This window comes from Micromonospora sp. NPDC050200 (assembly GCF_040656135.1).
Classification (GTDB): Bacteria; Actinomycetota; Actinomycetes; order Mycobacteriales; family Micromonosporaceae; genus Micromonospora.
Genome location: NZ_JBFALG010000044.1, coordinates 1 through 55,324, shown reverse-complemented (window position 1 = coordinate 55,324; position 55,324 = coordinate 1). Strand labels below are relative to the sequence as shown.

Below are 55,324 nucleotides of genomic sequence, written 5' to 3'. Positions count from 1 at the left end.
CAGCGGAGAGCGCGCCGGTCTACGAAACCGGAGAGCCCAGGTTCGAATCCTGGTCGGGGCACGGTCCGTATCCGCGACGTCGGAACGGAACCCTTGCGAGCTGGTGCAATGGGCAGCACAATCCCGCCTCGGTCTCCACCGATGCCATCCACTGTGGTGCCGCCGGAGGACGTGGGTCCAGCCGCTGCTCATAACGGTGGCCCGCCCGGTTCGACCCCGGGTCCGGCGACGACTTCGTCGCCGACGGCGTCTTCACCGCCCGGGCCGACCTCGCCGCCGCCATGCTCGGCGAGTTGGACGAGCAGCGCTTCCTGCGCCGGGCGACGGGGTGGTGACCACCGCGGTCAAGCCGGGCCTGGTGCGGCTCGTCCGCGACGAGCTCCTGCGGTCACCCCGCTGAGCCGGCCGGACCGGGCGCGCACCCTTCGGCCGCCGGCCGGGGAAAGCGCGCCCGCACCGCGTCGATGCAGCTGTCCCGCGAGGTCGGGCCACCGAAGCGCAGCCGGTCGTAGCCGGTGAAGGCCGGCTCCAGCGCGTCCAACTCGTCCACCAGCGTGTGCAACCGCCGGGACCACCGCGCTCCGGGCTCCGGCCGGTCGACCGCCGCGCGGATCGCCGCGGTGAGCTCGTCCTTGCGCCGGATCGTCTCCGGCGTCACCGAGCGCAGGCACACGTACCGGCCGCTGAGGTAGGCCTCCCACTCGGCCGCGCCCTCCGCCGGGTCCGCCCAGTGCCCGGTGAACCAGGCCCGCAACGCCGCCGGCCCGCCCGCCCGGTCGGCCAGCGAGAACAGGTCCGCCGGCACCATCTGCGCGCCGTCCGAGCGCAGGTAGCCCGGCAGCGACAACCGCCGGTCCAGCATCAGCCGGCGTACGTCGTCGGCGTCGCGGCCGTGTGCCGCGCAGAGCTCCTCGAGGACGACGAACTGCATGTCGACGTACGCGTCGTCGGCCGCCGTCATCCGATGGTCCCCGTTGACCTCCCGGAACCGTTCGGCCACCCGTTCTGCCAGCTCCACCGGCGTCTCCTTCCCTCGTCGGAAGGGACCGTAACGGCCGGATTCTTCGGCGCCCGCCGAATTGTCCATCACTGGGTACTGGTCCGGTTGAGCGCCGCCAGCGCGAACCAGGCGGCCGGCGCGGACGTGCCATCGGCCACGGGCAACGGACGTCCGACCGCGTCCAGGCCGAAGTAGGGCGTGACCAGGCCCGTTGATAAATCGGCGTTCGACATGATCACCTCCCGATCGCTAGTCATCCATTCGGTATGTATGCTCGCTGACCGAGACCTACCCCTCCAACTCATGCCAACCCGCCCATTCGCCCCGGGCGACGTTGGCCAGATCGGAGCGCCATGGGCTGCTCACACGCTCAGGAATGCCCCCTCTTCCCGCTGCTCAACGCAAGCTTGCGCGACTGGCGTAACTACTACTGCGACAGTGCGGGGGGTTGGCGGACGTGTGCTCGGTACAAGTTGTCCAGGACGGGCCAGCTCGTGCCGATCACGCTCCTCCCGAATGGAGTCGACGCGCTACACCTGAGAGGCATTCCCGCCGCTGACGGGTCGGACGCGGCCTGGGCGCCACAGACGCCCCCGTCACGGCTCGATCCGGGGTCCTCGCAGCGGTTCGAGCCGCCGCCGGCCCGGGAGCCCAACCCGGTACCGGCACCCGCTCAAGGCTTCAACCCCGGGTCACCCGCACAGGATCCGCACCCCTCCAGAACCCCATCGACCCCACCGGCGCCTCGGCGGGTCCGGTGGTGGACCCGACTCGCAGATTGGATTGCAGGTCCCGCATGACTGAATACTGGCCCTGGTGGGCGGGGGCTGTCGGGCTCGCCCTCACCACCATCAACTACGCCGTCACGACCGATCGATCCTTCGGGGTGTCCGGTGCGTGGGACCGCGTGCTGCACTGGCGCGCCGAACGCCGTGTCGAACGGGTGAACGCCCGGTTCGCTGACGAACGTGTCCTTGCCGAGGCTCTCGCCGCGGCCACCGCCGACCAGTTCGGAGCCGGTTCGGCTGCACCTGCCGCGCGTCCCGGCCAGCACGGCGACGCGCGGACACCGGGACAGGACGGGCGACCGCCAGCGGCGGCGAGCTCCTCGATGGCGAGCCTGCTCCCGGCACCCTTGGTCAGCCAGGTCGCCCTGCTCCTGTCGGTCTTCGTCGGCGGGTGGGTGGCGGCGGTTACCGCCGGCCGATTCCAGCTCCGCCTCGACATGGGCGACGCCTTCCGCCAGATCGTGACCGACAAACCGATCGAAATGGTCGGCGCGCTGTTCGTCGGCGGTGTACTCGTCGGCTTCGGCACCCGTCTCGCCGGAGGGTGCAGCAGCGGTCACGGGCTCAATGGCTGTGGCCGGCTACAGCCGGTCAGCATCGTCGCGACTGCCGTCTTCTTCGGCACCGGCGTCCTCGTGTCGTTCCTGCTGTGGAAGGTGATCTGATGCGTACCCGGGGCGGGATACTCGTCGCCAACATCATCGCTGGGCTGGCCCTCGGCTACACCGTCGCGAACATCGGGTTCGCTGACTACGCCGAACTGAACCGCATGTTCACCTTCCAGGATCTTCGCATGTTCCTGGCCTTCGCCGGCGCCGTAGCGATCATCGTCGTGGTATTCGCCGTATTGCGCGTCCGCCGCACCGCGGGGCGCATCCATGCCGGCGTGATCCCCGGCGCAGTGCTGTTCGGCACCGGCTGGGCGATCTCGGGTGGCTGTCCGGCAATCCCGATCGTGCAGGTCGCCAGCGGGTACCTCCCCGCCTTGGTCACGATTGCCGGCATCGTCGTCGGCATCCGGCTCTGCCGCTGGGCCAACACGAGGTACTTCCACCTCGACAGCGGATCCTGCGAGCGGTAGCCGCGCCCAGGAACCGGATGGATCGACTCGCCAGCCTGGTGGAACGTGCGTGGCTCGGCTGTACCGGTTGTCGCCGGCCGTGCGGCAGGGGCTGAGGTGTGAGGCGGGTGGGGTGCAGACGCCCCACCCGCCTCACACCGATGCCCGGGGCTGGCGCGAAGGGCGTGCAAGTCGACGAGGCCAAGGTCCAGGCCATCGCCAGGCCGCCTGTCGGTGGCCAGTTCGGATTCCCCTGGTACGGCCAGATGAAATGTGACGCTCCGTAGCCGCCGATCATGGCGGCAGAAACTTGTGGTGTCGTTGCGTGGTGCGAAATTCGGGGTCGGTCGATGATTCGGTCGACCCTGTTTCGTGATGTCGATCTCCCCCGCAAGAGGGAGGACCTGGTTGCGGGATTCGTATCGACTGGTGGCATGGCTTCCACTGCTTTCGCAGGCGATCGTCCCCAGGCCCCTGCGCGCCCCGGCACCGGTGTCACCGTGACAGGTCGTCTGGTGGCCCTGTGCTGCATCGGGTTCGCGGTCGTCAACGTCGTCTTCGAGATGACCGGCCACTTCGCCGACGGCCCCTATGCCGAGTACGTTTCCGCGATCACCGTGATGAACTGGCTTGTCGTCGGGCTGAAGACGATGGGGGCGGCGGTGGCACTGTTGTCGGTCGCCGAACGCCCGAGGTTTCTTTCGCCGGCACGCCTGGGCGTGTTGTTGTGGGGAGCGTTTGCGACGCTCGGCGTGTACGCCCTCGGCAGCGTGGTGCAAGCGGTCGGCATGGCCTCGGGCCTGACGGGCACCGCCGACCAGATCGACCTGGCCGGAGTCGGTTACGTGCTCTTTTTCCTGTTGCTTGCAGTTGGTTACGGTGTCCTGGCGATCTCTTACTCGCGGCGCTTCGGGCTTCGGAAAGGCGTCGCCGTCCTCGGCGTGCTCGGCGCACCTGTGGTGCTGGGCGTGATCCTGCTGGCCGTCCCCATGCTGCTGGCCGCCCTCGGCCTCATGCCTACGCCCTGACTCCACCTCGTTGGGGGCGCCGGCCACCAGTTCGGGGCGCCACTCGATGATGTGCAAGTGATGCAGGTCCTCGCGGAGCGCCAACACGCCCCGCGCCCAGGCGACGCAGGGCACCCTCCCCCACCCGGCCCCACGGCCAGACGGGCAAGCGTCCGGAGGGACACGCACCAACGGACCGGATGGTGCTGGAGACGCTCGCCCCGACCGAGCGGGCGGTGTTCGTACTGCGCGAGGTGTTCGATGTGGCCTACGACGAGATCGCCGAAGCCGTCGACAAGTTGGACCACGACCGGCGCCCCCGGGGGGTTGGGGGCGCCGGTCGTACGCCCCGATGCCATCCACTGTGGTCCTTGCCGGAGGACGTGGTTCCAGCCGCTGCTCATAACGGTGGCCCGCGCCCAGTTCGACCCCGAGGTCGGCGACGAGCGATCTCCACCGGTCAGCCGGTGGCGGCCAGGACGACCGGCACGGCCACCACGTGCGTGCGGGAGCCGTCGCGCGGGGAGACCTCGTACACCTCGACGGTGCCGGGGCCGGCGGTCGTCAGCCGGTAGGCGACCCCACCCCGGTAGTCGCCCCGGCAGCCGCTGCCGCAGGTGGCGGTGGTGAAGCCGGTGCCGACCACCCGGCCGGCGGAGTCGAGGACCCGGATCGAGACGGTCGCCTCGTACACGTCGGCGGTGCCGGCGACGGTGACCGGCCCGGTGACCCGCTGGCCGATCGCCGGCTCGGTGACCACGATCGGTGGCAGCAGGTCGGCCAGGTCGGCCCGGGCCAGCACGACGCCGGTCCCGGCGAAGGCCACCCGCCGCACGGTGGGGAACTGGGTGAGGGTCCAGACCACCTGAGCCCGCCGCAGCCGCAGCGTCGGGGCGTCGGTGTCGGCGAACGACGGGGGAGCGGACACGGTGGCGGTGCCGTCGGCTATCCGTACCATCTCGACGCCGTCGGGGACCAGGGTGGCCAGGCCGGCGGCGGCCTCCGCGGGGGTGGGCCCGGCGGCCAGTTCCGCCAGTGCCAGGCGGGAGGTGGCGACGGTGGTGGGTCGGGTACGCCGGGTCGGCACCACCGCCCCGGCCCGGGTGAACCAGAGCTGCACGGTCACGCTCCCGGTGGTGGACGGGGTGGGTGCCCCGGTCCGGGGCGGGGCCACCGGCGCGGGCGGCGGCATGGCGGTGGCCCCCGGGGTACGGGCGGTGGTGGCCGGCGGGGCGGTCCCGGGCGGCGTGGCGGTGCCGGATGCGGCGGCGCGGGGGGCCGGCCCGAGGGTGCCGGAGCGGGCGTCGGCGCAGCCGGCGAGCAGCAGCGCGAGCGTGGCGAGCAGGACGGTCAGCCGGTTCAAGGTTCTGCTTCCTGGTCGGTGTCGGGCGGGGTAACGGGCAGCGTCAGCCGGAACGTGGTCCCGACGCCGGCCGTGCTGCGTACCGTGAGCCGGCCGTCGAGCAGCCGGGCGTTCTCCCGGGCGATGGCCAGGCCGAGTCCGCTGCCCCGACCGGAGCGGGCCGGGTCGGCCTTGTAGAAGCGGTCGAACAGGTGCGGCAGGTGTTCGGCGGCGATGCCCGGCCCCTGGTCGCTGACCTCGTACACCAGCAGCGGGCCGGCGCGGGCGGCGCTCGCGCGGACCTCGCCCTCGCCGTGCGTGACGGCGTTGCCGACCAGGTTGGCCAGTACCCGTTCCAGCCTTCGCGGGTCGGTGCGCAGGACGGTCTCGTCGCCGGCGACGACGACCCGGCCGGCCCAGCCGTGCGCCGCGACCAGGTCGCGGAGCGGGGCGAGGGCGTGGACCGGGGTCAGGTTGACCGCCTCCCGCCCGGCGTCCAGCCGGGAGATCTCCATCAGCTCCTCGACCAGCGTGCGCAGCCGCACCACGTCGGCGACCAGCAGTTCGGCGGCGCGGCGGGAGTCGCCGGGCAGCGCGTCGAGCTGGTCGGCCAGCAGCGAGGCCGCCGCCACCAGGGCGGTGACCGGGGTACGCAGTTCGTGCGCGACGTCGGCGGTGAACCGGCGTTCCCGGGCCTCGGCCCGGGACAGGTCTTCGATCTTCGTCTGGAGCGCCTGGGCCATCTCGTTGAACGCGGCGGCCCAGTCGCTGAACTCGTCCCGGCCGCGCACCGGCAGCCGGGTCGCCAGCAGCCCCTCGGCCACCGCCCGGGCGGCTCGGCTGGCCCGACCCACCGGTTCGAGGGTGCGTCGGGCCAGGAAGTGGCCGACCCCGGCCGCGAGCGCCACGACCACCAGCCAGCCGACCGCCAGCGCGGTGCGCAGCTGGTCCAGCCCGCCCATCAGGTCGGTCTCGTCGGTGATCGCGTACAGCTCGGCGGTGGAGCCGGGGATGCGTCCGCCGACCACCAGCAGGTGCCGCTCGCCGGCGCCGTCGAGGCGTTCGTACCCGAGCTGACCGGCGGCGACGGCGGCCCGCAGCTGCGGGCCGGGGGTGGGAGCGTACGAGGGGTGGGACGCGCGGGCGTCGCCGGCGACCAGCAGCACGTGCCGGCCGCTGCCCTCGAAGCTGGTCAGCAGTTCGGTGCGGCGGGCGTCGGTCAGCGGCACGAACTGCTCGGCGAGGACGAGCTGGTAGCGGGCGTCGGCTGCGGCCCGCTGCACCGAGCCGTCCAGCCGGGCCTGGCGCAGCATCAGGTACGACCCGCCGGCGAGCACTCCGGCGGAAACCCCGGCGACGAGCACGAACGCCACGGTCAACCGGCGGCGGAGCCGACCCGGCGGTACGGTGCCCGGGGCCATCGCGCCACCTTCCCGTCATGTCGTGGCGAGCTTGTAGCCGACGCCGCGCACCGTTCGGACCAGCCGGGGCTCGGTGGGATCGTCCTCCACCTTGGCGCGCAGCCGCTGCACCGCCACGTCGACCAGTCGGGAGTCGCCGAGGTGGGAGTGGTTCCACACCCGGTCCAGCAGCAGCTCGCGGGTGAACACCTGGCCGGGCCGGCGGGCCAGCTCCAGCAGCAGGCGGAACTCGGTGGCGGTCAGGGTCAGCTCCCGGCCGGCCTTGCGGACGACGAACCGATTCGGGTCGATCTCCAGGTCCCCGACCGTCAGGATGGTCTCCTCGACGACGGTGCTGGCCCGGCGCAGCCCCGCGCGAACCCGCGCCACCAGCTCCGGCAGGTCGAACGGCTTGCGCAGGTAGTCGTCCGCGCCGCACTCCAGCCCGACGACCACGTCGATGGTGTCGGTGCGTGCGGTGAGCATCAGGATCGGCACGGCGCTGGTGCGCCGGATCTCGCGGCACACCTCCAGCCCGTCGAGGCCGGGCAGCATCACGTCGAGGACGACCAGGTCGACGGGCTGGGCCCGCCAGGTGGCCAGCGCGGCGCGGCCGTCGGCGGCGGTGGCGACCCGGAAGCCGGCCCGCCGCAGACCGAGGGCGGTGACCTCCCTGATGGAGGCATCGTCCTCGACCAGCAGCACGCGGCCGTCCATGACGTCCCCAGGGTAGCCCCGCGACGTCATCGGACGGTCCTGGCGCAACGGCCGGTGACGGGGGTCCGGTCGACGTCCGGCCCCCGCCCCGACGGTTGGTCACTCCTGCCACTGGTGGGCGATGTCCAGCACGATCCGGCTGTGCGTGCCGGGGCCGGCGAGCACCAGCACCCGGAACGGCAGCTGCGCCCGTACGCCGACGGCGAAGGTGCTGTAGCCCTCGAAGGTGCCGCCGTACACCACGTCGCGCAGCGTCCGGTAGCCCAGCACGGTGGCCACGTGGTCGCCGGCCCGGTACGGGTAGCCGAGCGCCGGCTCCCGCAGCTGCACCCGTAGCAGTGCCCCGCCCGCCGTGTACGGCGACAGCGCCAGCCCCTGCCCCTCGGTCCAGGTCTCCCCGTACGCGACGGAGAAGCCGTCGGCCGGGCCGTCGAACTCGAACACCAGCCGGTCCCAGCAGTCGTGCTGCCCGGTGCGGGTGCTCAGCAGCGACGCGGTGCGCAGCGCGCCGCCCGACTTCGCGGTGCTGCCCCAGGTGATTCCGCAGTACGGCGCACCGGTGACCGCTCGCGGCGCGGCCTGCGCGCCGGTCGTCGTGGGCCGCGCTGCCGCGGTGGCCGCCGTGGTGGCGGTGAGCAGGACGGCGAGCATGACCGCCGCCACCGCCCCCAGTGTCCTCTTCGATCGCATCGGGTCCTCCCGGCCGGTTCGGTCCGGCCCGTCTGGTGGGCCGGTCGAGTTCGACGGTCGGGCGGGCCCGCCACAGCCGTCCCACCGGGGCGTAACAGCGGGGTAACAGTCCTCAGCGGCCGGTGCCGGCCGATGGTGCGGAGGCGTCCGCGACCGTCGCCGCCTCCCGTGGTGACGCCGCCACCGTCGGCGGCTCGGCGAGGGCGCGCAGCGGTGAGCAGAAGATTGGCAGCCAGGTCAGCGCGGTGCCCGCAGCGCCGATCCAGAGCGCCGTGTGGAGGCTCGCGTACTGGCCGAGCAGGCCGGAGAGCGCGGCGCCGACCGCGATCGCGCCGAACAGCAGGAAGCGGAACACCGCGTTCATCCGCCCGAGCAGCGCGTCCGGGGTGGCGCGTTGGCGCAGGCTTACCCCGATGACGTTGCCGATGCCGGTGCGCCAGGCGATGGCCAGCCAGCCGAACCCGGCCAGCCAGAGCGCCGGACCGGTGTCGATCAGCGGCACCAGCGCGCCCAGCGGCGCCACGACCAGGCCGGGCAGCCAGAGCGCCGGTCCGTGGCCGATCCGGTCCGCCAGTGGTCGGGCGGTCACCGCGCCGAGCAGCGCGCCGACGCCGCCGGCGCCGAGGAACAGGCCGAGCGTCGCGGCGCCGAGCCCCAGCTCACGCAGGAAGACCACCGGCAGCATGGTGGTCATCAGGTTGACCGTGAGGTTGGTGCCGGCCAGCGAGAGCGCCAGCGGTCGCAGCAGCGGGTTGCCCAGCACGTGTCGTACCCCCTCGGCGAGCTGGCGACCGAAGCCGTCGCGGCGCCCGGCCTGGCGCGCCGGCGCGGCGTCGCGTCGCAGCCGGGTCAGGACCAGCGCGGAGACCAGGTACGCGGCCGCGTTGAGCACCAGGGCCACCGGCGCGCCGATCAGCTGCACCAGGAATCCGCCGAGGGCCCGCCCACCGATCTGGATGGTCGCGCCGGTGCTCACCAGCAGGGAGTTCGCCGCCACCAGCCGCTCCCGGCCGACCACCGCCGGCAGGTAGCTCTGCTCGGCGACGTCGAAGAAGACCGTGCCGGCCCCGGCGAGCAGGACCACCAGGTAGAGCTGCCCGATGGTCAACCAACCGGCCCACCAGGCCAGCGGGACCGAGGCGAACAACGCGGACCGGACGAGATCCGCGACGATCATCACGGTGCGGCGGTCGGCCCGGTCGACCCACACCCCGGCCGGCAGGCCGATCAGCAGGAAGGCCGCGGTGCCCAGCACGCCCAGCAGGCCCACCTGCCCGGGGGTGGCGCGCAGGACGCCGACGGCGAGCACCGGGACGGCCAGCAGGGCCACCTGCTGGCCGATGCTGCCGACGACACTGACGGCGTACAACTGACGGAAGGCGCGGGACCAGCGGGCGGGCGGGTGGGGGTGGGTGACCATGCCGGTCACGGTGCCCCGGCGCCCGACCCTGGGTCGATGAATTCGGCTGAGGGCAAATCCGCGCTCGGCGAACGGACGGGGGGGACGAGGGGTGCTGCGCGCCGCGCTGTCAGTGGCGGACCTGGCCAACACCAGGTTCGCGGTGTCGCCGCTGTGGGAGGCGGTGGCCAGCGCCAGGATCGTCAAGGACCCGGACCGCTACCCCGCGCACCTGCCCTGGGCGCGTCAGGTGGTGCCCCGGCTGGCGACCGTGGACTGGGGACTCCTCGCCGACCTGGTGCCGGTCCCCACCGTGGTGATCCCGTCGTTCGTCTGTCCGCCGCCGACCACCACCGGTCCCACCCTCGACCTGGAGTTGGCCGCGCTGACCGCGACCCCGCCGGATGCGGTCCGCGCCTGCCTCGACCGGAATCCGGTGCCGCCCACGCTCCGGACGGCCGCCCTGCACGCCGACCCGGAGGCCGGGCTGGCCCGCCTCGCCGCGCAGATCCGCGCCTACGCCGCCGTCGCGCTCGCCCCGTACTGGCCGCGGATGCGGACCCTGCTGGAGCGGGAGGTGTTGCTCGGTGCCCGCCGGATGGCCGTCGACGGGGTGCGGGGTCTGCTCAACCACCTCGACCGATACGTCTCCTGGGACGACGGCACGCTGTCGGTCGAGCATGTGACGACCTCCGGGTCGGTGCGGCTGGACGGGCGCGGGGTGCTGCTGGTGCCGTCGGTGTTCACCTGGCCGCGGCCGTTCTCCAACCTGGTGGAGGTGTCCGGGCAGCCGACGCTGCGCTACCCGGCCGCCGCGGTGGGGACGCTCTGGGAACGCGCCGCGTTGCCGCCGGGTGAGGCGCTGGGCCGGGTGCTCGGCCGTACCCGGGCCACGCTGCTGCACGAGCTGGCCGTGCCGTCCTCGACGACCGAGCTGGCGCGCCGGTGCGGGCTCGCCCCCGGCACGGTCTCGCAGCACCTCACCGCGTTGCGGGACGCCGGTCTGGTGGGCACGCACCGGGTCGGCCGGTTCCTGCTGTACGCGCGGACCACCTCGGCGGAGGCGCTGCTCGCCGGGGCGGGCTGACCCGGCGGCCGGCGCGACGGGCTCGCCGGGCCCGTCAGGCCACCCGGGGACTCGCCGGGGCCGTCAGGCCACCCGGGCCACCGCGCCGGCGGGCGGGGCGGGCAGCGCGTCCGGGTGCAGAACGGCGGCGATCGCCTCGACGCCGTCGACCAGGCGGGGGCCGGGGCGGACCACCAGGGCGTCGGCGTCGACCGCCCAGACCGGCGTGCCCGGGAAGCGCGCCGCCACCGCCCGGGCCTGGGCGACCGCGCCGTCGAGGTGGAAGCCGCAGGGCGTGACCAGCACGAGCTGCGGCGCCGCGTCGCGCAGCTCGGACCAGGGCACCGGCACCGAGCGGGCACCGGGCCGGGTGGCCACCGGCTCGCCGCCGGCGGCGCGCACCAGGTCGGGGATCCAGTGTCCGGCGGTGAACGGCGGGTCGGTCCACTCCACCACCGCCACCCGGGGTCGCGGCCGGTCGCCGACCGCCGCCGCGACCGCCGCGAGCCGGTCCCGCAGGCCGCCCACCAGGGCGCGCGCCCGCTCCGGTACGCCCGCGGCGTCGCCCACCGCGAGGATGCTCGCCAGCACCTCGTCGAGGGTGTACGGGTCGAGCGAGAGCACGTCGGCGCGGCACCCCAGGTGGTCGAGGGCGGCGGAGACGTGCCCGGAGGGCAGGGCGCAGACCCGGCACAGGTCCTGGGTGAGGATCAGCTCCGGGTCGAGCCCGGCGAGCGCGTCGGCGTGCAGCGTGTAGAGGTCGGCGCCGGCGGCGAGCCGGGCCCGGACGTGCGCGTCGATCTGGCCCGGGGTCATGCCGCGGGTGTCCGTGCCGCCGACCACCACGGTCTTGCCGGCCCGGTCGGCGGCCGGCACTTCGCACTCGAAGGTCACCCCGACGAGGTCGTCGCCGAGGCCGAGGGCGTAGGCGATCTCCGTGGCGGAGGGCAGCAGGGACACCAGGCGCATGGGGCCCATCCTGCCCGGGGCCGTCCGCACGGCTCGGCTCGGCCCCGCGTCCGCGGGGCGGGGTGGTCACGGGGTGCGCGGCTGGCTCGGCGCGTCCGTCGGTGGCCGGGATTGTGACACCGTTCGGCCAGTTGACCGTGAGATTGATACATGTCAGTGTTTCATTCCCCGGCGTGACCGCCGCGACCCCACCCCCGGGCCGCGAGGATCCCGTCCACCCCGACCCGACCCCCCCCGGAATCCGGTCACGCCCCGCAGACCCCCACGAGGAGTTCGCATGAGACGTAGCACGCCGACGAAGGGCCTCGCCCTCGCCGTGTTCGCCGCCGTGACGATGACCCTGGCCGCGCAACCGGCCACGGCGACCCCAGCCGCCGCCCCGCTCGCCGCCCTCGCGGCGCCGGACATCTCGGTGACCAACGTCCAGGCCCACCTGACCCAGCTGAACACCATCGCCACCAACAACGGCGGCAACCGGCGGGCCGGCTCGGCCGGCTACACCGCGTCGGTCAGCTACCTCAAGACCAAGCTCCAGGCCGCCGGCTACACGATCAGCGAGCAGTACTGCTCGACCTGCACCTACCCCGGGAACAACCTGATCGCCGAGTGGCCGCAGGGCCCCGCCGACCAGGTCGTCATGTTCGGCGCGCACCTGGACAGCGTCTCCGCCGGCCCGGGCATCAACGACAACGGCTCCGGCTCGGCCACCCTGCTGGAGAACGCGCTGGCGCTGGCCCAGCAGAACCCGTCCATGACCAAGCGGGTCCGCTTCGCCTGGTGGAACGGCGAGGAGCAGGGCCTGCAGGGCTCGAAGTTCTACGTCAACTCGCTCACCGCCACCCAGAAGGGCTACATCAAGGGCTACTACAACTTCGACATGGTCGCCTCACCCAACGGCGGCTACTTCATCAACCGGGTCACCTCCACCACTGCCGCGCCGCTCAAGGCGTACTGGGACTCGCTCAACCTCCAGCCCGAGGAGAACGTCGAGGGCCAGGGCCGCTCCGACGACTACTCCTTCCAGCAGGCCGGCATCCCCACCTCCGGCTACGCCGCCGGCGCCAGCGCCACCAAGACCTCCGCGCAGGCCAGCAAGTGGGGCGGCACCGCCGGAGCGGCGTACGACGGCTGCTACCACCGTTCCTGCGACACCACCAGCAACATCAACGCGACCGGCCTCAACCGCAGCGCCGACGGTGTCGCGTACGCCATCTGGCAGCTCGCGGTCGGCACCGGCACCCCGACCAACGACTTCTCGGTCTCGGTGAGCCCGACCTCCGGTAGCGTCGCTCAGGGCGCCGCCACCACCGCCACCGTCAGCACCGCCACCACCGCCGGCAGCGCGCAGACGGTGGCGCTGTCCGCCTCCGGCGCGCCCAGCGGCGTGACCGTGTCGTTCAGCCCGTCGTCGGTCACCTCCGGCGGCTCCGCCACGATGACCGTCAGCGCCTCGTCGACCGCCACCACCGGCACCTTCACCATCACGGTCACCGGCACCGGGTCGGTCACCCGCACCGCCACCTACAGCCTCACCGTGACCGGCACCGGGGGATGCGCCGGCGGCCAGGTGATCGGCAACGGCGGCTTCGAGTCCGGCACCAGCCCGTGGACCGCCAGCTCGGGCGTGATCACCAACTCGGCCGGCCAGCCGGCCCGGACCGGGTCGTACAAGGCGTGGCTCGACGGCTACGGCAGCACCCACACCGACAGCCTGTCGCAGTCGGTGACCGTGCCGGCCGGGTGCTCGACGTACACCCTCGCCTTCTACCTGCACATCGACACCGCCGAGACCACCACCGGCACCGCGTACGACAAGCTGACCGTCCAGGTCGGCACGACCACCCTGGCCACGTACTCCAACCTCAACGCCGCCAGCGGCTACCTGCTGCGCTCGTTCAACGTGGGCGCGTACGCCGGCCAGACCGTCACCCTCAAGTTCACCGGGATCGAGGACGCGTCCCTGCAGACCAGCTTCGTCATCGACGACGTGACCCTGCAGGCCAGCTGAGCGACGGGGGCGGGGTGGGCCGCCGCCCACCCCGCCCCCACGGCGCGCACCCGGGCGGACCGTCACGACGGTAAATGTCATACCCCCGTCCCAGCATGAAGGCATGGCTGCCCCCGCGCTGACCCACCACAGTGGTCAACCCCGTTCCCTGCCGCTGCGCGAGCTGCGCACCCGGCTGACCCAGCTGATCGCCATGGCCGAGCTGACCGACACCGTCACCCTGGTCACCCGCGACGGCGATCCCCGCCCGGTCGCCGCGATCGTGCCCGCCGCTGCGGCCCGCACCGCCGCCCAGGCGCGGGCCGACGGTGAGCGCCTCGCCGCCGTCACCGCCGGCTGGGCCCGCCGCCTGGAGGAGGCGCACCGGCAGGGCGCCCGCCGGCACGCCGCCGAGCTGCGCGCGGTCACCGCCGCCCTCGCCGAGGCCTGGGCCGAGCTGGACCGGCGGGTCGCGCCGGGCAGCGACCGATCCCTCGACCGGCTGCGCGCCGTCCACGCCGACCTGCTGCGCGACTGACCCGCCCCCGCCAGGGCCGGCCGTCGCGCGTCAGCCCGTGAAGTACGCCCCGTGCCCATGCCGGCCGCCCGGGCCCGGCCCGCCCGATGTCGGCGGGGCTCAGGTGGGCGTGGCGGCCAGGTCCGGGCGTTGCTCGTCCACGGCCGCCGGCCGGCCCATCCGCCGCCACGGGCCGCCGAGTAGCGGGGTGAGCACGACCAGGACGTAGGCGGTGCCGATCGTGAGCAGGGTGGCGGTGGTGCCGAACCGGTCCGCGGCCAGGCCGGCGCCGAGGGCGCCGAGCGGCATGGCGGCCCAGCAACCGGCGCCGATGACCCCGTAGACCCGGGCCCGCATGCGCGCGGGCACGCGTTCCAGCTCGATCGCGCCGATCAGCGGGTTGATCGCGCCCGCGGCGAGACCGGCGAAGGCGAAGACCGCCACGACCATTGGCAGCGGCGGTGCGGCGGCCAGGGCCCAGAACGGCGGCCCGCTGGCGATCGCGAAGGCGGTGACGAAGGTGGCACGGCGTGGCAGCCGGTGACCGACGGCGCTGAACACCAGCGAGCCGACCAGCGCGCCGCCGCCCATCGCGCCGACCAGCAGCCCGAACGCGGTGGGTCCGCCGAGGTCGCGGTCGGCGACCACGGGCAGCAGGACGTTGCTCTTGGCCGCGTCGAAGAAGTTGGTGACCAGGACCAGCAGTACCATCGCGCGCAGCAGCGGCTCGCGGACCAGGAACCGGACTCCGGCGGTGAAGCTGCGCCAGTACCCGCCGGGCTCCTCCTGCGCCTGCTCGGCGGGGCGCATGCTCCGGGGCACCAGCAGTGCGACCACCAGCGCGGAGACGGCGAAGGTGGCGGCGTCCACGGCCAGCACCGGCAGCGCGCCGACGACGGCGACCAGCAGCCCGGCCAGGGGTGCGCCGAGCAGCCGGGAGCCGCGTTCGGTGGCCTCGAACCAGCCGATCGCCCGTTCGACGGGCACCCGGGCGGCGGCCGCCGCCTCCGGCAGCAGCGCGGTCCGCGCGGTCTGCCCGGGCGTGTCGAGCAGGCCGCTGGCGAAGACCAGCGTGAGCAGCAGCCAGAACGGCAGGCCGACCGTGGCGTCGAGCAGCGGGATGGCGGCGACGGTCGCGCAGGACACCAGGTCGGCCAGGACGCTGGCCCGCCGGTAGCCCGTGCGGTCGACCAGCACGCCGCCGAGGGCGCCGCCGAGCACCACCGGTGCGGTGGCGAACGCCCCGGTCAGGCCGGTTGCCGCCGGTGAGCCGGTCTCGGCCAGCACGTAGAGGGGCAGGGCGATGTAGGTGAGCATGTTGCCGGTGAGCGAGACCGTGTGGCCGACGAGCAGGCCGATCAGCGGACCCCACCGGCGCGGGGTGGCGGTCACTGCGGCCCCCGGAAGGCCTGGTAGATCAGTGTGACGGTGCGGGCGTCGGGCCGGTCGGGGTCGCTGCGCGCCTGCCAGCGCGCTGCCAGTTCCTCGAGGTCGCCGCGCAGCTCCACGAGCTCGTCCGGTGTGAGGTGGAGAAAGTGGTCACTGCTGGCGGTGCCGCGTACCCACGCAGGGTCGAGGGTGGCCTCGGCGTCGAGGTAGGCCTGGAACTTCTGCACATACCGCTGGAGTGCGGCCCGGCGCAGCAGGTCCGAGGCGAGCTTGCGCTCCGGGTCGTCCAGCACCTCGACCGGCTCCCAGCTGGTACGGGTGTGCGCCGCGCGCCACCACCGTTCCCGGCGATCGCGGGCGTGCTCGGGGGCCTCCCGGACGAAGCCGTGCTCGGCGAGCTTGCCCAGGTGGTAGCTGACCGAGCCGACGGCCTCGTTGACGATCTCGCTGAGCATGCCGACGCTCTGCGGGCCGCGTACCCGCAGCTCGCCGAGGAGCCGCAGGCGGGTGGGGTGGGCCAGGGCGCGCATGGCGCGGGGGTCGGTGAGATGCAGCGTCGACTCGTCCTCGGGCATGCCGACAGGGTAGTTACACAAGACATGATGTACAAGAAGTCTTGTTGACTGGCGGGCGGCGGGGAGCGAATGGCTCAGGCGGGGCGGCGGCCCTTGAGACGGCGGCCCAGCTCACGGGCGATCTCCCGGTTGGCGTCGCGCTCGGCGAGCGCCTGCCGCTTGTCGTACGACCTGCGGCCGCGCGCCAGGCCCAGCTCGACCTTGGCCCAGCCGTTGCTGAAGTACATCGACAGCGGCACCAGCGTCACGCCCCCGTCGCGCAGCTTCTCCAGGATCCGGGCGATCTCCACCCGCCGCAGCAGCAGCTTCCGGGTCCGGCGGGGCTGGTGGTTGGTCCAGGTGCCGTAGCCGTACTCGGCGATGTGCAGGCCGTAGAGCATGATCTCGCCGTCGCGTTCCTGGGCGAAGGCGTCGACCAGTGACACCCGCCCCTCGCGCAGCGACTTCACCTCGGTGCCGGCCAGCACGATTCCCGCCTCATACGTCTTGAGGACGGTGTAGTCGTGGCGGGCCTTCTTGTTGGAGGCGATGAGCCGGCGCTCCGTGTCCCTGGACACGACGACCTCCTGCGGTGAGCTGCGGACCCGGTGCAGAATACCCGCCTGCGCCGCCCGGGACGGCGGCGCCGGCGGATGTCGGGCGGGCTCGGCCCGCACCACCCCGGGCCCCCGCCGGGCCGCTGGTGCGGCGGCGGGGCCGAAGCGGTGCGGGGCGGCGGCGCGACCAGCGGAGCGCCACAGCCGAATGATCGAGCGGGTGAGCGCGTTGCGCCCGCGGTCTCGACGGCACCGTCCCCGCCCCCGGCGGCGGCGAGATGCCGGCCACGTTCGCCGCGAGCATCATGCCGGTGGAATTCCTGTTGCACGCGTGGGACATGGCCCAGGGCAGCGGCACACCTCTGGTCGTCAGTGACGAGGTCGTCGCCTACGTCCACAAGCTCGCCGAGCAGATCGTCCCCGGGGCCCGCGGTCCCGCGTTCGGCGACGAGGTCGCCCCGTCCACGGATGCCGACCCGATGGAGCGGCTGGCCACTTTCGCTGGCCGTCGCCCCGTGGCTGGGTGACAGGATCCGACCATGCAGATGCCCAAGCCCACCGAGGCTGACAAGCAGTTCTTCCGGTCCGTCGTCTCCGAGGCGCCGGGGGTCGAGGTCAAGCCGATGTTCGGCAACCTGGGCGCGTTCATCAACGGCAACATGTTCGCCGGGCTGTTCGGCTCGTCCGTCGGCGTGAAGCTCGCCGCCGACGACCTGGCCGAGCTGGCGACGATCGAGGGTGCCCGACCGTTCGGCCCAGCCGAGCGGCCGATGGGTGGATACCTGTCACTGCCCTCTTCATTTACTGCCGAGCAGGCGACCCTGTGGGTCAACAAGGCGCAGGCGTACGTCGCGACGCTGCCGCCCAAGCTCAAGAAGAAGAACTAGCCTCGGCCTTTCCACGGCGGTCGTGATCTTGGATGTTCGGCGGGTGGGTAGATGTGGCGAAGTGCCTGCCACGTAAGGAAAACTGCCCGGTGTCGAGTCGTGCAGGTACCCCGCGTGCGAGGCACTTGTGGCGGAGCGTCGCGTGTGTCGATGCGCTTGCCCGGCGGCGGATTGGCGCACCTGATCCTGGGCCACGGGCCACGGGCCACGGGCCACGGGCGACGCGCGACGCGCGACGCGCGACGCGCGGCATGCGTGCTTGGGCGGTGCGGCTTTGTCATCCTGATGTCGTGGTGTCAGGACGGCGACTGCCGGCACGTGAAGAAGTCGAGGCGTGGTTCGTCGCTCTGCTCGCCGGCACTCGTTCCCGTGACGAGGCGGATCGGTGGTCGGCTCAGTGGTTCGATGACCGGGCCGACGGTGTCGTCGATGATGACGATGTCTGGCGGGCCCTCGATCTTCTTCACGGCATCGATCTGCCCACGGGCGGGGAGGGCAGCTTCCTGCACGACGACGAACAGGTACGGCAGTGGCTCGCGGAGTTCCGTAGCCGCAGTATTACGTCGCCGGCAGACGACGGCTGAGCGGATTGTCGTCGCACCCGCATCGACCACGCCCGACGACGATAGGGGTTGCCATGGCTGGCCGGGCAGCGGCATTACTCATCGGCCTTTCGTTGGCGGTGGCCGGCTGCACCGGCACGGCACCGGACGGCGACGCAACGGCGGCGCGGCAACGCTCTCCCGGGCCGCCGGCAATCCACCTCAGCTGGGAGTCATGCGCCGCCGCCACGTCGGGCATGGAGGTCGACCTCAGCGGAAGTCAGGAAGCGCTGTCGCTGCCGTATCTGGATGAGGGATTCCAGCCGGTGGCTGCGGTCGTCTGCCGGGTCGAGCCGCAGCAGCGGCCGGCCGGCGGCTCGGACCTGGTCGCCGTCGAGGAGTGGGCGGACGATGTGGCCCCGCTGGTGGTGGCCCTACGGCTGCCGGACGAGACGTCGACGGAGGACGCCTGCACGTTGGAGTTGCCGTTCGTACCGTGGCTGGCGCTTCTGGATGCGCAGGGCCGATGGGTCCGCCCCGGCGTGGCGACGGACGGCTGCGGGAAGCCACGCCCGGAGTTCCGCACCGCGTACGACCAGTTGCCGGCCAAGCGAGTCACGACACGGGTGCCACGCGAACTCGAGTCGGATGAGGCCGCGGCCAGCGGGTGCAGCCAGCAGTGGGCGGCCACGGTGTGGGTGACGGGCCAGTTGAGTGGTGGCCAGGACACCACGCCGAACGCTCTGCCCGCCGACGACGCGGACGCTCGCGTCTGCATCTATCGGGTACCCGAAGGCGAGCAGGGCGACGCAAAGCCGGCCGGTGAATTCGAGTCGGGTGGGGAACTGCCCGCCGCCCGGTGGACGGCGCTCAGGCAGGAACTTTCCACCGCCGGTCCGGCCGTCACGTGCAGCACGCCCGGCAGCCGCTTCGCGGTGTTGCACCTGCCCGCCGGGCTGATCTACGTGGAGGCCGACGGCTGCCGGCGGGTCCTGATCGAAAGCGGTAACGGCTCGGGTGCCCTGCGGCAGGGCACAGCCAAACTGACGTCCCTGCTCTTCGACCAGTGACAACCAGTCCGCACCGACGAGGGCACATGCCCGCCCCGAAGGCAAGTATTCGCCTCGCCCGGCCCACCCGTGACCTTGCGGCGGTCGAACGCTTCTACGTGCAGGGTCTGGGACTGGAGGTGCTCTACCGGGCTGCGGGCGACCCAGGGGAGCACGACCTGCTCATGCTGGGCTGGCGCGAGGCGTCATGGCATCTGGAACTGGTTGGGGGCTCAGGCCTGTCCATGCAGCCGACACCGACGGCTGAAGATCTCCTTGTGCTCTATCTGTCCGAACCGATCGACGACGCGCTCGTGGCCCGCCTTGAACAGGCCGGCGGCAAGCGTGTGTCGCCGGGTGCGCACTGGGACCGGTGGGGTGTCACAGTCGAAGATCCGGACGGGTATCGCCTCGTACTGTCCAGCCGCTCGTGGTCCAACGCCGAGTAGCCGCCCGTGCGACTTCCAGCAGGAAACAACGCTCGCCCGGCGGCATAGCGGATACGGTCAGAGGCCAAACATCGGCCGGCAAGCCGCCATCCCGTCCACCCTCACCGCGGGCCGCTTCTCCTGAGTCCACCTCTCCCGGGTGAGCCGTAGGCGGTCGGATACGACGGCCTCGTCGCCGCGGGCGTCAACTGAGATGCCGTCGTGCTCATAGCCGAGCTTGCGGGACACGCCCTGAGAGGCATGGTTGTCCTGGAACACCTCGGTGAGCGCGGCCCGTGCGTCGAGGTGGTCGAAGGCCAGCGTCAGCAGGCCGACCCGAGCCTCGGTTCCGTAGCCGTTGCCCTGGTGTTCGATCCCCAGCCACGCGGATGTCGTGACCTCCCGAACAACCGGGAAGTCGCGCCCTCGAAGCGTGACCAGGCCAAGCGGGTCTCCGTGACGGAAGACCCCAAGCCCCAGCCGCCACGCTGCCACGCTCCAGCCTCCGAGCTGGTCCCAGTGTCCCTGCAGCACGAACCGCGCCCGATCCTCGGGGCCGCCGTCGGTCCACGGCGTCAGGAACGGACGCTCGCCCGCGCGGTGCACGCCCCTGCCTGCGAGGTGAGCGAGCTCCGCCAGTTCCTCCCCACGGGGCAGGCGAAGCTCGAGTCGTGGCGTGAAGATGGTGAGGCCGTATTGGGGCCACAGATCAGAAAGCACGGGCTCGATCCTGACGATCGAGCCCCCGCCGCGCTACTGGTTTGCCGAGAGAGCGCTGTCATCGACACGATCGGACGCCCGACCTGCCGCCGAAGAGTGCATCGGGCAGCGTTCGGATGGACGTTCCGCATGAAATGCACGTGAGGTAGCCGATCCACTGACCGGACGTGGCGTGCGGCATGAACGATCGTCCACTGCCGTGCGTCCAATATCCATCCGGCGGACGGTAGGGTCGGCGACCGTGACCGAGCCCGATTTCCTCACCGCCACCCGCACCTCGTACGACACGATGGTCGCCGACTACACCGAGTTCGTCCGCGACGAGCTGGCCGCCCTGCCGCTCGACCGGGCCATGCTCGCGGCCTTCGCCGAGCTGGTGCTGGCCGGCGGGGGCGGGCCGGTCCTGGAGGTCGGCTGCGGCCCCGGGCGGATCACCCGGCACCTGCACGACCTCGGCCTCGACGCCGCCGGCCTCGACCTGTCGCCGGGCATGATCGCGCAGGCCCGCCGGGACCACCCCGACCTGCGCTTCACCGAGGGGTCGATGCTGGAACTCGACCTGCCCGACGGCGCGCTCGCCGGCCTGGTCGCCTGGTACTCGGTCATCCACCTGCCCGACGACCGGCTGCCGGCCGCCTTCGCCGAGTTCCACCGGGTCCTGGCCCCCGGCGGGCAGCTGCTGCTGGCCTTCCAGCTCGGCGACGAGCCGGTGCACCGCACGGACGCATGGGGACGTGCGGTCTCCCTCACCTTCCACCGGCGCCGGCCCGAGCGGGTGGCGGCGCTGCTGCACGCCGCCGGGCTGGTCGTGCACGCCAGGATGCGGCGCGAGCCGCAGGAGTTCGGCGACCGAACGGAACTCACCCCGCAGGCCTACCTGCTGGCCCGCCGTACGGCGTGACGACCGGCGGTGACCGGGCGGCCACGGCGACTCGTATCCTGTCCCGCGGATCCCGTTCCGCGGACCCGATACGACCCGACGAGGAGGTTGGTGTGAGCAGCCGGACCGAGACGCTGGAGTTCCAGGCCGAGACGCGTCAACTGCTGCAGTTGATGGTGCACTCGATCTACTCCCACAAGGACGTCTTCCTGCGGGAGCTCGTCTCCAACGCCTCTGACGCGCTGGACAAGCTGCGGCTGGAGTCCCTGGTCGACAAGGACCTCGAGGTCGACACCTCCGACCTGCACATCGAGATCGAGGCCGACCCGGCGGCCCGCACCCTGACCGTGCGGGACAACGGCATCGGCATGTCCCGGGAGGACGTCGTCTCCCTGATCGGCACCATCGCCCGCTCCGGCACCGCCGAGCTGCTGCGCAAGCTGAAGGAGTCCAGGGAGGCCGCCTCCCAGGACCTGATCGGCCAGTTCGGGGTCGGCTTCTACGCCACGTTCATGGTGGCCGAGACGGTCACCCTGCTGACCCGCCGCGCCGGCCAGGCCGAGGGCACCCGTTGGGAGTCCACCGGCGAGGGCACCTACGTCGTCGAGACGGTCGACGACGCCCCGCAGGGCACCTCGGTCACGGTGCACCTGAAGCCGGCCGACAGCGAGGACAACCTCGCCGACTACACCGACCACGGCAAGATCCGCGAGATCGTCAAGCGGTACTCCGACTTCATCGCCTGGCCGATCCGGCTCGTCGCGCCGGACGCCGAACCGACGACGCTGAACTCGATGAAGGCGCTCTGGGCCCGGGCGCGCGACGAGGTCGCCGAGGAGGAGTACCGCGACTTCTACCGGCACGTCAGCCACGACTGGACCGACCCGCTGGAGACCATCCACATGCGGGGCGAGGGCGTGTTCGAGTACGAGGCGCTGCTCTTCATCCCCACCCACGCCCCGTTCGACCTGTACCTGGCCGACGGCCGGCGCGGGGTGCAGCTGTACGTCAAGCGGGTCTTCGTGATGGACGACTGCGCCGCCCTCATGCCCAACTACCTGCGGTTCGTCAAGGGCGTGGTGGACGCACACGACCTGTCGCTGAACATCTCCCGGGAGATCCTCCAGCAGGACCGGCAGATCCAGATCGTCCGCCGCCGGCTGGTCCGCAAGGTGCTCGCCACGGTCAAGGAGATGCGCGCCGAGCACGCCGAGCGGTACCGGACGTTCTGGTCGGAGTTCGGCCGGGTGGTCAAGGAGGGGCTGCTGGAGGACCCGGACAACCAGCAGGCGATCCTCGACATCGTCTCCGTCGCCTCCACCCACGACGCCGCCGAACTCACCACCCTGCGCGAGTACGTCGAGCGGATGAGGGACGGCCAGGAGGAGATCTACTACGCCACCGGCGAGACCCGGGCGATGCTGGAGAACTCCCCGCACATGGAGGCTTTCCGCGCCAGGGGCTACGAGGTGCTGCTGCTGACCGACCCGGTCGACGAGGTCTGGGTGGAGCGGGTCGCGCAGTTCGACGGCCGGCCGCTGCGCTCGATCGCCAAGGGCCAGGTGGACCTGGACACCGAGCGGGAGCGCGAGGAGGCCGGCACGGAGCGGGAGCGACAGACCAAGGAGTACGCCGCCCTGCTCGCCTTCCTCGGCGGCGCACTGACCGACAGCGTCAAGGAGGTGCGGCTCTCCTCCCGCCTGACCAACTCGCCGGCCTGCATCGTCGGCGACGCGCACGACATCACCCCGACGCTGGAGAAGATGTACCGCGCGATGGGGCAGGAGGTGCCGAAGGTCTTGCGGATCCTCGAACTCAATCCGACCCATCCGCTGGTCACCGGCCTGCGCGCCGCGCACGAGCGCGGCGGCGAGGAGCCCACCCTCACCGAGACCGCCGAGCTGCTGTACGGCATGGCGCTGCTCGCCGAGGGCGGCGACCTGGCCGACCCGGCCCGGTTCGCCCGGGTCCTCGCCGACCGGCTGGCCCGTACCCTCTGACGCGACGACGGCCCCGGCCGGGTGGGGGAGCACCCGGTCGGGGCCGCCGGCTCAGGAGCCGGCCCGCACGCCCATCGCGGCCCAGGTGGCCGGGCCGACGACCCCGTCCACGGCGAGCCTCGGCATCCCCTGGTACCAGCGGACTCCCGCCTCGGTCTTCGCGTCGAAGGTGCCGCTCGCCGGACCGCACCGCTTCGCGCCCACGAACCGCTGGACGAAGGCCACGTCCGTGCCGTTGCTGCCGCGGCGCAGGGTGCGTGAGCCCGGGCGACCGCCGGACGCCCACGTGGCCGGCCGGCCGGTGGGCGTGGCCGGGGCCGGCTTGACGGCCGCGCGCAGGGCCGCCACGGTTTTCGGACCCACCACCCCGTCCGCGGTGAGCTTCCGGGCGGTCTGGAAGGACCGCACCCAGGCGGCCGTGGCCCGCCCGAACACCCCGTCGGTCGTCAGCCGGGCCCCGAGGCGGTCGGCGGTGGTCTGGAGTTCCCGGACGTCGCCGCCCCGGCAGCCGTCGCGCAGCACCCGGTCGCCGAGCCGCGCCACCTTGGCGGTGGCGATGCCCCACGGCCGGCGGCTGTCCTCCAGGCTCCGCTGGTGGCTGACGCTGACGTGCAGGTGCTTGTCGTGCGGGTTCGGCCCGGTGTGGCGGGCGGGCCGGAAGCTGCGGGTACGGCTCCAGATCATCCGGTTGTAGATGACGTACTGGGTGGACGGATGGGTGACGGCCTGCCGGATGACCAGCAGCGGGTCGATGCCGTCGACGTCGACGTCGACCGCGTTGACCGATTGATCATCATTGTCCGGGTCGTGGCGCTGCGGCGGGTTTGATGATCGGCGTTGCCAAACCAGCCATCTGATCTGTGGTCGCGGTGCGGCCAGCGGGTGTCGATCTCCTCCCGCAGCACCCGCAACACGGGTGCCAGGTGTACGCCCATCTCACTCCTCCTCTTCGAGCACGGCGGCCAGGTCGACGTCGACCTTGTCACCGACCAGGCTTCCGGGTCGTCGTCCTCGTCCACGGTGGCGACGAAATAGTCGGGGTCGATGCTGACGGTGTCCATGAAGGCCCTCCCCCTCGCGGATGGCCGGCCGTCGCGGCCCCAATCAGCGGCAACGCTGGCCGTCCGACAGCGCGCGCCGCCGATCGGGGCCGCCCGACCAGCGGAGACGGCGACGCGCCAGCACCTGATCCGCCGCTCGCCGCAGGGCTTTCGGCCCAGTCGTGACGGGTTTCCGGCGGGCCCTTGTAGAGCACCGCCGGGCGGCCCGCAACTCCAAGGATGATGTCGTCGCTCAGCCGGGTGAAGAACTTCACAAGAAGGAGGCAATCGCCCGAAACAGTTCCTAACGTCGTTCCTGTTCGCGATCGCGGACACCACGGCCGGTAACGCCTAATCCATGCCGCCGGCTGGTGGACCTTGTCACCCGGGCATGGAGCGGGGGACCCACACGTTCCTCGGTGCACCGTCACCTCGGGGTGAAGCCGCCCACGGCGGCCGGGCTCCTCGGCCCGAACCCGACAGCTCACCTCGTCGGCGTGGAGGAATCCACCATGGCAACTGAATACACCGCCCGTCACCGACGGGTCAGCTCGCGCCGCATCGCCGTCGGCACGCTCGCCGTCGGCGCGGTAACCGGGATCGCCGCCGTACTGGCGCCGGCGTCGCCGGCGAGCGCCGCCAGCGTCAACTGGGACGCGATCGCCCAGTGCGAGTCCGGCGGCAACTGGCACATCAACACCGGCAACGGCTACTACGGCGGCCTGCAGTTCTCGCAGCGCACCTGGTCCGGCTACGGCGGCAAGAAGTACGCCGCCCGCGCCGACCTGGCCAGCCGCGGCGAGCAGATCGCGATCGCCGAGAAGGTGCTCGACGGTCAGGGCATCGGCGCCTGGCCGACCTGCGGCAAGAAGGGCGGCTCCACCAAGAGCTACGCCACCACATCGGAGAAGTCGCAGAAGTCGGAGCGGCGCTCCGGGTCGCGCAGTTCGTCGAAGGCCACCTCCACGCAGCGGTCCTCGCGCGGCGAGCAGCACAGCACCCGCAGCCAGCGGCGCAGCGCGCCCGCGGCCACCGGCGACGGGTACGTGGTGCGGCCGGGCGACACCCTGTCGAAGATCGCCGACGTCCGGGACCTGGCCGGTGGCTGGCACGCGCTGTACGAGCGCAACAAGCGCGTGGTCGGCGCCGACCCGGGGCTGATCTTCCCGGGTCAGCAGCTCAGCCTCTGAGGCGTCACCGCCCTGAACGAGGGCAGACTCCACCGTCGACGCCCGGCCGGCTCGTACCGGTCGGGCGTCGACGACCGCTCCGTGGTTCCGCACGTCGGTCCGCTCTCGCGGACGTGCGGGCGGTCGTGTCTCTGCCCGGGCCCGCAGCGCCTCCCAGTGGTCGCGAGCACGGCCAACCGCCGAGACGGACGTGTCCGGCGGATAGGGTTGACCCTGGTGTGCCGGGAAGTCTGGTCGGCGATGGATGACGCGACCCCTGCCGACGAGGAGTTTCCGTGACCGACGCCACCCGGCGCCGTACCAGCCTGTTCGCCCGCCGCTCGTGGGGTGAGACCAGCCGCATCTCCGCTATTCTCCGCAAGGAGACCGTGGGCGGGGCACTCCTGCTCATCGGGGCGTTGCTGGCGCTCGTCTGGTCGAACTCGCCCTGGGCGGACGGCTACCAGTCGGTTCGCGACTTCCGACTCGGCCCGGCGTCCCTGCACCTCGACCTCAGCCTGGCCACCTGGGCTGCCGACGGGCTGCTGGCGATCTTCTTCTTCGTCGCCGGCCTGGAGCTCAAGCGCGAGTTCGTCGCCGGGGACCTGCGTGATCCGCGTCGCGCCGCGGTGCCGGTCGCGGCGGCCGTCGGCGGGGTGTTCGTGCCCGCCGCCATCTACTACGTCATCGCCAGCGGCGGGGGCGCGGGCGCGGCCAAGGGGTGGGCCATCCCGACCGCGACCGACATCGCCTTCGCGCTGGCGGTCCTCGCGGTGGTGGGCCGGTTCCTGCCCTCCGCGCTGCGTACCTTCCTGCTCACCCTGGCGGTCGTCGACGACCTGCTGGCGATCGTCATCATCGCGGTCTTCTACACCGCCGACCTGGCGGTCCTGCCGCTGCTGGGCGCCCTGGTGCCGCTGGCGGTGTTCGGGTTGCTGGTGCAGCGCCGCGTCCGGTCCTGGTGGCTGCTGCTGCCCCTCGCCGCGGTGACGTGGGCGCTGATGCACGCGTCCGGCGTGCACGCGACCGTCGCGGGAGTCCTGCTGGCCTTCACCGTGCCGGTGATCCGTAGCGAGGCCGCCGGTGGACCGGATGCAGGACCAGGCCTGGCCGAGCATTTCGAGCACCGGTTCCGGCCGATCTCCGCCGGGGTGGCGGTGCCGGTCTTCGCGTTCCTCTCCGCCGGCGTCACCGTCGGTGGTGTCGCCGGCCTGGCCACCGCCCTGACCGACCGGGTGGCGCTGGGCATCGTCGTCGGCCTCATCGTCGGCAAGCCGGTCGGCATCATGGCCGCCACCTGGCTGGTCTCCCGGTTCACCCGTGCCGACCTCGACGAGGGCCTCAACTGGCTCGACGTGCTCGGCCTGGCGCTGCTCGGCGGGATCGGCTTCACCGTGTCCCTGCTCATCGGCGAGCTGGCCTTCGGCCTGGGCAGCGAGCGGGACGACCACGTGAAGGTCGCCGTGCTCGCCGGGTCCCTGCTCTCGGCGCTGCTCGCGACGTTCATCCTCCGCGCCCGTACCCGCCTGTACCGGCGGGTGCACGAGGCGGAGACCGTCGACCGCGACCGGGACGGCGTCCCGGACGTCTACGAGTCGCAGACCGACGCCGCTGGTCGGTGAGCCGATCCGGGCTCGGTCATCCGAGGAGGCTGAGAGCCGATCGGTGCGTCCACCCGCTGGTGCCAGGTGGTTATGATCACCGGGATCCGTGGAGCGCCGGGAAGTCTGGTCGGCACGATGACAGTCCGCGCCCTCCGGAGGTCGACCCGTGCTGCTGCTGTCCTTTGCCGCTGTCCTGCTGGCCGCCGTGCTCGTGTCGGCGTTGGCCCACCGGACCATCCTCTCCACGGCGGCGCTGTTCCTGGTCGCCGGGTTCGTCCTCGGCGAGGACACCACCGGGGTGCTGCACCTGCGGGCCGACTCGCCGATCGTCGCGCAGCTGGCGGAGCTTGCCCTGTTCGCGGTGCTGTTCACCGACGGCATGCGGGTCGGTTGGGCGGACCTGCGCGCCGCGTGGCGGCTGCCGGGTCGCGCGCTGGGCTGGGGCCTGCCGCTGACGCTGCTGGTCACGGCGGTGCTGGCGCATTTCGTGGTCGGACTGGACTGGCCGGAGGCGCTGCTGGTCGGGGCGATCCTCGCTCCGACCGACCCGGTGTTCGCCGCCGCGCTGGTCGGCAACGACAAGGTTCCGGCCCGGCTGCGGCACCTGCTCAACGTCGAGTCGGGCGTCAACGACGGCCTGGCCCTGCCGTTCGTGGTGGTGCTGCTGGCCGTTGTCGCGGGCTCGGAGGACCTGCACCTGGGGGAGTTGGCCACCGAACTCGCGGTCGGGTTGCTGATCGGGGTGGTGGTGCCGTTGGCGGCGATCGCGTTGGAGCGGACCCGCTGGTTCGCCGCGTCGGCGGCGTACGCGCCGCTGAACGGGGTGGCGATCGGGCTGTTGGTGCTGGCGTTGGGCAAGGTCACCCACGGCAACCTGTTCCTGGCCGCGTTCGCCGCCGGGATCACCGTGGCGACGTTCGGGCCGCGGGAGCGGGCGGCCTTCGAGCACTTCGGGGAGAACGTCGCGGAGTTGCTGAAGCTGGCCGCGTTGCTGGTGTTCGGGGCGCTGATCTCGGTGGAGTTCCTGGGGGAGATCTCCTGGGCCGGGTGGGTGTTCGCCGTGCTGGCGATCGTCGTGGCCCGGCCGGTGGCGCTGTGGATCTCGTTCCTCCGGTCCGGGCTGAGTCTGCGGGAGCAGGCCGCCGCGATGTGGTTCGGGCCGAAGGGGTTCGCGTCGGTGGTCTACGGGCTGCTCGTGCTGGAGTCCGGCATCGCCGCCGGGGACGAGGTCTTCCACCTGGTGGCGCTGACGATCGTCATCTCGATCCTGGCGCACTCGTCCACCGACGTAGTGGTCGCCCGTGCCTTCGACGACGCCCGGGACACGCCGAACTGGCACGGGGTCCTGCGGCGCATCACGTGGCGGCGGCCGGCGGCCGTCCCGCGGCAGGACGCCGGCCGGTCGGCGTCCGACGAGTTGTCCGGTCCGTCCGGCGGTCAGGCGAGCGCGAAGTAGCGCAGCCACAGGTACGGCACGGCCAGCCCGACGGTGACCAGGGTGACCACCAGGCCGTAGCGGGTGAACTGCCAGAAGCTGATGCGCTGGCCGGCGCGTTCGGCGAGGCCGAGGATGACGACGTTGGCCGACGCGCCGACGGCGGTGGCGTTGCCGCCGAGGTCGGCGCCGAGGGCGAGGGCCCACCAGAGCACCCGGGACTGCCCGGTGCCGCCCTGCGCGTGGACCAGGTCGGCGACGACCGGGCTCATGGTGGCGACGTACGGGATGTTGTCCACGATCGCCGACAGGGCGGCGGACCCCCAGAGCAGCACCATGGTGGCGGGCTGCAGCCGGTCGGCGGTGGCGTCGATCGCGGCCCGCGAGATCTGCTCGACCACACCGGTGTTGACCAGGGAGCCGACCATGATGAACAGACCGGCGAAGAAGACCAGGGTGGGCCACTCGACGTCCCGGCTGATCTCCCCGGCGTCCAGGCGGGACAGCGCGAGCAGCAACAGGCCGCCGAGCATCGCGACCACCGCCGGTTCCAGGTGCAGGGTGGTGTGCAGGACGAACGCGGCGGTGACCGCGCCGAGCACGGCCAGCCCCAGCACGAGCAGCCGGCGGTCGCGGATGGCGTCGCCCTCGCGCAGCGCGGCGATCTGCGCGGCTCGGTCGGGGTCGTAGCGGAACGCCGACCGGAAAAGCACCCGGCACAGGCCGAGGAAGACCAGCAGCAGCAGCGCGACGAAGGGGGCGAGGTGGACCAGGAAGTCGTTGTAGGTGAGGCCGCCCCGGCTGGCGATGATGATGTTGGGCGGGTCGCCCACCAGCGTCGAGGTGCCGCCGATGTTCGAGGCCATCGCCTCGGCGATCAGGAACGGCACCGCCGGCACGCCGAGCCGCTCGCAGACCAGGAACGTCACCGGCGCGATGAGCAGCACGGTGGTGACGTTGTCCAGCGCCGCCGAGGCGACTGCGGTGATCAGAACCAGGAGCACCATCACCCGGAACGGCCGGCCCCGGGCTCGTTTGGACGCCCACACGGCGACGTACTCGAACGCGCCCGTCCGCTTGAGCACGGCGACGATGAGCATCATGCCGACCAGCAGGAAGATGACGTTCCAGTCAATACCGGATTCTGCCGAGAAGAACGCGGCCTCGGCGTCGGTGGCTCCGATCAGGAACATCACCGCCGCCCCACCCAGCGCGGCGGCCACCCGGTGGATCTTCTCGGTGGCGATCAGGACGTACGCGACGGTGAAGACGGCCACGGCCGCCCAGGCGATCCCGGTCACGCGGTGCCCAGCATCCGGTCGAGCAGCCCGTCGAGGGTGATCCCCCCGGTCATCGGCCCGCCCCGGTCGGCGACCGCGACCAGCGGGCTGCGCTTCTGCGCCATCACCGCCGCGATCTCCAGCACCGTCGCCTCCGGCTCCACCACGGGTGGCTCCGGACGGCCGGGCGGCAGCAGGTCGGCGACCGTGCGGCCCTCCGCGCCGCGCAGGAACAGGTCCGCGGAGGGCTCGTCGATCATCCGGGCCAGGGTGGGGTCCTCCCGGCAGTAGGTGGGGATGACCAGCCGGAGCACCTGCGTGCCGGGCAGCACCGTGACGGGACATCCGCGCTCGTCAACCACGATCAGGCCGGGCAGGTTGTGGCCGGCCAGCAGTCGGGCCGCCGCCAGCACGGGGGCGCCGAGCCGGATGGTGGGGAAGGGGACCGCCAGATCTCGCGCGCGCACGGTGACTCCTCGGGGATCGTGGACGGACGGGTCACCCGTCGACCGCACCTCCCGCCCGCCCTCGATCACCCTAGTCGTCCTCCGGCGGCTGGTCCGCTCCGCGCGTGCCGGGCTGTCCGGACTGCCCCGCGCGTGGCCGCTCCCCCGCGCCGAAGGCCTCAGGTGGCCAGGTCCCGGCGGTCGAAGGTCGTCACCGCCACGACCAGCAGGACCAGGGCGGTCCCGGCCAGCGTGGCGAGGTCGGCCCACTGGAAGCCGTGCCGCAGCGGTTCTGCGCCGATGTAGTGGTGGAACGGGGAGAGGTGGCGCAGTGCCCCGGCGCCGATCTGGCCGGCGAGAGCCTGGGCGGCGTAGGTCAGCACCACCGTGGCCGCGCTGCCGCCGAGCGCCGCGCCGCGGCTGCCGGTGGCCGCGCCGATGGCCAGGGCGAGGGTGCCGAAGACGACGACGAGCAGCGCCAGGGCCAGGCACTGGGCGGCGAACCCGTCGACGCCGATGTCGTCCAGGTTGGCGCCGGGGCGTACGGCCAGCATGGCCACCCAGACGGCGCCGGCGATGAGGGCGGCGCCCGCGGTGAGGGCCGCGAAGCGGTGCAGCACCACCTTCGTGCGGGACACCGGGTGGGCCAGCAGGAGGTCGAGGTGGCCGGCCTCCTCGTCGCCGGCGATCGCCCGGGCCCCGGTGGCGATGCCCCAGCCGACGGCGATCAACGGGACGATGATGCCGAACACACTGGAGCCGAGGTAGCCGGCGGCGGAGGTGAGGTCCTCCATGCGCAGCGCCGCGCGCAGCGCGGGGGAGAAGCCCTGTGCCGCCTGGCCCATCGCCCCGTCGGCGACCTGGGGGTAGAAGCCGGCGTAGAGGGCGCCGACCAGCGCGGTGCCGACGGTGAATCCGGTGAGCGCCCGGCGTCCCTCCCACAGGGTGCGGGTCATGATGTCAGGCACGGTCGGCCTCCACGGTGTCGTCGGTGCGGTAGTGGGCGAGAAAGAGGTGTTCCAGGTCCGGCTCGGTCACCCGGAGCCGGGCCAGGTGGTGCCCGGCGAGGAGGCGGATCAGCCCGTCGGGGCTGCCGGAGAGCCGCAGGCGTGCGGTGACCCCGTCGACCACCAGGTCGGAGACCTCCGGCAGGGCGGCGAGCCCGGTGTGGTCGGCGGGCCCGACGAAGGCGACCTCCACGTCGTGGGCGGCCAGGTCGCGCAGCCGGGCGACGGTGTCCAGGGCGACGAGCCGGCCCTCGCGGATCATGCCGACCCGGTCGGCCACCGCCTCCACCTCGGCCAGCACGTGCGACGACATGAAGACGGTCTGCCCGGCCTGCTTCGCTTCGCGTACCAGGTCGAGGAAGGTGTGCTGTACCAGCGGGTCCAGCCCGGTGGTCGGCTCGTCGAGGATCAGCAGGTCGGGTCGGTGCATGAAGGCCTGGACCAGGCCGACCTTCTGCCGGTTGCCCTTGGACAGTGCGCCGATCCGGGCGCCCAGGTCGAGATCCAGTCGGCCGGCCAGTTCCTCGACCCGGGCCTTCGGTACGCCGCTGCGCAGCGCGGCGAGGAAGCCCAGGCACTGGTCGACCCGTTGGTGGGGGGCGACCATGAAGTCGCCGGGCAGGTAGCCGATCCGCCGGTGCAGGCGTACGGCGGCCCGACGGCAGTCCTCGCCGAACAGGAGGGCACGGCCGCTGGTGGGGCGGATCAGGTCCAGCAGCAGCCGGATGGTGGTGGACTTGCCCGCGCCGTTCGGCCCGAGGTACCCGAAGACCTCGCCCTCGGCCACCGTCAGGTCCAGTCCGGCCAACCCGCGACGGCGGCCGTACGTCTTGGTCAGTTCTTCGAGTCGGATGACCTCACTCATGTCTCCGAGTGTATCGAACTCTCAAAGATTTCTGAAGATCCAAAGATGCTAGGGTTCAGGACGGATCGAGAGGAAGGCGACGGCATGACGGCGACGAGCGAACCGGCGGAACGGCTCGCCCTGACCCTCGCCGAGGGGGGTCTGCAACGGATGACGGCCCGGGTGCTGGCGGCGCTGCTCTTCACCGAGCAGGAGACGATGACCGCGGGTGAGATGGCCGAGGCGCTCAGCATCAGCTCGGGCAGCGTCTCCACTGCGCTGAAGTCACTGATCGGCGTGGGGCTGATCGAGCGGGTGCCCGCGCCGGGCAGCCGCCGCGAGCACTTCCGCATCCGCGAGGGCGCCTGGGCCACCCTGATGTCCACCCAGAACGCCGTCGTCACCGTCATGCGTGACGCCGCCGAGCAGGGCATCGCGGCGACGGGTCCGGACAGCCTGGCCGGCCGCCGCCTCGCCGAGATGCGGGACTTCTACGACTACCTCTGGCGGGAGCTGCCCGCCCTCATCGACCGGTGGCGTGCCGACCGGGTCAGCTCCCGGTAGGTGACGCTCAGGCTAGGCCGACGGTGACGTCCGGGGGCGTGGCCAGGGTGTTCTCCACGGTGCAGTGCGAGGCCACCGCGAGCAGCGCGGCCCGCCGGTCGGCGGGCAGGCTCGGCGGGACGTGCACGGTCAGCCGGATCTTCCCCACCCGGGCCGGCCGGTCGGGGGCCATCTCGTAGTCGCCGGAGACCCGCAGCCCTTCGCGGCCGAGCCCGTGCCGGGTCAGGTACCAGCCGGCGTAGAAGGCCACGCAGGTGGCGAGCGACCCGACCAGGAGCTCGACGGGGGTGGGGGCGCTGTCGGCGCCGCCATCGGCGACCGGCTGGTCCACCCGGACGCGGTGGTCGCGCACCGCGAACTCGTACGCCTCGCCGTCGAGGAACCGGGCGTCGATCCGGCGGGTGGTGACCTTGGACTGCTGCCGCATGTCGTCCTCCTTGCTCGTCCTGCACCACCAGTGAACACCCTTTTGGGTTTCCGACGCAGGCGTCGTCGGCTCCTGTCATCGGGACCTTTGCCCGCCCGTGCGTCAGGCCGGGTACGCCCGGGTCTCGCTGGCCTTGACCGCCGCCCACACCCGCTGTCCGGGTACCAGCCGCAGCTGGGCGGCGGCGGCCGGGGTGACGTCGGCGGCGGCCGTGACCGTGCCGGCGAGCTGCACGCGCAGGTTGTCCCCGTGCCGCTGCACCCCGGCGACCGTGGCCGGCCAGGTGTTGCGGGGGCTGCCCTCGGGCTGCTGCGGGTGCAGGGCGACCGCGGCGGGCGGGAAGACCACGAAGGCGTCGCCGTCGAGCCGGTCGGCGGTGGCCAGCGCGAAGCCGTCACCGAGGCGGATCCGGTGCCCGTCGGCGCGGCCCCGGTAGAGGTTCAGCCCGACCAGCCGGGCGACGTAGTCGGTGCGCGGCCGGGCGGTGACGGTGGCCGCGTCCCCCTCCTGCACCACCCGGCCGTCCTCGACGATGACGAGCCGGTCGGCCAGGGCGAGCGCGTCCAGCGGGTCGTGGGTGACCAGCAGGGTCGCGCCGTCGTGGTCGGCCAGGTGCCGGTGCAGGTGCGCCCGGGTGTCCAGCCGGGTGCGGGCGTCGAGCGCCGCGAGCGGCTCGTCGAGCAGGAGCAACCTCGGGCGTACGGCGAGCGCGCGGGCCAGCGCGACCCGCTGGGCCTGCCCGCCGGAGAGCTGCCGCGGCCTGCGCCGGGCGTGTTCGGACAGCCCGACCCGGTCCAGCCAGCCGGCGGCCTGTTCGCGGGCGGCCCGCCGGTCGAGGCCCTGCCGGCGCGGGCCGAACGCGACGTTGTCCAGCGCGCTCAGGTGCGGGAAGAGCAGGTAGTCCTGAAACACCACGCCGACGCGGCGACGCTCCGGCGGGACCCAGCGTCGCCGGTCGGGCCGGTCCAGGTCGGCGCCGTCGAGCAGGACGTGTCCGGCGGTGAGCGGTTGCAGCCCGGCGAGGGCGCGCAGGGCGGTGGTCTTGCCGGCTCCGTTCGGGCCGAGCAGCGCGACCACCTCCCCGGCGGCGACGCGTACCCGGACGTCGAGGTGGAAGGCGCCCCGGTCGACGACCAGGTGGCCGTCCAGCAGCGGGCCGCTCACGGGCTGCCGATCCAGCGGTCGCGCAGCCCGGCGAGGATCACCACCGAGACGGTGAGCAGGATCAGGCTGAGCACGATCGCGGCGTCCAGGTCGGTCTCCAGGGCCAGGTAGACCGCCAGCGGCATGGTCTGGGTGCGGCCGGGATAGTTGCCGGCGAAGGTGATGGTCGCACCGAACTCGCCGAGCGCCCGGGCCCAGCAGAGCACCGCGCCGGCGGCGACGCCGGGGGCGATCAGCGGGAGGGTCACGTGGGTGAAGGTGGTCCACCGGCCGGCGCCGAGGGTGGCTGCGGCCTCCTCGTAGCGGCTGTCCGCGCCGCGCAGCGCGCCCTCGACGGCGATGACGAGGAACGGCATCGCCACGAACGCCTCGGCGAGCACCACTCCGGTGGTGGTGAACGGCAGGGTGAGGCCGAAGGTGCTGTCCAGCCACTGCCCGAGCAGGCCGTTACGGCCGAAGACCAGCAGCAACGCCATGCCGCCGACCACCGGGGGCAGCACCAGCGGCACGGTGACCAGGGCCCGCACCACCCGCCGCCCGGGGAACTCCACCCGGGCCAGCAGCCAGGCCAGGGGTACGCCGCAGGCCAGGCAGAGCAGGGTGGCCAGGGTGGCGCACTGCACCGACAGTCGCAGCGCGGTGAGCAGGCCCGGCGCGGTCAGCCGCTGCGGCAGCGCCGCCCAGGGGGTACGCGCCAGCAGCCCGGCCAGCGGCAGCACCAGGAAGAGCAGCCCCAGCGCGGCTGGTACGAGCAGCGCGACCGGCACCCGCCGGCCGGGCCGCCGCCGGGTGCGCGGCGCCGGGGCGTCCCGTACGGCGGTCACGACCCGGTGGGCGGCTGGAAGCCGGCGCCGGTGAGCACGGCCCGGCCCTGGTCGGAGAGGACGTGCTCGACGAACGCGCGGGCGGCGGTCGGGTTCGGCGCGTCCTTCAGCACCACCAGCGGGTAGTCGTTGACCGCGCCGGCGGACTCGGGGAAGTCGACGCCGTCGACCTGGGCGGCGGCGGACCGGACGTCGGTGCGGTAGACCAGCGCGGCGTCGACCTCGCCGAGCGTCACCTTGGACAGCGCGCCCTTGACGTCCTGCTCCAGGGTCACCGGGGTCAGCTGCACGCCCGCCGCGTCGAGCGCCCTGGCCGCGGCCGCTCCGCAGGGCACCTGCTCGGCGCAGAGCGCCACCTTGGCGCTGGGCCTGGTCAGGTCGGCCAAGCCGGTGACCCTCGCGGGGTTGCCCTTCGGCACTGCGATGACGAGCTGGTTGCGGGCGAAGACGGTGGGGGAGCCGTCGGCGGCGCCCGCGTCGGTGACGGTGGCCATGTTCTTCGGGGCGGCCGAGGCGAACACGTCCGCCGGCGCGCCCTGGGTGATCTGGGTGGCCAGGGCGGAGCTGCCGGCGAAGTTGAAGGTGACCCGGACGCCCGGGTGCGCGGCTTCGAACTGCCGGCCGAGGGTGGTGAAGGACCCGGTCAGGGACGCGGCGGCGAAGACGGTCACCGTGCCGGTGATCCCGCCGGTCTCGCCCTTGCCGCCGTCGTCGGTCCCGCCGCCGCAGCCGGCGAGGCCGAGGGCGGCCACCATCGGCAGGACGGCCAGGGCGGCGCGGATCCTCGTCATGAGCTGTTCCTCCCCCGGGGGCCGCCCGGCGCGGCCCGCTCCACCACGACCGTGGTCGACTTGATCACCGCGACGGCGATCGAGCCGACCTTGAGGTCCAGTCCGTCGACCGCCTCCCGGCTCATCAGCGAGACCACCCGGAACGGGCCGGCCTGGATGTCGACCTGGGCCATCACCGTGTCCCGGACGACGGCGGTGACGATCCCGCGCAGCCGGTTGCGGGCCGAGGAGAACTCGGCCCGCCCGTCCGGCTCGGCGGCCTGGGCCCGGACGAAGCCGGCCAGCTCGACGCCGTCGACCAGCCGGTGGCCGTGCTCGTCGCGGGTCGCCGCCAGGCGCCCGGCGTCCACCCAGCGCCGCACGGTGTCGGTGCTGACGCCCAGCAGCTCGGCGGCCTCGCTGATCCGGAACACGGTCACCCGGTCACCCTAGCGGCTCGCGTGTGCGTGGCGGAAGCGGCGATTTCCCTCGCGTACCAGAGGGAGGTGGTGGGGGACGGCCGCATCTGCGGCACGGGCCGGGATGTCTGCGGGGAGCTGTCCTCCACCACGCTGAACGAGATGGTCGCGGTGATGCCGGCGAGCGAGGAGACGTCGAAGGTCTTCTGGCGCGGCAACCGGCCGGGATGGTCACCGACTGCGACAGGGTGTCGGTGTGGGTGGAGCCGTACCCGTCCATCCAGGCCTTGTAGGAACCGCCGTGGGCGGCCTGGCTGGCCGAGTTGGTGATCACGCCCGAGGAGGCGGTCCAGCTGACGTTGCCGGACTCGAAGCCGGGGTTGGCCAGCCTCTGGCCGGAGCAGCTGCCCGACGGCGGTTCCGGCTGGCAGACGTCCATCGTGGCCAGCACCGGTCAGGCCCGTCGGGCGGTGGAAAGGCGGAGATCCGTCGACCGGGCTCGAACCGGCGTCCTGCCGGTCCCTAGCCGGCTGCTCTACCGCTGAGCTACGACGGATCTCCGCGCGTCCCGACCGACTGGGCTCGAACCAGCGTCCACCCGGATAAGAGCCGGGCGCTCTACCACTGAGCTACGGCGGGTCGACGACGATGCTGCCCGATCAGCCTTCCGACCGTCCAGCCGAATTCGGCAGTTCGCTCACCACGACGTCGGGCGGTACCCGCAGGTCCTTCCGGAGCGGTCTGCCGGAGAACACGCCGCCGGAGCGCAGCACGGTGGCCCAGACCGGATCGGCGACCGACACCCCGTGCACCAGCTCGGGCGTCGGCCGGAACGTCCCGACCCCGCCAGCCGGCCGGGGCGCCACCCACCCGGACCGGGCGGCGTCGACACCGGCGGCGGCGCAGGCGGCCTCCACGTCCGCCCGGGTGCAGGCGGCGGTGCCGTCGAGCACGTGCCAGGGCAGCGGCAGCCGGGCCCACACCCCGACATCGGGATGCAGGCCGCCCCCGGTCGAGCGGTGCCACGCGGCGAGGTCCGCCGCGATCAGCATCATCGCCTTGCCCGGGCAGGACGCGTCGAGCAGGCCGATGCTGCCGGACGCCTCCAGCGTGCTGATCCAGGCGGCGCGGGCGGTGTTGTACGCCCCGCACAGCAGGTTCCAGGTGGACGAGTCGTTGCCCCGCCGCACGATCATGGTGGACCGGTCGAACTCGCTGCCCGACCAGAGCCGCTGGAGCAGCCCGGCGACCTGGCGCATGACCGCCCACCACCGGCCCAGCAGCTCACCGCGCCGCCCGTCGGAGAGGCGTGCCAGGACCTGCGGGGTCGGATGGACCTGCGCGATCATCCACCAGTCCGTGGCCGGGTCCGCGACGCAGCGGCGGAACAGCAGGTCGGCGATCTCGTCGTACGGGTTGTCCCGCCCGGAGAGCGTGAACTCCCGCCGTAGCTTGCGCTTGGCCGTCAGGTAGGCGACGAAGCACGCGGCCCACGGATCGGCGAGGAAGGCGTCGCGGTCGATGCTGGTCGCGAACCCGGCGCGGGCGAGCATGGTCAACTCCCGCTTGGACCGTTCGGTGCTCAGCCGCCCCGCCTTCGCCGCGACCCGCTGGGTCACCCGGAACCGTCGGTTGTACTGGCGCTTCGACAGCTCGATCCCCGCCGCCACGCGTTCGGCCCGGTTGAGTCGGTCCGCCAGGAAGTCCAGCCGGGCCGGGTCGACGGCGCCGAGCGACTCGCCGAGCCGGCTGGTGAAGTCCAGCAGTGACGCCGGATCGTCGGGGTCGACGCCGCCGGGCGGCAACTCGAACAGGCGCAGCGCCGCCTCGACCTGCCGTGCCCCGCCCACCGGACGGGCGAAGTCCGACGACATCGAGCTCCACCCGTTCCACCGTCCTGCGGCCCGGGCGGCCCGGCCCAGCACCATCCGCTCGCGGAGCCCGACCCGGTCGCCGACCACCCGGAAAACCAGGTGGGCGATCTCCTCCGGCCGGCGCCGCTCGTCCAGCGATGCGTGCAACGCGGTCAGCGCTTCCTCGGCGGATGATCCGGCGACAGACATGAGGGCGATCCTGACAGCGAACCGAATCCGCCGGCAACGGCTTTCGCGTCCGGCCGTATCCAGTGTGCGGACGTACAGCTGTAACGAGTGCCGCCGATTCGTCGGGACCGTCGCACGCCCCCGCCCGCCCCGGGCTACCGTGGCGGGGTCCGGTGGTGGGCCCATCGGCATGTGGCGTGGTGCCGGACTGAGGGGGCGGGACGGGCATGACCGACTACGGGCACGAGCTCCTCTTCGGCAGCTTCCTCACCCCCGCCGCGGACCGACCGGAGCAGGTGGTGGCCCTCACCAAGCTCTGCGAGCAGGTCGGCCTGGACCTCGCCACCTTCCAGGACCACCCCTACCAGCCGAGTTACCTGGACACCTGGACGCTGATGTCGTTCCTGGCGGCGGCGACCAGCCGCATCCGCCTCGCCGGCAACGTGCTGAACCTGCCGCTGCGCCAGCCGACGGTGTTGGCCCGCAGCGTCGCCAGCCTGGACCTGCTCACCGGCGGCCGGGTCGAGCTGGGCCTCGGCGCCGGCGCGTTCTGGGACGCGATCGAGGCGTCCGGGGGACGGCGGCTCACCCCCGGTCAGGCCGTGGACGCGCTGGACGAGGCGATCCGGGTCATCCGGGAGGTGTGGGCCGCCGACCGGCGCGGCATGGTCCGTGTCGACGGCGAGCACTACCGGGTGGTCGGCGCGAAGCGGGGACCCGCGCCCGCGCACCAGGTGGGGATCTGGGTCGGCGCGTACAAGCCGCGGATGCTGCGGCTCGTCGGCCGGGCGGCGGACGGCTGGCTGCCGTCGCTGGCGTACCTGCCCAAGGGGCCGGCGGAGCTGGTCGACCTCAACGCACTCGTCGACGAGGGAGCCGAGGCGGCCGGACGGGATCCCCGGTCGGTGCGGCGACTGCTCAACCTGTCCGGACGGTTCACCCGGACCCGTTCCGGCTTCCTGGCCGGGCCACCGGAGCAGTGGGTCGAGGAGGTGGCCGGTCTCGCCCTGGATCACGGCACGTCCGGGTTCATCCTCGGCGCCGACGACCCCACCGCGATCCAGATCTTCGCCCAGGAGGTCGCGCCCGCGGTGCGGGAACTCGTCGCCGCCGAACGGGCCGAGCCGGGCACCCGCGCCAAGGCCGTCGAGGAACAGCGCGAGGTGGTCGAGGCCGGCACCGCGACCACCCTCGCCGTCGCCCCCACCCCCGATCCGGGGGTACGGCTGACCGACCACCGACTCTGGGACGAGTCCACCCGCCCGGTCGCCCCGCCGGCGCCGGCCGGGCACGTCTACACCCCGCACGCCCAGGCCGTCGGCGCGCACCTCGTCGACGTGCACGACCACCTGCGGCAGGAACTCGGGCAGGTGCGCGACCTGCTCCAGCAGGTCCGGCGGGGCGCCGTCTCGGCCGGTGCCGCCCGGGCGGCGCTCAACGAGATGACCATGCGGCAGAACAACTGGACGCTGGGGGCGTACTGCGCCGCGTACTGCACGGTGGTGACGCAGCATCACGGGCTCGAGGACAATTCGATCTTCCCGCATCTGCGGCGCTCCGACGCCGGGCTGGGGCCCGTGCTCGACCGCCTGGCGGAGGAGCACGTCGTCATCCACGAGGTGGTGGAGGGGGTGGACCGGGCCCTGGTCAACCTGATCCGCGACCCGGACGACTTCACCGAGCTGCAGGAGGCGGTGGACCTGCTCACCGACACGTTGCTGTCGCACCTGTCGTACGAGGAACAGAACATCGTGGAACCGCTGGCGCGTTACGGCTTCTACGCCGGGCAGGTGTGACGGCCCCGTGCGCGGCGATGCCCTACCGGGCCCGGGCCGACCATTCGTCGAGGTCCGAGCTGCGATCTGACTGGGGCAGCTTCGGCGCGGCGCGTCGTGGGCGCCGCTGACCTACCATGCGGGCGTGGCGAACTTCGATGCGTCGGCGGCGGTCACCATGGTCTGGCAGCGGCAGGGTGTCTGGTCGCAGGCCGCCGAGGCCGAGAAGCGGCGCGTCGTGCGCGCGCGTCGTACGGTCGCCGGCCTCACCATCGGGGCCGCCGTCGCCGGTTCCCTGGCCACCCAGCTCGGCGACCCGCACCGGACGGTCAGCCGGTGTCTGGCGATCCTCGCCGCCGCCGCGCTGCTGCTGGTCCCGGTCGCGGCGCGGTGGACCTCGCGGGACTCGGTGCACGCGTGGACCCGGCTGCGGTCGGTCTCCGAGGCGCTGAAGGCCGACGTCCATTGCTACCTGGCCGGTGCGGCGCCGTTCGGCGGCGCCGACCGCGACCAGGTGCTGCTGCGGCGCGCCGACACCCTGTTGGACGACGCGGGGGACCTGATCGGGCGCACGGTCGGCGTCGCGCCGGTCGACCGGCCGCTGCCCGACATCCGCGACGTGCCGAGCTACCTCGCTGGTCGGGTGCGGCGGCAGGTGGCGGGCTACTACGCGCCGATGGCGCAGCGGACGGCGCGGCTGGCGGCGCGCGTCCGGTACGCCGCGACGGCGGTGACGGTGGCCAGCGCCCTGCTCGCCGCGACCGTCGGGGTGCTCGGCGACGGCCTGGGCCTGACCGCGTGGCTCGGTGTCGCGGCGACCGTGACGACCGCCCTGGTCGGCTACGCGGCCGCGCAGCAGTACGAGCACCAGCAGATCGAGTACGCCCGGACCGGCGACCAGCTCACCCGGCTGTGCCTGACCCGTGAGTCCGGGCACGGTTGGACCGACGACGACGCGTTCGTCGCCGAGGCCGAGCGGATCATCTCGCTGTCGAACGAGGGGTGGATGGCGAAGATGATTGAAGAAGATGGCGCAGCGCAGCAGTGACATCACAGCCGGTGCAATATATTATCTTCGATGGTGTCGTTGACCGTGGATGTCCACCGATCATCAACGTAAATGGGGGAACCGACGTGGATCGCATCGCAGTCCGTCCCGACCCGACTCCGAGCTCGCCGCCGCTGGACGACCTGCGGCACACGCCGCTCGGTCAGATCTCCCTCTCCCGGGCGCACGCCGTCGCCCGTACCCACGACCGCAGGGTGGACCGCCCGACCGGTGTCGATGTCGCAGGCTTCGGCTCTTCGATCTGACGCTGGCGGGCCGGGCAGGAAGCCGACCGGGCGGGTCAGCCCGCTGAGTCAGTACGTGCTCAAGCTGACCAGCCGCTGCGACCTCGCCTGCGACCACTGCTACGTCTACCAGCATCCCGACCAGTCCTGGCGCCGCCAGCCGCACGTGATGGCGGCGTCCACCGTGGAGCGGGCGGCGAGCCGGATCGCCGAACACGCCGCCGCGCACGGGCTCGACACCGTCCGGGTCGTCCTGCACGGCGGCGAGCCGCTGCTGGCCGGCGCGGACGACCTGGCCGCCACCGCCGCCGAGCTGCGCCGGCGGATCGACCCGGTGGCCCGGCTCGACCTGCGGATGCAGTCCAACGGTGTGCTGCTCACCCCGCGGATCTGCGACGTGCTCGTCGCGTACGGCGTGAAGGTCGGCATCTCCCTCGACGGCGACCTGGCGGCCAACGACCTGCACCGCCGCTACGCCAGCGGCGCGAGCAGCCACGCCGCCGTGCTGCGAGGGCTGTCCCTGCTGCGCCGCCCCGAATACCGCGCCAGCTACGCGGGCATCCTGTGCACCATCGACCTGGCCAACGACCCGGTCGCGGTCTACGAGGCGGTGCTGGCCCAGGAGCCGCCGCAGATCGACTTCCTGCTCCCGCACGCCAACTGGGAGCGCCCGCCGGTTCGCCCCGACGGGGTGCCCACCCCGTACGCCGACTGGCTGCTGGCCGTGCACCGGCGCTGGCTGGCTGACGGGCGGCCGGTCCCGATCCGGCTCCTGGAGTCCCTGCTCTCCACCGCGTCCGGCGGCGCCAGCCGCACCGAGGCGGTCGGGCTGGGCTTCGCCGACCTGGTCGTCATCGAGACGGACGGGACCTTCGAGCAGGTCGACTCCCTCAAGTCGGCCTACGACGGGGCACCGGCCACCGGGCTGGACGTCTTCCGCCACCGGGTCGACGACGCCGCCGCCCACCCGATGATCGCCATCCGGCAGACCGGTCTGGCCGGCCTCTGCGCCACCTGCCGCGCCTGTGCGGTCGTGCGGCAGTGCGGCGGCGGGCTCTTCGCCCACCGATACCGCCCCGACACCGGCTTCGACAATCCCTCCGCCTACTGCGCCGACCTCAAGGAACTGATCCGTGCGATGACGCCCGCCGACGTGCCGGCCCAGCGGCAGCCCGCCGACTCGCTGGGCCGTACGGTGCTCGACGACCTCGGCTCCGGCTACGGCACCGTCGAGTCGGCCCGCCAGCTCGCCTCGGTCCACCTCGGGCTGGTTCGCGCGCTGCTGGTCGACCTCAGCCCCCGCGCGGCGCGCGACGAGCCGGCCGCGGCCGGCTGGCAGTTGCTGGTCGACCTCGACGTCAGCGCGCCCGACGCTGTCCGCGACGTGCTGGAGCATCCGTTCGTCCGCAGGTGGGCGCAGCGGTCCCGCGACGACACGACGGCCGACCTGTCGTACCTGGCGTGTGTGGCGGCCGCCGCCGCGATCCGCGCCGGAGTCGACGCGGAGCTCACCGTCCCGGTCCGCGACGGGGTGCTGAGCCTGCCCACGCTCGGCGCGCTGACCGTCGACGCCGACGACCGGATGGCCTCGTTTTCCATTCACGACGGTGGCTTCACGGTGCGCCTCGGCTCGCGTCGGATCACCGTGCGACCCGACCGGGCGGGCGTCCCGGACGGGTGGCGGCCGGTGCGGGCGGCGGCCGGCGACGGACACCGCGTCCTGCTGGAGGACACCGACCCGTACCGGGACTGCTATGACCTGCCGGTCGCGCCCCGGCTGCCGGCCGCCGCCGCCGACGGGTGGACCCGGCAGCTGGGCCGGGCGCTGCGCCGCGTCGACGTCGAGGCCGGCGGGTACGCCCCGGGCGTCCGGACGCTGTTGCGCGCGGTGGTGCCGCTGCGCGCCGACGAGGGCGGGATGCAACGCAGCGCCGCCGCCGGGGCGGCCTTCGGGGCGGTGGCCGTCGCGCCGGCCCCCGACGACGCGGCGCTGGCGGTGCTGCTGGTGCACGAGGTGCAGCACCTCAAGCTGCACGCGGTGCTGGACGTGTGCGACCTGTTCGACCGCCACGACCGGCGCCGGCTGACCGTGCCGTGGCGGGCCGACCCCCGGCCGGTGGAGGGCGTCCTGCACGGCACGTACGCGCACCTGGCCGTCGCCGACGTGTGGCGTCGCCGGCCCGGTGGCGCCGCGGCGGCCGCCTTCCGCCGTTACCGCGACTGGACGGACGGCGCCCTCGACGCGCTGCTCGACCTCGGTGCGTTGACCGCCGCCGGCGAGCGGTTCGCGCACCGGATGCGCGACACGCTGGACAGCTGGTCGTGACCCCTGATGCCGCCGAGGTCGCTGCCCACCGGACCGACCGGCCCCGGCGCGGGTGACGGGGACACCGCGTCATTGCGTACGCCGATACTGTGGACTGTCCAGGGTGTCCCACGTCGGGCGGGAGCGGCACGTGACCGAGGAAGAATTCCGGGTCGACCCAGGGGCGCCCGTGTTCTTCCTCAGCTACGCCCGGACGAAGAACCGGGTCGCCGCGCCCCCGCGGGACACCAACCTGAAGGTGTTCCAACTCTTCGTCGACCTCTCCGACCACGTGGTCGAGCTGCTCGGCCTGCCGCCGGGGCGCCCGGCCGGGTTCATGGACCGGATGATCGACGGCGGGCAGCTGTGGACGGAGGACCTGGCCTTCGCCGCCGGCCACACCCAGGTCTTCATCCCGCTGATCTCGCCGCAGTACCTCAACAGCGCCTGGTGCGCCCGCGAGTGGGACGCCTTCGCCCGCCGCCGGTTCACCCTGCGCCCGGGGGCGGCGGCCACGCCGGGGGAGACCCCGATCATCCCGGTCAACTGGTCGGTGGTGGACCGGCAGCGGGTGCCGCCGGTCGTGTCGCAGCGGCAGATGTTCACCCCCACCCGGTTACCCTCGGACATCGCCCCGCAGTACCACGACGAGGGCATCTACGGCCTGCTGAGCCTCGGCAAGAACGGCAAGGACGCCTACGACGCGGTGGTGTGGCGCCTGGCGCAACGCGTCGCCAGGGCGTACCACACGCACTGGGTGCAGGCGCAGGTCCCCGCCGACATGCGGGAGCTCGGCGAGACGTTCGAGGAGGTCGGGCATGACCTGGTCTGACACCCCCTCGGCAGCCGCGGTGGCCGGCCGGCAGACGTACTTCTTCCTCAGCTACGCCCACTCCGTGCCGCTGTCCGCGGCGGCCCGCCCCGACACCGACTTCTGGGTCAACCGGTTCTTCCAGGACCTCGGCGCGGTCGTGCGGCGCGGCGCCCACCGCACCGGCGAGCTCGACGTGGGGTTCTTCGACGGGCTGGTCAGCCCCGGCGCCGACCTCAAGCAGACGCTCACCGACGCGCTCAGCGTCGCCCACGTGTTCGTGCCGCTCTACTCGCCCAAGTACTTCAGCAACGCCTGGGCGGTCGGCGAGCGGGACTCGTTCCGTAGCCGGCTCGCCCGGCTGGCGCCCGGCCGGGCCGCGCGGCACGTCCTGCCGGTGCTCTGGCTGCCGCTGTCGCCGTGGGAGGAGCGGCCGGAGACGGCGCAGGCGCTGGAGCTGGTCAGCGACGACGCCGAGCGCGCCGACTACGCCGAGAACGGGCTGCGGGCGCTGTGCAAGCTCAGCGCCTACCGCCGGCAGTACGAGAGCATCCTGGCGGTGCTCGCCGAGCGGATCATCGCGGTGGCGGAGAGCGAGCCGCTCGCCCCGTCCCGCGCCGCGACCGTGACCAGCAGCCCGGTCGCCGACAGCGGGGAGACGGCGCTGGTGGTCACCACGCTCACCCCGCACGGTCCGCGCTGGCGGCCGTACGGCGACCAGCACGAGCTGGGCGTCGCCGACTACGTCGCCGCCACCGCCGAGCGGCTGGGCCTGTCCACCCGGGTGGTCGCCTTCGCCGACGCCCGCGCCCAGGCGCCGCAGTGCCCGACCGTCGTGCTGGTGGACGCCGCCATCGGCGCCGAGGCCGCGCGCGAGGTGGTCGACGGGCTGCCCCGCTGGGCGGTGCCACTGGTCATCGCCGCCGCCGGCGAGCGTGGCGAGACGACGCCCGAGGCGATTGCCGGTACGTTGCAGGACGCGCGCTTTCCGCAGGTGCTGCCGGTGCGGGAGATCGCGGAGTTCGAACGCTGCGCGCCGCAGCTGGTGATCGAGGCCCGCAAGCAGTTCCTCCGGCACGGGCCGGTCGATCCGCCCGACGGCCCGGCCGTGCCCCGGCCGAGCCTGCGTCCGGCCGGCGCATCAGACGTAGGGCGAGGGAAGGAAGACCGATGACGCGACCGCGCGAGGGCCAGGTCGTCACCTTCTACTCATACAAGGGTGGCACCGGTCGCACCATGGCGCTGGCCAACACGGCCTGGATCCTGGCCGCGAACGGGCAGCGGGTGCTCGTCGCCGACTGGGACCTGGAATCCCCCGGTCTGCACCGGTTCTACGCGCCGTTCCTCGACCCCGAGCAGGTCGCGTCCACCGGCGGGGTGATGGACCTGATCCTGGAGTACGAGTGGGAGAACGCCCGGCGACGCGGGGAGTCCGACGCCCCGCGCCCCGGTGACTGGCACCGCCAGTTCGCCCGGGTGCACAAGTACGCCTTCTCGGTGAGCTGGGAGTTCCCCGGCGGCGGCAGCCTCGACCTGCTGCTCGCCGGCCGGCACAACCCCGACTACGCCACCAGCGTCACCAGCCTGAACTGGGACAACTTCTACAACCGGCTCGGCGGTGCGCAGTTCTTCGACGCGCTGCGCGAGGACATGAAGCGGCACTACGACTACACGCTGATCGACAGCCGCACCGGCATCAGCGACGTCGCCGAGATCTGCACCATCCACCTGCCGGACGTGCTGGTGGACTGCTTCACCCTCAGCGACCAGGGCATCGACGGCGCCGCGGCGGTCGCCCGCCGGGTCCGCGGGTACGAGGGGCGCCGCGCGCGGCGGGTGCTGCCGGTGCCGATGCGGGTCGACGACGGGGAGAAGGGCAAGCGGGACGCCGGCCGGACGCTGGCGATGCAGCGCTTCGCCGGCCTGCCCAGCGGCATGACCGACGCCGAACGCCAGGAGTACTGGCTGACCGTAGAGGTGCCCTACCGGGCCTACTACGCCTACGAGGAGACGCTGGCGACCTTCGGTGACGAGCCGGGCGGCCGCACCACCCTGCTGTCCGCGTACGAGACGTTGACCAGCCACATCACCAACGGTCGGATCACCGCCCTGCCCCGGCTCGACGAGGCGCTGCGCCGGCAGACCGTCCAGCGCTTCGAGCGCAAGCCGGCGGTCCCCGACGAGCTGATCGTGCTGCGGCACGCCGCCGAGGACCAGGCCTGGGCGGAGTGGGTGCAGGCGGTGCTCACCGCGGCGGACCTGCGGGTGCTGACCGTCCCGCCGGGCGCCCCGGCGCCGGTGAAGGCCGACACCGCCTCCCGCGAGCTGAGGCTGGTCTCCCGGGCGTACGTCGCCGCGCAGGACCGGTTGGGCACGGATGCCGCCGGGCGGGGCGGGTCCACGCTCGCCGTCCACCTCGACGACACCGCGCCCGCCCCGGACGTCCCCGTCGGCAGCTGGACCTCGGTGCACAACCGGGGCGTCGAGGCCGCCACGGAGCAGCTGCTCAAGCTCGTCGGGCGGCCGACCGGCGACGGCGGGCGGGGTCTGCCCGGGGCGCGGTACCCGGCCGTCGGGGCGGAGGTGTTCAACCCGCCGGGCCGCAACGTGCGCTTCACCGGGCGGGAGCAGCTGCTGCGCCGGCTGCGCGAGGAGCTGAAGGCCGGCGGGAACGACCGCACCCCGGTGGCGCTGCTCGGCGGCGCCGGGATCGGCAAGACCCAGCTGGCCATCGAGTACGCGCACCGCTTCCGCGGGGCGTACGACATCGTCTGGTGGATCGACGCGGACCCGCCGCAGTTCGTGGACGTGCAGGTGGCCGACCTCGGCCGGGAGCTCGGCCTGCCGGAGCTGCCGACCATCCCGGAGAAGACCCGGGCGGTGCGGCAGTGGCTCAGCCGCGCCGAGCGCCACGACGACGGCGGCCCACCGCCGCGGTGGTTGCTCGTGTTCGACAACGCCGACCAGTACGAGCACGTCAAGGACTTCCTGCCGCAGGGCAACGGCCACGTGCTGGTCACCACCCGCAACCCGGACTGGGGGGACCTGGCCCGGGCCGTGGACGTGGAGGCGTTCCAGCGGACAGAGAGCGTGGCGCACCTGCGGGCCCGCATCGGCGAGCAGTTGATGAGCGTCGCCGAGGCCGAGCAGGTCGCCGAGGCGGTGGAGAACATCCCGATCCTGGTCGCGATGGCCGGCGCCTGGCTGGCCGACACCGGCACCCCGGTCGGGGACTACCTAACCGGGCTGGAACGCACCGGCCCGGAGACCGACGTGTGGGGCCACTCCCTGCAGCGGCTCAGGGAGCAGTCCGCCGGGGCGTACCGGCTGCTCCAGCTCGCCTCGGTGCTGGCGCCGGAGATCTCCCTCGACCTGCTCTACGGCGACCAGGTGGCCCGGGTCATCGCCCCGCACGACCCGGTGGTAGCGGCGCGGGTGGCCGACCGGGTGTCCGAGCGGGACATCGCGGCGGCGCTGGTGCAGCGGATCAACCGGCTCGCGTTGATCAAGGTGGACCTGCACGCCCAGCGGGTGCAGGTGCACCGCCTGCTGCAGGCCGCCCTCCGGGTCCGGATGTCCGACACCGAACTCAACGAGATCAAGCACGACGTGCACCGGATCCTCGCCGGGTCCCGCCCGTCCGGAGAGGTGGAGGACCCGGCCCTGCAGGACCGGTTCCGCATCCTCTGGCCGCACCTGGACGGCTCCGACGCCGTCTCCTGCCAGGACGACAACGTCCGTCAGCTGGTCATCGACCGGATCCGCTACATCTACCTCAACGGCGGCTTCGAGCAGGGCGAGCAGTACGCCCGGCAGGCGGACAAGACCTGGTCGACGCGGCTGGAGGAGTTCTCACCGGACTCCTCGCCGCACCGGGCCCTGCGGGTGCAGCTGCTGCACCTGCGGTTCAACCGGGCGAACCTGCTGCGCGGCCTGGGCCGTTTCGAGGAGGCCCGCCAGCTCGACGAGGACACCCTGCGCCAGCAGGAGGAGCTGATCGGCCCCAGCCACCCGTACACCCTCATGACGGCCGGCAGCTACGCCGGCGACCTGCGCGCCCTCGGCCGCTACCGGGAGGCGCTGGAGCGGGACCTGCGCACCCACGCGGCGTCGGTCGAGGTGTTCGGCGAGGACAACCGCCGCACCCTGGTCGCGGCCAACAACCTCGCCGCCTCGTACCAGCTGATGGGCGATTTCACCCGGTCCCGGGAGCTGGACGAGAGCACCTACCGCCGGCTGCGGCTGGTCCTGGGCGCCGACCACCCGCGGACCCTCTTCTCCGCCAGCAACCTCGCCCGGGACCTGCGCGAGGGCGGCGAGTACGAGCGGTCGGTGTCGCTGCTGCGGGGCGTCGTGGAGGGCTACCGCCGGCTCTTCGGCGAGCAGTCCCGCGACGCGCTCGTCGCGCAGGCCAACCTCGCCGTGTCGCTGCGCAGCACCGGGGAGATCGAAGAGGCGGCCGAGTTGCTCGACGTCGCCCACGAGCGGCTGCGGGCCAGCTTCGGTCCGACCAGCCCGGACGCCCTGTTCACCTGGCTGAGCCGCACCGCGAACCTGATGCTGCTGGGCCAGGGCGGCCGGGCCCGGGCCGAACTGGCCGAGGTGGGGCAGATGTTCGCCCAGGTGTTCGGCGTCGACCACCCGTACGCGCTGGTCTGCCGCAACAACCTGGCGGTGGCGACCTGGGACGCGGGGGAGACCGGGACCGCCCGGTCGCTCGCCGAGTCCGCCGTGGAGGCGCTGCGCGCGGCGCTGGAGGAGCGGCACCCGTTCGTCATGGCGGCGGCCAACAACGTCGCGGTCTTCGACATCTACTCCGGTGAGCTGGAGGAGGGCCGGGCGCGGCTGCGGACGGTCGTCGAGCGGATGGTCGACGTGCTCGGCCCCGAACACCCCGACACCCTGCGCGGCCTGGGCAATCTGGAGGTCGTCCACCAGATGGCCTCGGGCGGGCTGGTGAGCATCGGGCGGACCCGGATCGCCGATCGGCTGGCCGACCGGATCGGGCAGCGCCACCCGAGCGTGGTGGTGCTGCGCGACGGCCGGCTGGTGCGCCGGGTCGTCGACCCGCACCCCTACTGAGCGGGCCGGCTGCCGATCAGCACGTCCCGGCCCACCGGCGCGTCGACGTCGGTGAGCCAGCGCAGCATGCGCGGCAGCTCCTCCACGGCGTCGAAGTGCGCCGCGCCGGGCTGGACCTCGACCTCAGCGCCCGGGATCTGCCCGGCCAGCCACCGCGCGTGGCTGGCCGGGGCGAAGGTGTCCTCCGCGCCGTGCCACAGCCGCACCGGGGTCACCGCGGTGTCGATCGCGCCGAGGTCGAACTTCCAGCTCCGCCGCAACGCCAGCACGTCGTCGATCCACCCGTACGGGCCGGCGCGCAGCGCCTCCTCGTAGGTGTCGGTGATGAGCCGCCGCAGCGCCGCGTCGTTGACCGCCCGCCGGTCCGCCGCGCTCATCTCCACCATCAGCTCTTCCAACAGGAACCTCGGGTCCTCGATCGCCCGTGCGGCGCGGCGCCGGATCTGTTCGATCATCGAGGCGGTGTCGCGGTTGCCGTCGCCGCCGAAGCCGCGCACGTTGTCGCCGTTCATCCCGGCGAACCAGTCCAGCTGCGCGGCGTCGGACGGGGCGAAGCTGACCAGCACCGCGACCCGGGTCACCCGGCCGCGTAACGCGCCGTCGGCGGCGCAGGCCAGCGCGTGCGGGCCGCCGCCGGAGCGGCCGGCGACCGCGAACCGCTCCAGCCCGAGCTGGTCGGCGATCGCCTCGACGTCGCGGGCGGCGTCGGCGACGTCGCGGCCTTCCCGCCGGTCGGAGTCGCCGTATCCGGGACGGTCGTGGGCGATGAGCCGGACGCCGAGCCGGTAGAGCACGATGCCGCGTGGTTTCGGGCCACAGCGGCTGCCGGGGGTGCCGTGCAGGAGGAAGACGGGAAAACCGTCGGGCGCGCCGGTGACCTCGTACGCCACGCGCTTGTTGTCCGCGCGGCGGGCGAATTCGGCCCCTGGCTCGCCATCTCGGGTCACTCCAGCCTGCCTTCCGGTGCTGCGTTCAGCCAACGTGCGTAACCCGGCGGGTGAAGCCGCTGATCCGGCTGCGACGACCTCACTCAGCATTTGAGCCTAACGGTCGGGCCGGTCGCGTCGCTATGGAGAGCATCGACAAGCGGCCGGATCTGTCGGAAACGACACCTGTCCGGTCCTTCTCCTGAAACTTCCGTCCGACGCCCTGACCGGCCCGTACGGGTGCCGCGGGTCACCGGTCGGCACCCGCGCCGCACGCCTGGGCCGGGGCGTCGGGCTCCCACCCGCCGCCGGGAGCACCGGCCCCGACCGCGCGTGGGTCGCCGTAGCGCCAGTGCAGCCGGTACTGGGCGCGCAGCCGGGGCCGGGGCACCTGCCACTCGTACCCGACGACGGCCTCACGTTCCCGACGGCGGGGGACGATGTCGGCGGTCGTCTCGGAGGTGAACGAGGTCTCGCTGCCCCAGACCGTGGGCCGGGCGGCGGCGGGCAGGTCGAGCCGGATGGCGAGGCGGCGGGTGGGCAGCCGGATGTCGCGTTGCAGCCAGTCGCCGTACTTCCACACCGGCACCCGGTAGGCGTAGTCGAGCACGGTGCGCTGCCCGGGGTAGAGCGGCACGGGCGCGCCGCCGGTGTCGAACATCAGGGCGATCTTCAGGAAGGCGTCCCGGCTGCGGGTCACCCGCCAGCGCATCGGTTCCGGCCGGTCGGCGCCGATGGTGGCGGTGAAGTCGACCTCGTCCAGCGTGAGCGGGTGGCGGCTGTGGAAGGCCGTGGAGCGGGCCGGGTCGTCGGGGAACCGGTCGATGTCGATCTGCACGGTGTGCCGGGTGATCGGCTCGGTGCCGACGCTGTGCAGGATCCGCCGGAACCGGCACTCGTACCAGCCGTCGGCCAGGGACAGGGTGGCCTGTTCGTCGTCGATCACCAGGTGCGGCCCGGCGGGTGGTGGCACGGCCGTGGGGCCCGGGGCGGGCAGCCGGCCGTGCCCGCGCGCGCCGGCGAAGTCGACGTACCGCTGCCAGATGCGGTTGCCGCTGTCGAGCACCAACTCGACGCGGCGGGCGAACTCCTCGGTCGGCTGGTGCCGGCCGTTCTCGATGTGGCTGACGTACGAGGGGTCGAAGCCGGTCCGCTCCGCCAGTTCCTTCTTGGACAGTCGGCGCTGGTGTCGCCAGTGCGTGAGCTCCCGCACGAAGGCCGCGGCCGTCTCGTCCTGTGTGGAGCTTGCCATGCCCCCGTCCCTCGGTGTCGGGGCTCAAGTGTGTCTCAGGTGTTGCGACCGCGCCAGCGGTGATTTGCCGGTCGTCGGCCGGCCCCCGCAGAAGTTCACCGGCTGGCGCCAGGAGTGTGAACGAGGCGTTACCGAGCAGCCAACACCGCCGCGGCGGCCCGGACCTCCTCGTCCTCGGTGAAGGCGCGCCAGCCCCCGCCGTCGGAGAGCCTGCGCGCGCAGGTGACACCGGGCGAGGCGTGGGAGTTCATCCGCCTGGGTATCACTTCCGGTCATGTGCACCAGCAGCACGGTGGCCGACGAGCGCCCCGCGACCGCCGCGAACATGGGCACGGTCGCGGTCGTCGCCCACCGGAAGAAGACCCTCGGGGGCGGCCTCGACGAGCTGCGCGCGACCCTCGTCGCCGCCGGGGTCGAGCACCTGCTCTGGTACGAGGTGCCGAAGAGCCGCAAGGCCCCGAAGAAGGCCCGCAAGGCGCTGAGGGAGGGCGCCGGCCTGGTCTTCGTCTGGGGCGGCGACGGCATGGTGCAGCGCTGCGCCGACGCCCTTGCCGGATCGGGCGCCGCCATGGCGATCCTGCCCGCCGGCACCGCCAACCTCTTCGCCGCCAACCTCGGCATCCCCGCCGACCTCACCGAGGCGGTCCGCGTCGGCCTGTACGGCCACCGCCGCCGGCTGGACCTGGGCTGGCTCAACGGCGAGCACTTCGCGGTGATGGCCGGCGCGGGCTTCGACGGTGACCTGATCCGGGAGGCCGACCGCACACTCAAGGGCCGGCTCGGCCGGGTCGCCTACCTCTGGACCGGCCTTCGCCACGTGCGGGGCGAGCTGGTGCGTACCCGGATCCGGGTCGACGGGACCGACTGGTTCGACGGCGAGGCGAGCTGCGTGCTCTTCGGCAACGTCGGCACGATCACCGGGGGAGTGCCCGCGTTCGACGACGCCCGCCCCGACGACGGTGCCTTGGAGATCGGCGTCTCCACGGCCAGCGCCGCGATCGACTGGGCGCGCACCCTCGGCCGGATGGCCGCCGGCCGCTCCGAGGACTCGCCGTTCGTCCGGATCACCCGAGGCCGCAAGGTCAAGGCCCGCTTCGCGGTGCCGAAGACGTACGAGCTGGACGGCGGCGCGCGCGGCGAGACGACCCGGTTAAAGGTCAGGGTGGTCCCGGGGGCGTTGACCGTCTGCTGCCCAGAGACGGAGACTTGAGAGGCACGCCGGTGGTGACCGGGGGAGGGGTGATGGGCCCGCCACAGGACATGGTGACCGTCCGTCGGCTGCGCCTGGGTATCGGCGTGGTCGGCATCGCGTTGCCGTTCGTGCTGACCGCCGGCAACGCCCTCTTCGCCGGGCGCCTGACGCTGCTCGAATCGATCAGCGGGGCGTACCACACGGCGATGCGGGACGTCTTCGTCGGCAGCATGTGCGCCATCGGCGTCTTCCTCGTCTGCTACCGGTACCGCCCGCTGGACGACGCGCTGAGCAGCGTCGCCGGCGTGCTGGCGGTCGTGGTCGCGTTGTTCCCCACCGCCTCCGGTGCCGGGGACGGCCCGGTCAGCGGTACCGATGTCCTGGTCGGTCGGGTGCACCAGGTCTGCGCCGCCGCCCTGTTCCTGCTGCTGGCCGGCTTCTGCCTGTTCCTGTTCACCCGGACCGATCCGGCCGTCGTCCCGGTCACCCCGGAGAAGCTGGTCCGCAACCGCGTCTACCGGGTCTGCGGTGCGGTCATCGTCGTGGCGGTCGCGCTGGCGCCGGCCAGCACCCTGCTCCCGGACGCGGTGCGGGAGACGGTCAAGCCGGTCTTCTGGTGCGAGACGGTCGCCGTGCTCGCCTTCGGCATCGCCTGGCTGGTCAAGGGCGAGGCGATCATCCGGGACGGGAGCGGTCCGGGCGCGGACCCGACCTGAGCGTGCCGCGGTGCCCGCCTCGCGTCCTGGGCCGTCATCACGTTCCGGCTCAACCCCTGGTCCTCCTCGTGCTGGGCGGCGGTCGGCCCGCTGACCGGGCCGGGGCAGGATGGCGGGCATGGACCCGACCGTACGGCGTTATCTCGACGACCTGGTCGACGCGGCCCGGGACGTTCTCGGCGGCGACCTGACCGGCGCGTACGCGGCCGGTTCGGTGGGCCTGGACGCCTATCAGCCGGGCCGCAGCGACGTGGATGTGGCGCTGGTCGTCGCGGGACCGCTGGACGCCGGACGCAAGCGCGACCTGGTGGCCCGGCTGCGGCACGAGGCGCTGCCGTGCCCGGCGCGCGGCCTGGAGCTGGTCGCCTACACCCGCGCGGTCGCCGGCTCCGGCACCCCCGAGCCCGGTTTCGAGGTCGAACTCAACACCGGGGCGCGGATGCCGTTCCGGGCCACCTGGGACCCCGCCGACCGGCCCGCCGCCGACGGCCGCTTCTGGTACGGCCTGGACCGCGACATCCTGCACGAGCACGGGTACGCGCTGCTCGGCCCGCCCGCCGCCGACGTCTTCGCCGGCCTCGCCCCGGACGACCTGCGGCGGCTGCTCGTCGAGGCGCTGCGCTGGTGGCTCGCCCTGCCCACCCTGGCAGACGACGCGCCCGCCCCCGGCGCCGAGGACGCGGTGCTGGGCGCCTGTCGTTCGCTGGTGAAGGCCCGGCACGGGGTGTGGCTGTCGAAGGTCGCCGCCGGCCGCCGGCTGGCCGACGCCGGCTACGACCGCGACCTGATCGGGCGCTGCGTCGCCGCGCGCGCCGGTGGCGTTCCGCCGAGCGGCGCGCAGGCCCGGGCGTTCCAGTGGCGGGTGCTGGCGGAGATCGCGGCCGGCGGCTGAGACCGCTTCCGAAAACGGCTGTCGGGTCGTCGTACCCGGTTGTCATCATGGCTGCCGTGACCCCGGTGACGATCATCAAGGGTGACGCGACCAGCCCGCAGGCCAAGGGCCGCAAGGTGATCGCGCACCTCTGCAACGACCTCGGCGGCTGGGGCAGGGGCTTCGTGCTGGCCGTCAGCCGTCGCTGGCCGGAGCCGGAACGGGACTACCGCGACTGGCACCGGCACCGGGCACGCAACGACTTCGGCCTGGGCGCGGTCCGCCTGGTGCGGGTCGCTCCGGACGTGTGGGTGGCGAACATGGTCGGCCAGCGGGGGATCCGGGCCGGCAGCGGCGGCCCGCCGATCCGGTACGACGCCGTCGAGCGATGCCTGACCTCGCTCGGCGACCACGTCCGGGCGTTGGGGGCGTCGGTGCACATGCCGCGCATCGGTTGCGGGCTCGCCGGTGGCACCTGGAGCCGGATCGAGCCCATCATTGTCCGCACGCTCGGTGTGCGGGACATCGCCGTCACCGTCTACGACCAGGATTAGCGAAAATCGGCTGACTTCCCGCGTGTGGCGGCGGCGCGACGCCCGGCGGTGCGGAGGTCCACGACGTTCAGCGCCCGGGTGCCGGCCTGTGTGGTCGACGGGGGTGGCCGTACAGATGGTGCGTGTCGGGTTCGCGTCCCGGTGCAGTCGGGTCCGCGCTAGATCGCCCCCGGCCCGGCAACGGAGGGTGTGACCAGCCCACCCCGCACTCCGAGACGAGGTAGTCATGCCCGTGACTCCGAGCTGCATCCTGCTGGAGCCGGCGTTCGGTGACCGGTACGCCGTCGCCTACCGCAAGGAGTTGACGGCCGCGTCCGAGGCCTCGATCGGGGCGTGCGGGGTGGTGATCGGCGGCGGGACCGCCGTCGGTGACGTGGAGGTCTCCAACTGCCGCTTCGACCAGGTGGCGGAGGGGGTAACAACTGCTCGCCATTTTATAGGCAGGCGTAGTCATGCATCGCCGCGTATCCTGGTTGGGTGAAGCTTTCGGAGTGGGCGCGCCAGCAGGGCGTGAGCTATCAGACCGCTTGGCGGTGGGTGAAGGACGGGAAGATGCCGGTCCCT

At 73.0% G+C, this 55,324-nt stretch carries 56 protein-coding genes, 3 tRNA genes, 2 pseudogenes and 1 riboswitch (1 of these 62 cut by a window edge); of the genes and pseudogenes, 31 read left to right on the top strand and 30 right to left on the bottom strand.

The annotated features are described in order from the left end of the window. Nucleotides 1–61, top strand: a tRNA-Arg gene (locus tag AB0I41_RS25110) (it extends 12 nt beyond the left edge of the window). 327 nt (nt 62–388) lie between these two features. On the opposite strand, the gene AB0I41_RS25105 is transcribed toward AB0I41_RS25110, so the two are convergent. Together AB0I41_RS25105 and AB0I41_RS25100 are read right to left on the bottom strand one after the other, a co-directional pair. Next, nucleotides 389–1,018, bottom strand: coding sequence for a DUF6058 family natural product biosynthesis protein (locus tag AB0I41_RS25105; RefSeq protein ID WP_357112167.1), 630 nt, complete (start codon nt 1,016–1,018; stop codon nt 389–391). A gap of 68 nt (nt 1,019–1,086) precedes the next feature. Beyond that, nucleotides 1,087–1,233: a hypothetical protein gene (locus AB0I41_RS25100; protein ID WP_357112164.1), complete on the bottom strand. Its 147-nt coding sequence runs from the start codon at nt 1,231–1,233 to the stop codon at nt 1,087–1,089. Between the two features lie 524 nt (nt 1,234–1,757). Here AB0I41_RS25100 and AB0I41_RS25095 point away from each other — a divergent pair. The 4 genes and pseudogenes from AB0I41_RS25095 to AB0I41_RS25080 all read left to right on the top strand — a co-directional run. Then, nucleotides 1,758–2,453 (top strand): YeeE/YedE thiosulfate transporter family protein, encoded by a 696-nt coding sequence (locus AB0I41_RS25095; protein WP_357112161.1) that lies wholly within the window; start codon nt 1,758–1,760, stop codon nt 2,451–2,453. Next, entirely contained in the window at nt 2,453–2,869 is a 417-nt protein-coding gene (locus AB0I41_RS25090) for a YeeE/YedE thiosulfate transporter family protein (protein ID WP_357112157.1), read from the top strand. The genes AB0I41_RS25095 and AB0I41_RS25090 overlap by 1 nt, the downstream gene beginning before the upstream one ends. 479 nt (nt 2,870–3,348) lie before the next feature. Next, nucleotides 3,349–3,876, top strand: a complete 528-nt coding sequence (locus AB0I41_RS25085; RefSeq protein WP_357112154.1) for a hypothetical protein — start codon at nt 3,349–3,351, stop codon at nt 3,874–3,876. A 179-nt stretch (nt 3,877–4,055) separates the two neighbouring features. Continuing rightward, nucleotides 4,056–4,154: pseudogene (locus tag AB0I41_RS25080) on the top strand (sigma factor-like helix-turn-helix DNA-binding protein); the annotation flags it as partial. Between the two features lie 161 nt (nt 4,155–4,315). On the opposite strand, the gene AB0I41_RS25075 reads toward AB0I41_RS25080, so the two are convergent. From AB0I41_RS25075 to AB0I41_RS25055, 5 genes are all read right to left on the bottom strand, one after another. After that, the gene (locus tag AB0I41_RS25075) at nt 4,316–5,218 is read right to left on the bottom strand and encodes a Gmad2 immunoglobulin-like domain-containing protein (RefSeq protein WP_357112151.1); all 903 of its coding nucleotides are present in this window, start codon (nt 5,216–5,218) and stop codon (nt 4,316–4,318) included. Continuing rightward, a complete protein-coding gene (locus tag AB0I41_RS25070; RefSeq protein ID WP_357112148.1) occupies nt 5,215–6,618 on the bottom strand; it encodes a HAMP domain-containing sensor histidine kinase in 1,404 nt (467 codons plus the stop codon). Before AB0I41_RS25070 ends, AB0I41_RS25075 begins: the two co-directional genes overlap by 4 nt. Nucleotides 6,619–6,633: 15 nt before the next feature. Further along, the gene (locus tag AB0I41_RS25065; protein ID WP_357112145.1) at nt 6,634–7,314 is read right to left on the bottom strand and encodes a response regulator transcription factor; all 681 of its coding nucleotides are present in this window, start codon (nt 7,312–7,314) and stop codon (nt 6,634–6,636) included. Between the two features lie 99 nt (nt 7,315–7,413). After that, complete coding sequence (locus tag AB0I41_RS25060; protein ID WP_357112142.1) at nt 7,414–8,004, bottom strand: hypothetical protein; 591 nt, start codon at nt 8,002–8,004, stop codon at nt 7,414–7,416. A gap of 112 nt (nt 8,005–8,116) precedes the next feature. Further along, nucleotides 8,117–9,424: an MFS transporter gene (locus AB0I41_RS25055; protein WP_357112138.1), complete on the bottom strand. Its 1,308-nt coding sequence runs from the start codon at nt 9,422–9,424 to the stop codon at nt 8,117–8,119. 91 nt (nt 9,425–9,515) lie between these two features. On the opposite strand from AB0I41_RS25055, the gene AB0I41_RS25050 reads away from it, so the two are divergent. Beyond that, the gene (locus AB0I41_RS25050) at nt 9,516–10,490 is read left to right on the top strand and encodes a DUF5937 family protein (protein ID WP_357112136.1); all 975 of its coding nucleotides are present in this window, start codon (nt 9,516–9,518) and stop codon (nt 10,488–10,490) included. Nucleotides 10,491–10,553: 63 nt separating this feature from the next. Here the strand turns inward: AB0I41_RS25050 and AB0I41_RS25045 are convergent, their stop codons facing one another. Next, on the bottom strand, nt 10,554–11,438 hold the full coding sequence (locus AB0I41_RS25045; protein WP_357112133.1) for an ABC transporter substrate-binding protein: 885 nt from the start codon (nt 11,436–11,438) through the stop codon (nt 10,554–10,556). A gap of 277 nt (nt 11,439–11,715) precedes the next feature. On the opposite strand from AB0I41_RS25045, the gene AB0I41_RS25040 reads away from it, so the two are divergent. Both AB0I41_RS25040 and AB0I41_RS25035 read left to right on the top strand, forming a co-directional pair. Continuing rightward, the gene (locus AB0I41_RS25040; protein ID WP_357112129.1) at nt 11,716–13,446 is read left to right on the top strand and encodes a M28 family peptidase; all 1,731 of its coding nucleotides are present in this window, start codon (nt 11,716–11,718) and stop codon (nt 13,444–13,446) included. Nucleotides 13,447–13,549: 103 nt separating this feature from the next. Further along, nucleotides 13,550–13,963, top strand: coding sequence for a type II toxin-antitoxin system Phd/YefM family antitoxin (locus tag AB0I41_RS25035; RefSeq protein ID WP_357112126.1), 414 nt, complete (start codon nt 13,550–13,552; stop codon nt 13,961–13,963). Nucleotides 13,964–14,062: 99 nt separating this feature from the next. Here the strand turns inward: AB0I41_RS25035 and AB0I41_RS25030 are convergent, their stop codons facing one another. The 3 genes from AB0I41_RS25030 to smpB all read right to left on the bottom strand — a co-directional run bounded on the left by AB0I41_RS25030 (nt 14,063) and on the right by smpB (nt 16,463). Next, the gene (locus tag AB0I41_RS25030; RefSeq protein WP_357112123.1) at nt 14,063–15,334 is read right to left on the bottom strand and encodes an MFS transporter; all 1,272 of its coding nucleotides are present in this window, start codon (nt 15,332–15,334) and stop codon (nt 14,063–14,065) included. Continuing rightward, the gene (locus AB0I41_RS25025; protein ID WP_357112120.1) at nt 15,331–15,906 is read right to left on the bottom strand and encodes a helix-turn-helix domain-containing protein; all 576 of its coding nucleotides are present in this window, start codon (nt 15,904–15,906) and stop codon (nt 15,331–15,333) included. Before AB0I41_RS25025 ends, AB0I41_RS25030 begins: the two co-directional genes overlap by 4 nt. A 74-nt stretch (nt 15,907–15,980) precedes the next feature. Beyond that, nucleotides 15,981–16,463 carry an SsrA-binding protein SmpB gene (smpB, locus tag AB0I41_RS25020; RefSeq protein ID WP_357112117.1) on the bottom strand — a complete coding sequence of 161 codons (483 nt, stop codon included), beginning with the start codon at nt 16,461–16,463 and terminating at the stop codon, nt 15,981–15,983. A gap of 257 nt (nt 16,464–16,720) precedes the next feature. Here smpB and AB0I41_RS25015 point away from each other — a divergent pair, with 257 nt between their 5' ends. Together AB0I41_RS25015 and AB0I41_RS25010 are read left to right on the top strand one after the other, a co-directional pair. Then, nucleotides 16,721–16,969, top strand: coding sequence for a hypothetical protein (locus AB0I41_RS25015; protein WP_357112114.1), 249 nt, complete (start codon nt 16,721–16,723; stop codon nt 16,967–16,969). 12 nt (nt 16,970–16,981) lie between these two features. Further along, nucleotides 16,982–17,329: a TfoX/Sxy family protein gene (locus tag AB0I41_RS25010; protein WP_357112111.1), complete on the top strand. Its 348-nt coding sequence runs from the start codon at nt 16,982–16,984 to the stop codon at nt 17,327–17,329. 296 nt (nt 17,330–17,625) lie between these two features. Here AB0I41_RS25010 and AB0I41_RS25005 read toward each other — a convergent pair whose 3' ends face one another. After that, on the bottom strand, nt 17,626–17,943 hold the full coding sequence (locus AB0I41_RS25005; protein ID WP_357112108.1) for a hypothetical protein: 318 nt from the start codon (nt 17,941–17,943) through the stop codon (nt 17,626–17,628). 23 nt (nt 17,944–17,966) lie between these two features. On the opposite strand from AB0I41_RS25005, the gene AB0I41_RS25000 reads away from it, so the two are divergent. Both AB0I41_RS25000 and AB0I41_RS24995 read left to right on the top strand, forming a co-directional pair. After that, the gene (locus AB0I41_RS25000) at nt 17,967–18,941 is read left to right on the top strand and encodes a hypothetical protein (protein WP_357112105.1); all 975 of its coding nucleotides are present in this window, start codon (nt 17,967–17,969) and stop codon (nt 18,939–18,941) included. 26 nt (nt 18,942–18,967) lie between these two features. Continuing rightward, nucleotides 18,968–19,369 (top strand): VOC family protein, encoded by a 402-nt coding sequence (locus AB0I41_RS24995; protein WP_357112102.1) that lies wholly within the window; start codon nt 18,968–18,970, stop codon nt 19,367–19,369. Between the two features lie 57 nt (nt 19,370–19,426). On the opposite strand, the gene AB0I41_RS24990 is transcribed toward AB0I41_RS24995, so the two are convergent. Beyond that, nucleotides 19,427–20,068, bottom strand: coding sequence for a GNAT family protein (locus AB0I41_RS24990; protein ID WP_357112099.1), 642 nt, complete (start codon nt 20,066–20,068; stop codon nt 19,427–19,429). Between the two features lie 241 nt (nt 20,069–20,309). Here AB0I41_RS24990 and AB0I41_RS24985 point away from each other — a divergent pair, with 241 nt between their 5' ends. After that, complete coding sequence (locus AB0I41_RS24985) at nt 20,310–20,969, top strand: class I SAM-dependent methyltransferase (protein WP_357112096.1); 660 nt, start codon at nt 20,310–20,312, stop codon at nt 20,967–20,969. Between the two features lie 92 nt (nt 20,970–21,061). Further along, complete coding sequence (htpG, locus tag AB0I41_RS24980) at nt 21,062–22,948, top strand: molecular chaperone HtpG (protein ID WP_357112093.1); 1,887 nt, start codon at nt 21,062–21,064, stop codon at nt 22,946–22,948. A 51-nt stretch (nt 22,949–22,999) separates the two neighbouring features. On the opposite strand, the gene AB0I41_RS24975 is transcribed toward htpG, so the two are convergent. Continuing rightward, a complete protein-coding gene (locus AB0I41_RS24975; RefSeq protein WP_357112090.1) occupies nt 23,000–23,632 on the bottom strand; it encodes a peptidoglycan-binding protein in 633 nt (210 codons plus the stop codon). Between the two features lie 694 nt (nt 23,633–24,326). Further along, a riboswitch (cyclic di-AMP (ydaO/yuaA leader) is annotated at nt 24,327–24,501 on the top strand. On the opposite strand from AB0I41_RS24975, the gene AB0I41_RS24970 reads away from it, so the two are divergent. The 3 genes from AB0I41_RS24970 (at nt 24,501) to AB0I41_RS24960 (ending at nt 28,217) form a co-directional block, all read left to right on the top strand. Beyond that, nucleotides 24,501–25,178 carry a transglycosylase family protein gene (locus AB0I41_RS24970; protein ID WP_357112087.1) on the top strand — a complete coding sequence of 226 codons (678 nt, stop codon included), beginning with the start codon at nt 24,501–24,503 and terminating at the stop codon, nt 25,176–25,178. (Overlaps the previous riboswitch by 1 nt.) Nucleotides 25,179–25,453: 275 nt before the next feature. Beyond that, nucleotides 25,454–26,779, top strand: a complete 1,326-nt coding sequence (gene nhaA / locus AB0I41_RS24965) for a Na+/H+ antiporter NhaA (RefSeq protein WP_357112084.1) — start codon at nt 25,454–25,456, stop codon at nt 26,777–26,779. A gap of 148 nt (nt 26,780–26,927) precedes the next feature. Next, entirely contained in the window at nt 26,928–28,217 is a 1,290-nt protein-coding gene (locus tag AB0I41_RS24960; RefSeq protein WP_357112081.1) for a cation:proton antiporter, read from the top strand. On the opposite strand, the gene AB0I41_RS24955 is transcribed toward AB0I41_RS24960, so the two are convergent. From AB0I41_RS24955 to AB0I41_RS24940, 4 genes are all read right to left on the bottom strand, one after another. Beyond that, complete coding sequence (locus AB0I41_RS24955) at nt 28,199–29,497, bottom strand: ArsB/NhaD family transporter (protein WP_357112078.1); 1,299 nt, start codon at nt 29,495–29,497, stop codon at nt 28,199–28,201. The genes AB0I41_RS24960 and AB0I41_RS24955 overlap by 19 nt on opposite strands. Continuing rightward, nucleotides 29,494–29,943, bottom strand: coding sequence for a CBS domain-containing protein (locus tag AB0I41_RS24950; RefSeq protein ID WP_357112075.1), 450 nt, complete (start codon nt 29,941–29,943; stop codon nt 29,494–29,496). The genes AB0I41_RS24955 and AB0I41_RS24950 overlap by 4 nt, the downstream gene beginning before the upstream one ends. Nucleotides 29,944–30,101: 158 nt before the next feature. Then, nucleotides 30,102–30,890: an ABC transporter permease subunit gene (locus tag AB0I41_RS24945; RefSeq protein WP_357112072.1), complete on the bottom strand. Its 789-nt coding sequence runs from the start codon at nt 30,888–30,890 to the stop codon at nt 30,102–30,104. After that, complete coding sequence (locus AB0I41_RS24940) at nt 30,883–31,794, bottom strand: ABC transporter ATP-binding protein (RefSeq protein WP_357112069.1); 912 nt, start codon at nt 31,792–31,794, stop codon at nt 30,883–30,885. Before AB0I41_RS24940 ends, AB0I41_RS24945 begins: the two co-directional genes overlap by 8 nt. 84 nt (nt 31,795–31,878) lie before the next feature. On the opposite strand from AB0I41_RS24940, the gene AB0I41_RS24935 reads away from it, so the two are divergent. Beyond that, nucleotides 31,879–32,337 (top strand): MarR family transcriptional regulator, encoded by a 459-nt coding sequence (locus tag AB0I41_RS24935; protein ID WP_357112066.1) that lies wholly within the window; start codon nt 31,879–31,881, stop codon nt 32,335–32,337. 7 nt (nt 32,338–32,344) lie between these two features. Here the strand turns inward: AB0I41_RS24935 and AB0I41_RS24930 are convergent, their stop codons facing one another. The 9 genes from AB0I41_RS24930 to AB0I41_RS24890 form a co-directional block, all read right to left on the bottom strand. Continuing rightward, complete coding sequence (locus AB0I41_RS24930) at nt 32,345–32,764, bottom strand: OsmC family protein (RefSeq protein ID WP_357112063.1); 420 nt, start codon at nt 32,762–32,764, stop codon at nt 32,345–32,347. Nucleotides 32,765–32,866: 102 nt separating this feature from the next. Continuing rightward, the gene (locus AB0I41_RS24925) at nt 32,867–33,943 is read right to left on the bottom strand and encodes an ABC transporter ATP-binding protein (RefSeq protein WP_357112182.1); all 1,077 of its coding nucleotides are present in this window, start codon (nt 33,941–33,943) and stop codon (nt 32,867–32,869) included. Beyond that, nucleotides 33,925–34,752 (bottom strand): ABC transporter permease, encoded by an 828-nt coding sequence (locus AB0I41_RS24920; protein ID WP_357112060.1) that lies wholly within the window; start codon nt 34,750–34,752, stop codon nt 33,925–33,927. The genes AB0I41_RS24925 and AB0I41_RS24920 overlap by 19 nt, the downstream gene beginning before the upstream one ends. Beyond that, nucleotides 34,749–35,534 (bottom strand): molybdate ABC transporter substrate-binding protein, encoded by a 786-nt coding sequence (modA, locus tag AB0I41_RS24915; RefSeq protein WP_357112179.1) that lies wholly within the window; start codon nt 35,532–35,534, stop codon nt 34,749–34,751. Before modA ends, AB0I41_RS24920 begins: the two co-directional genes overlap by 4 nt. Before the next feature lie 5 nt (nt 35,535–35,539). Then, the gene (locus AB0I41_RS24910; RefSeq protein WP_357112057.1) at nt 35,540–35,962 is read right to left on the bottom strand and encodes a TOBE domain-containing protein; all 423 of its coding nucleotides are present in this window, start codon (nt 35,960–35,962) and stop codon (nt 35,540–35,542) included. Continuing rightward, entirely contained in the window at nt 35,959–36,159 is a 201-nt protein-coding gene (locus AB0I41_RS24905; protein WP_357112054.1) for a hypothetical protein, read from the bottom strand. Before AB0I41_RS24905 ends, AB0I41_RS24910 begins: the two co-directional genes overlap by 4 nt. Before the next feature lie 266 nt (nt 36,160–36,425). Continuing rightward, nucleotides 36,426–36,497: transfer RNA gene (locus tag AB0I41_RS24900), tRNA-Pro, on the bottom strand. A gap of 10 nt (nt 36,498–36,507) precedes the next feature. Beyond that, nucleotides 36,508–36,580: transfer RNA gene (locus AB0I41_RS24895), tRNA-Lys, on the bottom strand. Between the two features lie 20 nt (nt 36,581–36,600). Continuing rightward, nucleotides 36,601–38,004, bottom strand: coding sequence for a hypothetical protein (locus AB0I41_RS24890; protein WP_357112051.1), 1,404 nt, complete (start codon nt 38,002–38,004; stop codon nt 36,601–36,603). Nucleotides 38,005–38,210: 206 nt separating this feature from the next. Between AB0I41_RS24890 and AB0I41_RS24885 the strand changes: the two genes are divergently transcribed. The 7 genes from AB0I41_RS24885 (at nt 38,211) to fxsT (ending at nt 49,249) form a co-directional block, all read left to right on the top strand. Continuing rightward, a complete protein-coding gene (locus tag AB0I41_RS24885; RefSeq protein ID WP_357112048.1) occupies nt 38,211–39,779 on the top strand; it encodes an LLM class flavin-dependent oxidoreductase in 1,569 nt (522 codons plus the stop codon). A 124-nt stretch (nt 39,780–39,903) separates the two neighbouring features. Next, nucleotides 39,904–40,806 (top strand): DUF4231 domain-containing protein, encoded by a 903-nt coding sequence (locus tag AB0I41_RS24880; RefSeq protein WP_357112045.1) that lies wholly within the window; start codon nt 39,904–39,906, stop codon nt 40,804–40,806. Nucleotides 40,807–40,892: 86 nt separating this feature from the next. Next, a complete protein-coding gene (locus AB0I41_RS24875; RefSeq protein ID WP_357112042.1) occupies nt 40,893–41,072 on the top strand; it encodes an FXSXX-COOH protein in 180 nt (59 codons plus the stop codon). After that, complete coding sequence (locus AB0I41_RS24870; RefSeq protein ID WP_357112038.1) at nt 41,044–43,377, top strand: FxsB family cyclophane-forming radical SAM/SPASM peptide maturase; 2,334 nt, start codon at nt 41,044–41,046, stop codon at nt 43,375–43,377. Before AB0I41_RS24875 ends, AB0I41_RS24870 begins: the two co-directional genes overlap by 29 nt. A gap of 130 nt (nt 43,378–43,507) precedes the next feature. Beyond that, nucleotides 43,508–44,188: a TIR-like protein FxsC gene (locus AB0I41_RS24865; RefSeq protein ID WP_357112035.1), complete on the top strand. Its 681-nt coding sequence runs from the start codon at nt 43,508–43,510 to the stop codon at nt 44,186–44,188. Continuing rightward, nucleotides 44,175–45,341, top strand: a complete 1,167-nt coding sequence (locus AB0I41_RS24860; RefSeq protein ID WP_357112032.1) for a TIR-like protein FxsC — start codon at nt 44,175–44,177, stop codon at nt 45,339–45,341. The genes AB0I41_RS24865 and AB0I41_RS24860 overlap by 14 nt, the downstream gene beginning before the upstream one ends. Beyond that, nucleotides 45,338–49,249 (top strand): FxSxx-COOH system tetratricopeptide repeat protein, encoded by a 3,912-nt coding sequence (gene fxsT, locus AB0I41_RS24855; protein ID WP_357112029.1) that lies wholly within the window; start codon nt 45,338–45,340, stop codon nt 49,247–49,249. The genes AB0I41_RS24860 and fxsT overlap by 4 nt, the downstream gene beginning before the upstream one ends. On the opposite strand, the gene AB0I41_RS24850 is transcribed toward fxsT, so the two are convergent. The 3 genes from AB0I41_RS24850 to AB0I41_RS24840 form a co-directional block, all read right to left on the bottom strand. Continuing rightward, nucleotides 49,243–50,196 (bottom strand): alpha/beta hydrolase, encoded by a 954-nt coding sequence (locus AB0I41_RS24850; RefSeq protein WP_357112026.1) that lies wholly within the window; start codon nt 50,194–50,196, stop codon nt 49,243–49,245. The genes fxsT and AB0I41_RS24850 overlap by 7 nt on opposite strands. A gap of 229 nt (nt 50,197–50,425) precedes the next feature. After that, nucleotides 50,426–51,427 (bottom strand): helix-turn-helix transcriptional regulator, encoded by a 1,002-nt coding sequence (locus tag AB0I41_RS24845; protein WP_357112023.1) that lies wholly within the window; start codon nt 51,425–51,427, stop codon nt 50,426–50,428. A 128-nt stretch (nt 51,428–51,555) separates the two neighbouring features. Beyond that, on the bottom strand, nt 51,556–51,678 hold the full coding sequence (locus AB0I41_RS24840; protein ID WP_357112020.1) for a hypothetical protein: 123 nt from the start codon (nt 51,676–51,678) through the stop codon (nt 51,556–51,558). Nucleotides 51,679–51,701: 23 nt separating this feature from the next. Here AB0I41_RS24840 and AB0I41_RS24835 point away from each other — a divergent pair, with 23 nt between their 5' ends. The 6 genes and pseudogenes from AB0I41_RS24835 to AB0I41_RS24810 form a co-directional block, all read left to right on the top strand. Beyond that, nucleotides 51,702–52,637, top strand: coding sequence for a diacylglycerol kinase family protein (locus AB0I41_RS24835; protein WP_357112017.1), 936 nt, complete (start codon nt 51,702–51,704; stop codon nt 52,635–52,637). 32 nt (nt 52,638–52,669) lie between these two features. Continuing rightward, nucleotides 52,670–53,335: a DUF998 domain-containing protein gene (locus AB0I41_RS24830; protein ID WP_357112014.1), complete on the top strand. Its 666-nt coding sequence runs from the start codon at nt 52,670–52,672 to the stop codon at nt 53,333–53,335. A gap of 118 nt (nt 53,336–53,453) precedes the next feature. Further along, nucleotides 53,454–54,227 carry a nucleotidyltransferase domain-containing protein gene (locus tag AB0I41_RS24825; protein WP_357112011.1) on the top strand — a complete coding sequence of 258 codons (774 nt, stop codon included), beginning with the start codon at nt 53,454–53,456 and terminating at the stop codon, nt 54,225–54,227. A gap of 47 nt (nt 54,228–54,274) precedes the next feature. Continuing rightward, nucleotides 54,275–54,760 carry a macro domain-containing protein gene (locus AB0I41_RS24820; RefSeq protein ID WP_357112008.1) on the top strand — a complete coding sequence of 162 codons (486 nt, stop codon included), beginning with the start codon at nt 54,275–54,277 and terminating at the stop codon, nt 54,758–54,760. Nucleotides 54,761–54,986: 226 nt separating this feature from the next. Then, nucleotides 54,987–55,241 carry a hypothetical protein gene (locus AB0I41_RS24815; protein ID WP_357112005.1) on the top strand — a complete coding sequence of 85 codons (255 nt, stop codon included), beginning with the start codon at nt 54,987–54,989 and terminating at the stop codon, nt 55,239–55,241. Beyond that, a pseudogene (locus AB0I41_RS24810) lies at nt 55,238–55,324 on the top strand (IS607 family transposase); the annotation flags it as partial. The gene AB0I41_RS24815 and the pseudogene AB0I41_RS24810, both read left to right, overlap by 4 nt.

Bases quoted from the DNA above. Each gene is read 5' to 3' on its own strand.
- AB0I41_RS25040 (WP_357112129.1), top strand. From the start codon at position 11,716: ATGAGACGTAGCACGCCGACGAAGGGCCTCGCCCTCGCCGTGTTCGCC.
- AB0I41_RS24930 (WP_357112063.1), bottom strand. From the start codon at position 32,764: ATGCGGCAGCAGTCCAAGGTCACCACCCGCCGGATCGACGCCCGGTTC.
- AB0I41_RS24885 (WP_357112048.1), top strand. From the start codon at position 38,211: ATGACCGACTACGGGCACGAGCTCCTCTTCGGCAGCTTCCTCACCCCC.
- AB0I41_RS25025 (WP_357112120.1), bottom strand. From the start codon at position 15,906: ATGCCCGAGGACGAGTCGACGCTGCATCTCACCGACCCCCGCGCCATG.
- AB0I41_RS24825 (WP_357112011.1), top strand. From the start codon at position 53,454: ATGGACCCGACCGTACGGCGTTATCTCGACGACCTGGTCGACGCGGCC.
- AB0I41_RS25000 (WP_357112105.1), top strand. From the start codon at position 17,967: ATGGCTGGCCGGGCAGCGGCATTACTCATCGGCCTTTCGTTGGCGGTG.
- AB0I41_RS25035 (WP_357112126.1), top strand. From the start codon at position 13,550: ATGGCTGCCCCCGCGCTGACCCACCACAGTGGTCAACCCCGTTCCCTG.
- AB0I41_RS24975 (WP_357112090.1), bottom strand. From the start codon at position 23,632: ATGATCTGGAGCCGTACCCGCAGCTTCCGGCCCGCCCGCCACACCGGG.
- fxsT (WP_357112029.1), top strand. From the start codon at position 45,338: ATGACGCGACCGCGCGAGGGCCAGGTCGTCACCTTCTACTCATACAAG.
- AB0I41_RS24940 (WP_357112069.1), bottom strand. From the start codon at position 31,794: ATGAGTGAGGTCATCCGACTCGAAGAACTGACCAAGACGTACGGCCGC.
- AB0I41_RS24815 (WP_357112005.1), top strand. From the start codon at position 54,987: ATGCCCGTGACTCCGAGCTGCATCCTGCTGGAGCCGGCGTTCGGTGAC.
- AB0I41_RS25065 (WP_357112145.1), bottom strand. From the start codon at position 7,314: ATGGACGGCCGCGTGCTGCTGGTCGAGGACGATGCCTCCATCAGGGAG.
- AB0I41_RS24860 (WP_357112032.1), top strand. From the start codon at position 44,175: ATGACCTGGTCTGACACCCCCTCGGCAGCCGCGGTGGCCGGCCGGCAG.
- AB0I41_RS24845 (WP_357112023.1), bottom strand. From the start codon at position 51,427: ATGGCAAGCTCCACACAGGACGAGACGGCCGCGGCCTTCGTGCGGGAG.
- AB0I41_RS24835 (WP_357112017.1), top strand. From the start codon at position 51,702: ATGTGCACCAGCAGCACGGTGGCCGACGAGCGCCCCGCGACCGCCGCG.
- AB0I41_RS24935 (WP_357112066.1), top strand. From the start codon at position 31,879: ATGACGGCGACGAGCGAACCGGCGGAACGGCTCGCCCTGACCCTCGCC.
- AB0I41_RS24830 (WP_357112014.1), top strand. From the start codon at position 52,670: ATGGGCCCGCCACAGGACATGGTGACCGTCCGTCGGCTGCGCCTGGGT.
- AB0I41_RS24890 (WP_357112051.1), bottom strand. From the start codon at position 38,004: ATGTCTGTCGCCGGATCATCCGCCGAGGAAGCGCTGACCGCGTTGCAC.
- AB0I41_RS25090 (WP_357112157.1), top strand. From the start codon at position 2,453: ATGCGTACCCGGGGCGGGATACTCGTCGCCAACATCATCGCTGGGCTG.
- AB0I41_RS25100 (WP_357112164.1), bottom strand. From the start codon at position 1,233: ATGTCGAACGCCGATTTATCAACGGGCCTGGTCACGCCCTACTTCGGC.
- AB0I41_RS25060 (WP_357112142.1), bottom strand. From the start codon at position 8,004: ATGCGATCGAAGAGGACACTGGGGGCGGTGGCGGCGGTCATGCTCGCC.
- AB0I41_RS24970 (WP_357112087.1), top strand. From the start codon at position 24,501: ATGGCAACTGAATACACCGCCCGTCACCGACGGGTCAGCTCGCGCCGC.
- AB0I41_RS24995 (WP_357112102.1), top strand. From the start codon at position 18,968: ATGCCCGCCCCGAAGGCAAGTATTCGCCTCGCCCGGCCCACCCGTGAC.
- AB0I41_RS25070 (WP_357112148.1), bottom strand. From the start codon at position 6,618: ATGGCCCCGGGCACCGTACCGCCGGGTCGGCTCCGCCGCCGGTTGACC.
- AB0I41_RS24820 (WP_357112008.1), top strand. From the start codon at position 54,275: ATGGCTGCCGTGACCCCGGTGACGATCATCAAGGGTGACGCGACCAGC.
- AB0I41_RS25045 (WP_357112133.1), bottom strand. From the start codon at position 11,438: ATGCGCCTGGTGTCCCTGCTGCCCTCCGCCACGGAGATCGCCTACGCC.
- AB0I41_RS25055 (WP_357112138.1), bottom strand. From the start codon at position 9,424: ATGGTCACCCACCCCCACCCGCCCGCCCGCTGGTCCCGCGCCTTCCGT.
- AB0I41_RS24840 (WP_357112020.1), bottom strand. From the start codon at position 51,678: ATGAACTCCCACGCCTCGCCCGGTGTCACCTGCGCGCGCAGGCTCTCC.
- AB0I41_RS25015 (WP_357112114.1), top strand. From the start codon at position 16,721: ATGCCGGCCACGTTCGCCGCGAGCATCATGCCGGTGGAATTCCTGTTG.
- AB0I41_RS25010 (WP_357112111.1), top strand. From the start codon at position 16,982: ATGCAGATGCCCAAGCCCACCGAGGCTGACAAGCAGTTCTTCCGGTCC.
- AB0I41_RS24870 (WP_357112038.1), top strand. From the start codon at position 41,044: ATGTCGCAGGCTTCGGCTCTTCGATCTGACGCTGGCGGGCCGGGCAGG.